Origin of the sequence: Amycolatopsis thailandensis, assembly GCF_042723255.1 — a bacterium.
Classification (GTDB): Bacteria; Actinomycetota; Actinomycetes; order Mycobacteriales; family Pseudonocardiaceae; genus Amycolatopsis; species Amycolatopsis thailandensis.
This window is the reverse complement of record NZ_JBHXJK010000043.1, coordinates 1,199-51,848: the sequence shown is the minus strand read 5'-3', so window position 1 is coordinate 51,848 and position 50,650 is coordinate 1,199. Positions and strand designations below refer to the sequence as shown.

Sequence of the window (50,650 nt, the reverse complement as noted above, 5' to 3'; positions counted from 1 at the left end):
GCTGCGTCGGGCCCCTTCCCCGGGTCGCTGGGGGTGAAGGGCCCCTTCAGCCCGGCTCTAGAGCGCGAGGGCGACCGCGGTCAGCACCGCCCAGCCCAGCATGGCGAACCCGGTGTCCCGCAGCGCGGGGATCAGCGCCCGCCCCTGCGAGCCGCCGCCGACGGCCTTGACCGACTTCAGCAGAAGCGGCGCGGTCAGCAGGCCCAGCAGCGCCCACGGCGTCACGAAGGCGAGCAGCACGCTCACGACGTACGGCACCGCGACCAGCACCAGGTAGAGCCGCCGCGTGCCCTTGTCGCCGAGCCGGGTGGCGAGCGTGCGCTTGCCGGACTCGATGTCGGTCGGGATGTCGCGGAGGTTGTTGGCGGTCAGCACGCCGGTCGAGAACGAGCCGACGGCTACCGCGCAGCCGAGCGCGGTCCAGCTGAGCTGTCCGGCTTGGACGTACACAGTGCCCAGTACGCCGGCCAGCCCGAAGAAGACGAAGACCGCGATCTCGCCGAAACCGTAGTAGCCGTAAGGCTTTTTGCCGCCGGTGTAGAACCAGGCGCCGAGGATGCAGACCGCGCCCATCGCCAGCAGCCACCACAGGCCGCTGATCGCGACGAGCACGAGCCCGAGGACTCCGGCCAGCCCGAGCGACGCCAGAGCGGCCGCCAGGACCGCCTTCGGCTTCGCGACCCCGGAGCCGACCAGGCGCAGCGGGCCGACACGGTTTTCGTCGGTGCCGCGGATGCCGTCGGAATAGTCGTTGGCGTAGTTGACGCCGACGATCAGGGCCAGCGAGACCAGCAGCGCGAGAACCGATCGGGACCACGAGAAGCCGTCGAGCGCGAGCGCGGCACCGACTCCGGCGACCACCGGCGCCACCGCGTTGGGCAGCGTCCGCGGGCGCGCCCCTTCGATCCATTCACCAGCAGTCGCCATGCCGCCATTCTGGCCCTGGCGACTACCGGCCGGTATGCGGGGCTCGTCACCCGCTCGCGGTGCCGAGCCACCGCGAGCAGGCGACGTAGCGAGCTACTTCAGATCGTTGATCGTGTCTTCCAGGGTCCAGGTGAGTGTGCCGCTGTTCGGAACGGCGGTTTCCGGTTCGTCCGCCAGCGCGGGCCCGGCCAAAGCGACCAAGCCCATCGTGACGGCGGTGCAGGCCAATACTGTGCGTGTCCAGCGCGTCATACCTAGACGTAAACCCGCGGGTAATGATCGTGTCAACAATGTCCCAGTAATCGGTGGGGAATTCACGACCTTCGTAGGAGATTCCTGACGGCCGTCCGATCGACCTTTCCAGGGCCCCGCAAGGGGAGTTCTTCGGCGAACTCTACCCGCTTCGGCGCGGCCGCCGCACCGGCCTCTTCGCGGCACGCGGCACGCAGGGAATCAACGTCGCAACCAGCACCGACGACGAGCGCGACGACGGCCTCGCCCCACTCCGGGTCGGGTACTCCGACCACGCACGCGTCCCGGATCCCGGGCTGTGCGGTCAAGATCCGTTCGACGGCCGCGGCGGCCACCTTCACCCCGCCGGTGTTGATCATGTCGTCGACGCGGCCGAGGATCTCCAGCCGCCCATCGGCCGTCCATCGGCCACGGTCGGAAGTGCGGAAGCGGCCGCCCTCGAAGGACTCCGCGGTCAGGTCTGGTCGCAGCCGGTAGCCGTGCGAGAGCACGTCACCCGTGATATGGACCCGCTCGTCTTCGAGTTCGACGTGTACTCCGTCCAGCGGTACGCCTTCGTAGACGCAACCGCTGGCGGTCTCGCTCATGCCGTACGCGGGGACGATCTTCACGCCCGCTTCGGCCGCGCGCTCGCGCAGTCCGGCGGTGGTCGCCGCGGCCCCGATCACGATCGCGTCGAAGGCGCGGGCCGCCGCCAGCCCCGCGCCGCCCGCGTCGAGCAGCCGTCCGAGCTGGGTCGGCACGAGCGCGGTGTAGCGCGGTCCGTCGAGGGCCAGCAGCGGCGCGGCGGCTTCGGCGAAGTCGTCCGGCCGGAAACCGGGGGCGTGCAGCGCGGCGGGCGTCGTCCCGGCCAGGAGCGAGCGGACCAGCACCTGGAGTCCGCCGATGTACTGCGCCGGGGTCGCGAGCAGCCAGTGCCCCGGCCCGCCGAGCCGCGCGTGGGTGGCGTGCGCCGACGCGGCGAGCGCGGCGGACGAGAGCAGGACGCCCTTGGGCTCGCCGGTGGACCCCGAGGTGGCGATGATCACCGCCGTCCCGGGCTCGGCCGGGCGTGTCGGCTCCATCGCGTCCCGCAGCGCCTCGGACGCGTAGGGGAGGACGGCCGGGCCGCCGCCGAGCGCCCCGGCCAGTGCCGCGGTCAGCCCGGTGATCGACTCCGGACTCCCGTCCACCTCCACCGCACGCATCCCGCCACCCTACGTCCGCCCCCGGATCGCGTTTAGCCCGCTAAACGCAGGTCGGGGCCGAGCGCAGTTAGCGGGCTAAACGCGATCCGCCTGGTCAGTAGTAGTAGGGGAAGGCCGACCAGTCGGGGGAGCGCTTCTCCAGGAAGGAGTCGCGACCTTCGACGGCTTCGTCCTGCATGTACGCCAGCCGCGTGGTCTCGCCGGCGAAGAGCTGCTGCCCGACCAGGCCGTCGTCGGTGAGGTTGAACGCGTACTTCAGCATCCGCTGCGCCGTCGGCGACTTGCCGTTGATCGCCCACGCCCAGTCCAGCGCCTCGGCCTCGAGCTCCGCGTGCGGGACGGCGGAGTTGACCGCGCCCATCGCCTGCATCTGCTCGGCCGTGTACTCGCGGCCGAGGAAGAAGATCTCCCGCGCGAACTTCTGCCCGACCTGCTTGGCCAGGTACGCCGAGCCGTAGCCGCCGTCGAAGGAGCCGACGTCGGCGTCGGTCTGCTTGAACCGCGCGTGCTCGGCCGAGGCGAGCGTGAGGTCGCACACCACGTGCAGCGAATGCCCGCCGCCCGCCGCCCACCCCGGGACCACGGCGATCACCACCTTCGGCATGAACCTGATCAGCCGCTGGACCTCGAGAATGTGCAGCCGTCCGGCCCTGGCCGGATCGATCGTGTCGGAGGTCTCCCCGTCCGCGTACTGATACCCGGAGCGTCCGCGAATACGCTGGTCACCACCGGAACAAAACGCCCAGCCGCCGTCCTTCGGCGACGGGCCGTTCCCGGTGAGCAGGACGCAGCCGACGTCCGAGCTCATCCGCGCGTGGTCGAGCGCGCGGTACAGCTCGTCGACGGTGTGCGGACGGAAGGCGTTGCGGACCTCGGGACGGTCGAACGCGACACGCACGACACGTTTGCCCGAACGGCTCTCAGCGGAGCGGTGATAGGTGATGTCGGTGAAGTCGAAACCTTCGATCTCGGTCCACAAGGCGGGGTCGAACAGCTCGGAAACCTGGGCGTCATCCACGTTTGGGAGAATAGGACGTGTGGCCGTGAGTCGTAGAGTGAAACCCGAGGTCTGCCGGTGAATCCTTCCACCGCGCAGGCCAGGGTGATCGTCGACGAACTCGTCCGCAACACCGTCTCGCACGTCGTCCTCTGCCCGGGCTCCCGCAACGCCCCGCTGTCGATCGCGCTCTACGACGCGGCCGCCGCCGGACGGCTCCAGCTGCACGTCCGCATCGACGAACGCGGCGCCGCCTTCCTCGCCCTCGGCATCGCCGCGCGCACCGGCCGCCCCGTCGCCGTGCTGTGCACCTCGGGCACCGCGGCCGCGAACTTCCACCCCGCCGTCCTGGAGGCCGACCGCGCGGGTGTCCCGCTGATCGTGCTGACCGCCGACCGGCCGCCCGAGATGCGGGCCGCCGGCGCGAGCCAGGTCATCGACCAGCACCACCTCTACGGCAACGCCATCCGGTACTTCGACGAGCTCGCCGTCGCCGAACGCCGCGCCGGGCAGAACTCGTACTGGCGCGGCCAGATCTGCCGTGCCTGGAACGCCGCGTACGGCGAGTGGCGCTGCGGGCCGGTGCACCTGAACATCCCGTTCCGCGAGCCGCTCGTCCCCGACATCAACGATGACGGCGAGTGGTACGAGTCACTCGAAGGGCGTCCCGACGGCGCCCGCTGGACCGAGCTCCCCGACTTCGGCGCGCTTCCCTCGTTCGTGGTGCCCTCGGCCCGGCACGGCCTGGTCATCGCGTGCGACACCGGCGTGCAGGCCGCCAGCGAATGGGCCGAGCTGCACGGCTGGCCGGTCGTCTCCGAGACCGGCGGCATCGGGATGGCGGGCGCGACGGCGATCTCGTCCGGCGCGTGGCTGCTCGGCGTCGAGGAGTTCATCTCGCGGCACAAACCCGAACAGGTCCTGTGCATCGGCCGCCCGACGGTGTTCCGGCAGGTCCAGCGGGTCCTGTCCGATCCCGACGTCGAAGTGCTGCTGGTCCGGCCCGATTCGGACTGGCCCGCGCCCGCGCACAACGTCCGCCAGGTCGGCCAGTGGTTCGACGAGCCGACCAAACCGGCCGATCCGGAGTGGCTCGCGGGCTGGCAGCGCGCGGACAAGGCCGCGTCTTCGGCGGTGGCCGAAGCGCTGGCCGCCGAGCCGTGGCCGAGCGGGCTGCGCCTGGCCACCGAGCTGGTCGACGCGGTGCCGGAAGGGTCGCTGCTGGTCGTCGGCTCGTCCAACCCCACCCGCGACGTCGCGCTCGCCGGACGGCTGCGGCCCGACGTCCTGGTGCACCGCAACCGCGGCGTCGCCGGGATCGACGGCATGGTGTCGACCGCGATCGGCGCCGCGACCGTCCACAGGGGACATTCGTACGCCCTGCTCGGCGACCTGACGTTCCTGCACGACGCGAGCGGCTTGCTGACCGGCCCCGCCGAACAGCGCCCCGATCTGACGATCGTGGTGCTCAACGACGACGGCGGCGGCATCTTCTCCCTGCTGGAGCAGGGCGCGCCCGAGCACAACGCCGGTTTCGAGCGGGTTTTCGGGACGCCGCACGGCGCCGACCTCGGCGCCCTGTGCGCCGGTTACCGCGTGCCGCACGTCGTCGCGGAGACGCTCACCGAGTTCCGCGCGGCGCTGAAGCCCGCGCCGGGGCTGCGGGTGGTGGAGGTCCGGGTGGACCGAACGCGCCACCGTGAGCTGCACGCGCGCCTCCGTACGGCGGTTTCCTCCGCCGTACGCGCTGTCTAGCTGATTTGCGTCTCAGTCCAGAAGGTAGGAACCCCTCCTTCGGACGTGTCTGGGCGATGATCGTCTGGATAGTTTCGAGCGCGCTGACAAATCCTGGGAGGATTCGCAATGCGCTTGAAGACTCGCGCCGGCTTCGCCGGATTGACCGCGGGCGTCGTCTCGGTGCTGCTCGTGGGCACCGCGGCCGCCGCGCCCGCGCCCGGCTCGATCGGGATCGGTGACCCGTACTACCCGCACGCCGGGAACGGCGGCTACGACGTCGGCCACTACGACCTGCGGCTGACCTACCAGCCCTCGACCGACCTGCTGTCCGGGTCGACGACGATCCTGCTGACCGCCACACAGGACCTGTCGCGGTTCAACCTCGACTTCGGCCTGAAGGTGTCGAGCGTCCGGGTCAACAACCGGCCCGCGCAGTTCGCGACGTCGACCGACGGCACCGGTGAGCTGAGCGTCACCCCGGCCACTCCGCTCAAGAAGGGCCAGACGGCGACCGTCGTCGTGGCCTACGCGGACACGCCGTCGAAGGTCAAGATCGACGGTTTCACCGCCTGGAAGAAGACCCCGGACGGCGCGCTGGCCGTCGACGAGCCGCAGAGCGCGGCCTGGTGGTTCCCCTCCAACGACCACCCGACCGACCTGGCCACCTACGACATCTCGGTCGAGGTCCCCAACGACGTCGCGGCGCTGTCGAACGGCACGCTCGTGCGCAAGACGGTGCAGCGGCCGGGCTGGACGCGCTGGAACTGGCGCAGCACCAAACCGCAGGCGACGTACCTGACGTCGCTGGAGGTCGGCAAGTTCGAGGTGAACGAGCAGACCACCCCGGACGGCAAGCCGTTCATCACCGCCTACGGCGCCGACCTCGGCGAATCGCTCGGCGCGGCCAAGGCCAGCATCGAGCGGACGCCGGAGATCACCGAATTCCTCGCGTCGAAGTTCGGGCCCTACCCGTTCGAGGCGCAGGGCGGCGTCGCCACCACCGGCATCACCTTCGCGCTGGAGAACCAGACGCGGCCGGTGTACGGCGCCCGGGCGTTCCGGTCCGGCTCCAACACCTCGGTCGTCGCGCACGAGCAGGCGCACCAGTGGTTCGGCGACAGCGTCACGCTCGGCAAGTGGAGTGACATCTGGCTGAACGAGGGCTTCGCCTCCTACGGCGAGTTCCTGTGGTCGGAGGAGACCGGCGAGGGCACCGCCGACGAACTCGCCCAGTACATCTACGACTCGCAGCCGGCCGACGCCGCGTTCTGGCAGGTCCTGCCCGCCGACCCGGGCGCGGACAAGCAGTTCGACGCGGCCGTCTACGACCGCGGCGCGCTCGCGGTGCACGCGTTGCGCAAGGCTGTGGGCGACGACACGTTCTTCCGGATCCTGCAGACCTGGCAGCAGGTGAAGAAGAGCAAGTCGGCGGTGATCCCGGAGTTCATCGCGCTGGCGGAGAAGATCTCGGGCAAGCCGCTGTACGACCTGTTCCAGACCTGGTTGTACACCAAGGGCAAGCCCGCGGTGGGTCCGAACGGCGTGCCGGCCGCGGCTCAGCGGGCCGCTGTGGCCCCGGTCGCACCCAAGTCCTACCCGCAGATCAAGGCGACCCATGAATTCCTCGGCGAGCGACACGCCCACTGACGGGTAGCGCTACGCTCGCGGCGTGACGGCCAAAGCGGAGCGGGTGAGGCGCATCGGGTGGTATGCCGCCCTCGTTGTCGCCTCACTCGTCACCGTGCTCGGTGTCTCGCTGCTGTTCGCCGCCTTCCGCAACGACAGCGCGATCGAAGCGCAGCTCGGCCAGGCGACAGCGCAGGTCGAGTCGGTCGCGTTCGACCGGACGATCATCAACTACGCCACCCCCGACGGCATCATGCACAGCCCGTCCAACGGCGTGCTCTACCCGGCCGGGCTGGCCGCCGGGCAGCTGGTGAACATCGAGTACGACGCCGGCGACCCGGAACTCGCGCGGGTGGCCGGGCGCTCGGCGTCGAACACGCTGCTGCCGCTGGGCAGCATGATCTTCTTCACCTGGCTGATCGCCGGTCCGTTGCTGTGGTGGATCCGGCGGCAGAACGCCAAGTCACGCGTGTCGTCCGTCTGAGCACGCGAGTCGTCCATCCAGTCACGAGTGTCGTCCGTCTGATCACGTGAGCCGTCCGGATCGGTCCGCCGCGCCCGCTGTGCGGAACCGGCGAACTCGCGTGATCAGATGGACGACACGCGTGATCAGACGGACGACACGCGTGATCAGAAGGCGAACTCAGCCGACGGACTCCTGCCACCAGCCCAGCACCTCGTCCGCCACCCCGGGGGCCGCGACCAGGAGCGCGTCGACGGGGAGGGCCGTGCCTTCCCCGTGCCGGTCCAGCACCACGGCCCCGGCCTCGATGGCCAGCGCGACCGAACCGGCGACGTCCCATTCGCGGTAGCTGTGCAGCACCGCCGCGGCCGCGTGCCCCAGCGCGACCTGCGCGATCGCCAAAGCGGCCGAACCGAGTACCCGGACCCCGGCGTGCGCGGCGGCGGCCCGTTCGATGAACTGGCCCATGCCCGGCCAGACACCCTTGCGCGTGAGTTCCGTGCAGACGATCGCCCCGGCGGTCCCGCGACGGTCGGTGAGCGTGATCGGCTTGCCGTTCGCCCGGGCGCCGCGGCCGCGCGCGGCGGCGTAGATCTGGGCGCGGTACGGGTCCGCGACCACGCCCACCACCGGCCCCGACGCGTCGATCAGGGCGAGGCTGTACGCGCACCAGGGGACACCGGCGACGTAGTTCGCGGTGCCGTCGACCGGGTCGACGACCCAGCGGTACTCGGCGACGTCGGCACCGTGGTCGGCGCCGAACTCACCGCCGACGACGGGGATGCCGGGGAACTCGGCGGTCAGCACGCGGCGGGTGTGGCGTTCGAGGATCCGGTCCGTGTCGGTGACCCAATCGAAGGGCGAGTCCCTCGGATCGGGCTGGGCACCACGGCCCGCGGTCGCGGTGATCACGTCGGTCGCGTCGTTGGCCAGCCGCCCGGCCACTTCGAGGGCCCTCGACAACAGCCCGGGCTCGACGGGCTGAGGCGGCCTTGACGACAGGAGGGTCATGCCTGCCTAGTGTGGCCGAAACTGGTTTACGGAACACGACCTTGAGATGACATGTCGTCTGTTCCGTTTTTGTTGGCGTGGGCGTCACAACCGGATGCGAAAGTGATCGTCGTGCGAGTCGCGATAGTCACCGAAAGTTTCCTGCCCCAGGTGAACGGCGTGACCAACTCCGTGCTCCGCGTCGTGGAACACCTCCGCGACCGCGCGCACGACGTGCTGATCATCGCTCCGGGGCCGGGCCCCGGGGAGTACCTCGGCGCCCCGGTCGTGCGCATCCCCGCCCTCGATTTCCCCGGCGTGAACTCCCTCCCGGTCGGAGTGCCGACCCGGACGGTGCTCACCGCGCTGGCCGATTTCGGGCCGGACGTGGTGCACCTGGCGTCCCCGTTCGTGGTCGGCGCCCGCGGGCTCGCCGCGGCGAGACGGCTGCGGGTGCCGTGCGTCGCGGTGTACCAGACCGACATCGCCGGATTCGCCGCCGCGTACGGCTTCGGCATCGCCGCCCGCGCGGCCTGGCGCTGGGTGCGCCGCCTGCACTCGCGGGCCGACCGCACGCTCGCGCCGTCGTCGGATTCGGTGGCACAGCTGAAACTGCACGGGATCCCGCGGGTGCACCGCTGGGCGCGCGGCGTCGACATCGAGCGGTTCTCGCCGGTCCACGCCGATCCCGCGTTGCGCGCCGAGCTGGCGCCGAACGGCGAACTGCTGGTCGGGTTCGTCGGCAGGCTCGCGCCCGAAAAGGAGGTCGAGCGGCTGACCGCGCTGGCCGGGGTCGACGGGATCCGCGTGGTCGTCGTCGGCGACGGGCCGGAGCTGCCGATGCTGCGCGAACGGATCCCGGGCGCGGCGTTCCTCGGCGCTCGGTACGGCGAAGAGCTTTCCGCCGCGTACGCGAGCCTCGACGTCTTCGTCCACACAGGACCGCACGAGACGTTCTGCCAGGCCATTCAGGAGGCGATGGCGTCAGGGCTCCCGGTGCTCGCGCCGGACGCGGGTGGCCCGAAGGACCTGGTGCTGCCCGGTCGTACCGGCTACCTGCTGCCCGCCGATCGGGCCGGGTTCGCGACGGCGCTGGTGGACAAGGTGAACGACCTGCGCGACGAAGCCCTGCGCGCCAGGCTGGGGGAGAAGGCGCGCAAGGTGGTGCTGGGCCGGACCTGGCCCGCGGTCTGCCACGAACTGATCGGTCATTACGAAGCCGTTCAGGGCAAAGTCGCGCGTGCGGCGTAAAAATGCACATCGTCCAGCTGGCCAACTTCTACGGGCCACGCTCGGGCGGTTTGCGGACGGCGCTGCACCACCTTGGCGCCGGCTACGTGGCCAGCGGTCATCAGGTGACCCTCGTGGTGCCGGGTCGGCGCTACGCGGACGAGACGCTGCCCTCGGGCGTCCGCCGGTTTTCCCTTCCGGCACCGCAGATCCCGGGGACGGGCGGCTATCGCGCGGTCGATCCGCACCGGGTTCGCGCGGTGCTGAAACGCCTCGAACCGGACAGACTGGAAGTGTCCGACAGGCTCACGCTGCGCGGTATGGGCGTCTGGGCGCGGCGCAACGGCGTGCCCAGCATGGTGATCTCGCACGAGCGGCTGGACAGGCTGCTGGAGCAGTTCCTGATGCCGGAGCCCATCGCGCGGCGCGTCGCGGACGTCGCGAACCGGCGGATGGCGCGGGGTTACGACACGGTCGTCTGCACGACGGCGTTCGCCCGCGTGGAGTTCGACCGGATCGCCGCGCCGAACGTGCGGCGTGTCCCGCTCGGCGTCGACCTCACGACGTTCGCGCCCGCCCGCCGCGACGACGGCTGGCGGCACACGCTGTCCGGGAACGCGGACGCGCTGCTCGTCCACTGTGGACGCCTGTCGCCGGAGAAGCACGTGGAGCGCAGTGTGGACACCGTCGCCGCGCTGACCGAGGCAGGGCACCGGGTACGGCTGGTGATCGCGGGTGACGGGCCTCGGCGCCGGGCGCTGGAACGGCGGGCGCGCGGCCTCCCGGTGACCTTCCTCGGCTTCCTCGCCGGACGACGCGACGTCGCGCGCCTGCTGGCCAGCGCCGACGTCTCGCTCGCGCCCGGTCCACATGAGACGTTCGGGCTGGCCGCGCTGGAGGCGCTCGCTTCGGGGACGCCGGTGGTGGTCTCGGCGTCGTCGGCGCTGCGGGAGATCGTCCGTCCCGGCTGCGGTGCGGCCGTCGACGATCAGGCCCCGGCGTTCGCGGGCGCCGTCACCGAGCTTTTGAAGAAACCGGAGCTCACTCGGCGTGCGGCGGCGCGGGCGCGAGCGGAGGAATTCGCCTGGCCACGATCGGTCCAGGGAATGCTCTCCGCACTCACTTGATCACCCCAAGATCATTTGTATCTTCTTTGTACAACCGGCATTCATCGTCCCCTCACGCCATCGAGCGAGAGGACGGCACGTGAGGTTCGAAGTACTGGGCACGTTCAGCATCTCTTCGGGTTCGCGGTCGGTCCCGCTGCACGGCCGGATGAGAAGAACCCTCCTCGGCGTGCTGCTGGTCCGGGCGAACACCTTCGTGCCGGTGAACGTGCTCACCGAGGCCCTGTGGGACAGCCGATGGGAGCCGCGGGCGGTGCCGAAGCTGCACTGGCACGTCCACAAGCTGCGCCAAGCCCTGCCCGAAGGCGACCGGCTCGGGTACGACAACGGCGGCTACCGGCTGGAAGTCCACCCCGGCGAACTCGACGTCGAAACCTTCGAGACGCTCGGAAGCCAGGCACTGAAGTCCGCGGACCCCGCGCAGCGCGCGTCCCTCATCCGCCAGGCCCTCACGCACTGGCACGGCGCGCCCTACGACGGCCTGGACGTCCCGATGCTTTCGGACGAGACGATGCGTCTCTCGGAGCACCGCCTTGTCCTGCTCGAAGAGCTCTACCAGGCCGAACTGGCCCTCGGGCGGCACGCGAGCGCGGCCGTCGAACTGGCGGATCTGGTGCGGCGGCATCCGTTGCGGCAGCGTGCCCAGTACCTCCTGATGGACGCTCTTTGGCGAGCCGGCCGCACATCCGACGCGCTGGCGGCGTACCGGCGTGCGCGCCGGTTCTCGGTCGATCAGCTCGGCCTCGAACCGGGGCCGGAACTGCGGTTGCTGGAGCGGAGGATCCTCGCCGGCGAGGTCGCGGGGGCCGGTGCGCACCGTGCCCCGGCGTTGCTTCACCGGACCAGGTGACCCTACGGGGCGTCGCTTTGCTCCCGCTTGGCCGAAGTGTCTCAGCGGAGCCGGGTTAGGGTTCGGGCATGTCCCGAGCGAGTCTTGACAAGGATCCGCACGAAGTCGCCGCCATGTTCGACGACGTCGCGGACGGCTACGACCGCGCGAATTCGTTCATGACCTTCGGCTTCGACCGCCGCTGGCGCACCATCACCGCGCGGGTGCTGGACGCCAAACGCGGCGAGAAGGTGCTGGACCTCGCGGCGGGCACCGGCGTGTCCACCGTCGAGTACGCGCGCAATGGAGCTTGGTGCCTCGCCGCGGACTTCTCGGTCGGCATGCTCAAGGCCGGCAAGCATCGCGGCGTCCCGATGGTGGCCGCCGACGCGTTGAAGCTGCCGTTCGCCGACGACAGCTTCGACGCGGTGACCATCTCGCTCGCGCTGCGGAATTTCGTCGACACCAAGGCCGCGCTCACCGAGATCGCGCGCGTGGTCAAACCGGGCGGCCGCCTGGTCATCTGCGAGGTGTCGACGCCCACATTCCCGCCGATCCGGTTCCTGCACCGCAAGTTCATCCTGCGGCTGCTCACCTGGGTCGGCAGCCGGACCTCGTCGAACCCCGAGGCGTACTCCTACCTGGCCGAATCCATGCTGGCGTGGCCGGACCAGCGGACGCTGGGGGAGATCATCGCGAGCGCCGGGTGGACCGAGGTGGAGTGGCTGAACCTCACGTTCGGCGTCGTCGCCATCCACCGTGCGAAGAAGCCATCCGTAACTCCGCCTTCCTCCCCGCCGCCACCCTCAACGGACGAGCTTCGCTCGACTGTAGATTCGTGAGCATGACCCGTCGCAATGCAGACCACGACGCCGAAGTCATCGTCGTCGGTGCCGGACCGGCCGGCTCCACGGCCGCCACGTACCTCGCCCGCGCGGGCGTCGACGTGCTGCTGCTGGAGAAGACCGAGTTCCCGCGCGAGAAGGTGTGCGGCGACGGCCTGACCCCGCGCGGCGTCAAGCAGCTCATCGACCTGGGGATCGACACCAGCGAGGACGCGGGCTGGGTACACAGCCGCGGCCTGCGGATCCTCACCGGCGAGCTGACGCTGGAACTCGACTGGCCGGATCTGACCAGCTACCCGCCCTACGGCGTCTCGCGGACCCGGCAGGACTTCGACGACCTGCTCGCGAAGACCGCGGTCAAGGCGGGCGCCCGGCTCTACGAGCGCACCACCGTCACCGGCGCGATCACCAGCCCGACCGGCCGCGTGATCGGCGTCGAGGCGAAGGTCGGTCCGGAGAAGACGCCGGTGAGCTACCGCGCGCCGCTGGTCCTGGCCTGCGACGGCGTCTCCGCGCGGCTCGCGCTGAGCGTCGGCATCCAGAAGAACGAGAAGCGCCCGATGGGCGTCGCGGTGCGGCAGTACTACAAGAGCCCGCGCCACGACGACCCGTTCATCGAGGGTCACCTGGAGCTGTGGGACCGTTCGGACCCGCGCGACCCCAAGCTGCTGCCCGGCTACGGCTGGGCGTTCCCGCTGGGCGACGGCACGGTGAACGTCGGCCTCGGCATGCTGTCGACGTCGGCCGCGTTCCGCAGCACCGACTACCGCGCGCTGCTGCGCCAGTGGCTCGACGGGACGCCCGAGGAATGGGGCTACCGCGAGGAGAACGCCATCGGCAAGGTCGGCGGCGCCGGTCTCCCGATGGGCTTCAACCGCACCCCGCACTACCGCGACGGCCTGCTGCTGCTCGGCGACGCGGGCGGCATGGTCAGCCCGTTCAACGGCGAGGGCATCTCGGCCGCGATGGAGTCCGCGCAGCTGGCTTCGGAGTTCGTCGTGCAGGCGCTGGCGCGCCGCGAAGGGCCTTCGCGTGAGCGGGCGCTGGAGGGCTACCCGCGCGCCGTCGGTGAGCTGATGGGCGGCTACTACCGGCTCGGCAACGTGTTCGCGAAGCTGATCGGGAAGCCGAAGGTCATGCACGCCGCGACGAAGTACGGACTGCGGATCAACTCGATCCTTCCGTTGGTCTACAAGGGACTTTCGGGCTGCTACGACGCCAAGGGCGGGGACGGCGTCGACCGCCTGATCGCCGCTCTGGCCCGCGCCACCCCCACCCCGCGCTGACGCCACGCATTTCGTCCTCTGGATGCGGTAGTTCGCGTTTCGAACCACCGCATCCAGAGGACGAAATGCGGTGGGCCAGGGCCCGCGACCGCACGTCTGGACCAGTCACGGGTACTCCGCGCAGTGGTATCGGTCACAGGACAAACGTGGTCAAACGGACTCCCCGAGTCGATCTTCGGAACGACGTCGCAGGTCACCGGTATCGCACGTGGGAAGAAACCGTACTGGCCGTGCGGCCAAGTTAGGGCAGCCTTATAGCACGGGGCCTAGGGACAAGAATGTGAGTCACGTCCTACACTCCCCCCATGCTTTGTGAATCGCTTCACATCCTCGACGGGAGGCTTGTGAACTATTTCACAAGCAAGGGGGCCGTCATGCACGGCCCGTAAGGGTTGCCTAACCCTCGGCGGTGTGACCCAGGTGACTTAGGGTGCCGACCGAGGGAAGCGGTGAACCCCGACTCGAAAACCGCAGCGGCGCGGAAAGGATGGCGAAAACCCCGTGCTGATGTTGCCCGTGCTGGCCCAGGCGGACACCTCGAAGGTGCCCAATCTGGACATGTACCTCCCCTTGGTCCTCCTGTTCGTCCTCGCTCTCGGATTCGCGGTGCTTTCGGTGCTGCTCGGCCCGCTCGTCGGCCCGAGCCGGGCCAACAAGGCGAAGCTCGCGGCCTACGAATGCGGCATCGAACCGTCGCCGCAGCCGGTCGTCGGCGGCGGCCGGATGCCGGTCGCGTACTACATCACCGCGATGCTGTTCATCCTGTTCGACATCGAGATGGTCTTCCTCTACCCGTTCGCGGTCTCCGCGGACGCGCTGGGCATGTTCGGCCTGGTGGAGATCGTGCTGTTCATCGCGACGGTCGGTTTCGCGTACGCCTATGTGTGGCGTCGCGGCGGCCTGGATTGGAACTAGAGAAGCATGGGCCTCGAAGAAAAACTCCCCAACGGCATCCTCCTGGCCAGTCTCGAAGGCCTGGTGAACTGGGCCCGCAAGAACTCGATGTGGCCCGCCACCTTCGGTCTCGCCTGCTGCGCGATCGAGATGATGACCGTCGGCGGTTCCCGTTACGACATCGCGCGTTTCGGCATGGAGCGCTTCAGCGCGACGCCGCGCCAGGCGGATCTGATGATCGTCGCCGGCCGCGTCACGCAGAAGATGGCGCCGGTGCTGCGCCAGATCTACGACCAGATGGCCGAGCCCAAGTGGGTGCTGGCGATGGGCGTCTGCGCCTCGTCCGGCGGGATGTTCAACAACTACGCCGTGGTGCAGGGCGTCGACCACATCGTCCCGGTCGACATGTACCTCCCCGGCTGCCCGCCGCGCCCCGAAATGCTGCTCGACGCGATCCTGAAGCTGCACGCCAAGATCCAGGACGAGCCGATCAACGCCCGCCGGGCCGCGATCCGCGCCGCCAGCGGTGAGCGCACCGAGCTGATCGCCTCCTCGATCAAGTACGCGAAGAAGTGAGCGACGTGCCCGAAGACAACACTCCCGAAGTCCCCGAGACGGGCGGCGAGCAGTCCAGCGCCGAGCGGCCCGAAGGCGGTCTCGAACCGCAGGGTGTCCGTCCGGCCGAGCCGGTCGTCACCGGTAAAGAGCGCCAGGGCATGTTCGGCGTGCACGGCACCGGTGACACCTCCGGTTACGGTGGCGTCCGGCTCCCCGCGTTCAGCCCGCCCCCGGCGGAGCGCCCGTACGGCGGCTGGTTCGACGAATTCGCCGACGAGTTCTACGCGGCCTTGGCGGACAACAAGGTTCCGGCGAGCGCGATCCAGCAGACCACGGTCGACCGCGGCGAGATCACCTTCTACGTCGCCCGCGAGCACCTCGTCGAGATCGCCAGGACCCTGCGCGACGACGCCGGTCTCCGCTTCGAGCTGCTGAGCTCGTTGTCCGGCGTCGACTACGGCGTGGACGTCCCGCAGCGGCTGCACTCGGTCTACCACTTCACGTCGATGACCTACCGCCGCCGGATCCGCATCGAGGTCACCCTCGACATCGAGGACCCGCACGTCCCGTCGCTGGTCGGGCTCTACCCGACCGCCGACTGGCAGGAGCGGGAGACCTGGGACATGTTCGGCATCGTCTACGACGGGCACCCCGCGCTCACCCGCATCCTCATGCCGGACGACTGGGACGGTCACCCCCAGCGCAAGGACTACCCGCTCGGCGGGATCCCGGTCGAATACAAGGGCGCGGAGATCCCGCCGCCGGACCAGCGGAGGTCGTACTCGTGAGCACCGAATTCCAAGAGACGGAAGTCCCCGAAGCCGACTCCCGCGAGACCACCGAAGGCCGCGTCTACACCGTTTCCGGTGGTGACTGGGAAGACCTCATCGAGGACTCCCGCCACGACGAGCGCATGGTCATCAACATGGGCCCGCAGCACCCGTCGACGCACGGCGTGCTCCGGCTCGTGCTGGAGATGGAGGGCGAGACCGTCACCCAGCTCCGCTCGGTCATCGGCTACCTGCACACCGGGATCGAGAAGAACTGCGAGTACCGCACGTGGACCCAGGGCGTCACCTTCGTGACGCGCATGGACTACCTCGCGCCGCTCTCCACGGAACTCTCGTACTGCCTCGGCGTCGAGAAGCTGCTCGGCATCCAGGCCCCGCGCCGCGCCGAGCTGCTGCGCGTGATGCTGCTGGAGATCAACCGCATCGGCTCGCACCTGGTCTACATCGCCACCGGCGGGATGGAACTCGGTGCCACCACGGCGATGACGCTCGGTTTCCGTGAGCGCGAAGAGGTCCTGCACCTGCTGGAGCACCTCACCGGTCTCCGGATGAACCACGCGTTCATCCGCCCCGGCGGTCTCGCGCAGGACATGCCCGCCGACTACCACGAGGCGGTCAGCGCGTTCGTCAAGACGATGGACGAGCGGCTTCCCTTGTACGACAAGCTCTTCACCGGTCAGCCGATCTGGCGCAACCGGCTCAAGGGCGTCGGGTACCTGCCGGTCGACGCGTGCCTCGCGCTCGGTGTCACCGGTCCGGTGCTGCGCAGCGCGGGCCTCCCGTGGGACATGCGCAAGACCGAGCCGTACTCCCGCTACGACGAGTTCGAGTTCGACATCCCGACCTCGACCGACGCGGACTGCTGGGCGCGGTACCTGATCCGCGTCGAGGAGATGCACCAGAGCCTGCGGATCATCAAGCAGTGCCTGAAGAAGCTCGAACCGGGCCCGGTCATGGTCGAGGACAAGAAGGTCGCCTGGCCCGCGCAGCTCTCGATCGGCAGCGACGGCATGGGCAACTCGCTGGAGCACGTCCGCAAGATCATGGGCCAGTCGATGGAATCGCTCATCCACCACTTCAAGCTGGTCACCGAGGGCTTCAAGGTCCCGCCGGGCCAGACCTACACGGCGGTGGAATCGCCGCGCGGTGAGCTCGGGGTGCACCTGGTCTCCGACGGCGGCACCAGGCCGCTGCGGGTCCACGTGCGCGAACCGAGTTTCGTGAACCTGCAGTCGATGCCCGCGATGGCCGAAGGCGGCCTGGTGGCGGACGTGATCGCCGCCATCGCCTCGATCGACCCCGTCATGGGGGGAGTGGACCGTTGAGCACCCAGCCCGGAACGACACCGACACCCGAGCCCGGCTCCAGCTTCGCCGAGCAGACCCACGTCGCCGCCGGCGGTGACGTCGACGTCGTCGCGATCTCGCCCGACCCCGCCCTCGCGGAGGGGATCCTGGAGAACGCGAAGCCCGCGGACATCTTCGACGCCGACACCCACGCCAAGGCGCAGGACCTGATCTCGCGCTACCCGCAGTCCCGGTCGGCGCTGCTGCCGATGCTGCACCTGGTGCAGTCGGTGCAGGGTTACGTGAGCCAGGAAGGCATCGCCTTCTGCGCGAAGAACCTGGACCTGTCCGACGCCGAGGTCAGCGCGGTCGCGACGTTCTACACCATGTACAAGCGCCGCCCGTGCGGCGAGCACCTGGTGAGCGTCTGCACCAACACGCTGTGCGCGGCGATGGGCGGCGACGCGATCTACAAGAAGCTCCAGACGCACCTCGGTTCCGAGGAGAAGCCGCTGGGGCACAACGAGACCGCGGGCACGCCGAACGAGCAGGGCTCGATCACCCTCGAACACGCCGAATGTCTCGCGGCCTGCGACCTCGCCCCGGTCATCCAGGTCAACTACGAGTACTTCGACAACCAGACCGAGGAAAAGGCCGTCGCGCTGGTCGACGCGTTGCAGGCGGGCAAGAAGCCGGCCCCGACGCGCGGCGCGCCGCTGTCGAGCTTCAAGGGCGCCGAGCTGCAGCTCGCCGGGTTCTTCCCGGAGGACGCGCAGCAGTACCGCACGGACGTCGACGGTCCTTCGCAGGCCGTCGAAACCCTGCGGGGCGCGCAGGTCGCGCAGGACCGCGGCTGGACGGCGCCCGCGATGAAGGACGTTCCGCTTCCTGAAGTGGAGAAGAAGTAATGGCTGACCCGATCACCCCGGTCCTCACGAAGCGGTGGCTTTCGCCCAACTCGTGGACGATCCAGTCCTACGAAGCCCTCGAGGGCTACACCGCGATCCGCAAGGCGCTCAAGGCCACTCCCGAGCAGATCGTCCAGCTGGTCAAGGACTCCGGCCTGCGCGGCCGTGGCGGCGCGGGTTTCCCGGCCGGCATCAAGTGGTCCTTCATGCCGCCGAACGAGGACAAGCCGCACTACCTGGTGATCAACGCCGACGAGGGCGAGCCGGGGACCTGCAAGGACATCCCGCTGATGATGGCGGACCCGCATTCGCTGATCGAGGGTTGCGTCATCGCCTCGTACGCGATGCGCTCGCACCACTGCTTCATCTACGTCCGCGGTGAGGCGCTGCACTGCATCCGCCGTCTCAACGCGGCCGTGCGCGAGGCCTACGACGCGGGCTACCTCGGCAAGAACATCCTCGACTCCGGATTCGACCTCGACATCACCGTGCACGCGGGCGCCGGGGCGTACATCTGCGGCGAGGAGACGGCACTGCTGGACTCGTTGGAAGGCCGTCGCGGCCAGCCGCGGCTCAAGCCGCCGTTCCCGGCCGCCGCCGGTCTCTACGCGGCGCCGACCACGGTCAACAACGTCGAGACCATCGCCAGCGCGCCGTACATCATCAACGGCGGTTCGGACTGGTTCCGCCAGATGGGCCGTGAGAAGTCGCCCGGACCGAAGATCTACTCGATCTCCGGCCACGTCGAGAACCCCGGCCAGTACGAATGCCCGCTGGGCACGACACTGCGCGAGCTGCTGGACATGGCGGGCGGCATGAAGGACGGCGTCCCGCTGAAGTTCTGGACGCCGGGTGGTTCGTCCACGCCGATGTTCACCGCCGAGCACCTCGATGTTCCCCTGGACTTCGAAGGCGCGGCGGAAGCCGGGTCGATGCTGGGCACGACGGCCGTTCAGGTCTTCAACGACACCGTTTCCGTGCCGTGGGCCGTGATGAAGTGGACGCAGTTCTACGAGCACGAGTCCTGCGGCAAGTGCACGCCGTGCCGCGAGGGCACGTACTGGCTGGCGCAGATCCTGGAGCGCATGGTGGCGGGCAAGGGCACCGAAGAGGACATCGACACCCTCCTCGACGTCTGCGACAACATCCTCGGCCGCTCGTTCTGCGCGCTCGGCGACGGCGCGGTCTCGCCGATCCAGAGCGGGATCAAGTACTTCCGGGACGAGTTCCTGGCTTTGTGTCACGAAAACAAGCGCGAATTGGTGGGGGCGCAGGCATGACGATCGCACCCGACAAGCCCGGGACGGCCGCGGAGGAGACCCCGGTCCCCGAGGGCCACGTCAAGCTGGTCATCGACGGTGAAGAGGTCATCGCGCCCAAGGGCGAGCTGCTGATCCGCACCGCCGAACGGCTCGGCACGGTCATCCCGCGCTTCTGCGACCACCCGCTGCTCGACCCGGCGGGCGCCTGCCGCCAGTGCCTGGTCGAGGTCGAAATGGGCGGCCGTCCGATGCCGAAGCCGCAGGCCTCGTGCACCATGACGGTCGCCGACGGCATGGTCGTGAAGACCCAGCTGACCTCGGCCGTCGCGGACAAGGCCCAGCAGGGTGTGATGGAGCTGCTGCTCATCAACCACCCGCTGGACTGCCCGATCTGCGACAAGGGCGGCGAGTGCCCGCTGCAGAACCAGGCGCTCGCGCACGGCCGCGCGGAATCCCGCTTCGTCGACACGAAGCGGACGTTCGCGAAGCCGCTGCCGATCTCCTCGCAGGTCCTGCTGGACCGGGAGCGCTGCGTGCTCTGCCAGCGCTGCACCCGGTTCTCCCGCGAGATCGCCGGCGACCCGTTCATCGAGCTCCTCGAACGCGGCGCCCACCAGCAGATCGGCACCGCCGAGACCGCCGACGTGCTGGACCTGGCTTCCCGGACCACTTCGGGTGACCCGTTCCAGTCGTACTTCTCCGGCAACGTCATCCAGATCTGCCCGGTCGGCGCGCTGACGTCGGCCGCGTACCGGTTCCGTTCGCGGCCGTTCGACCTGGTGTCCTCGCCGAGCGTGTGCGAGCACTGCTCGTCCGGCTGCGCCGAGCGGACCGACTTCCGCCGCGGCAAGGTCACCCGGAAGCTCGCGGGCGACGACCCCGAGGTCAACGAAGAGTGGATCTGCGACAAGGGCCGGTTCGCCTTCCGCTACGCCACCGCCGAGGACCGCGTCCGCCGTCCGCTGGTCCGCAACGCCGACGGCGTGCTGGCCGAGGCTTCCTGGACCGACGCGCTGCGCGCGGCCGCCGAGGGGCTGGCCAAGGCACGTGACGGCAAGGGCGCCGCGGTGCTGACTGGCGGCCGCCTGACCGTCGAGGACGCCTACGCGTACTCGAAGTTCGCGCGGATCGCCTTGGGCACCAACGACATCGACTTCCGTGCCCGCCCGCATTCGGCCGAGGAACTGGGCTTCCTCGCGTCGCACGTGGTCGGGACGACGCCGGAAAGCGGCGTCACCTTCCGCGAGATCGAGCGGGCGCGCACGGTGCTGTGCGTCGCGTTCGAGCCGGAGGACGAGGCGCCGATCGTGTTCCTGCGGCTGCGCAAGGCGGCCCGCAAGAACCGCACCCGCGTCGTCCACTTGGGACAGTGGACCACCTCCTCGGTCCGCAAGACCTTCGGTGAGCTGCTGGCCTGCGCGCCGGGTTCCGAGGCCGCCGCGATCGACGGCATCGCGCAGCACGCGCAGGACGTCGACCAGGCGTTGGCCGCCGAAGGCGCCGTGATCCTCGTCGGCGAGCGCGCCGCCGAGGTCCCCGGTCTCTTCTCGGCCCTGCACCGGTTGGTGGAGCGCACCGGCGCCCGGCTCGCGTGGATCCCGCGTCGCGCGGGTGAACGCGGTGCCCTGGCGGCGGGCGCGGCGCCGACGCTGCTGCCCGGTGGCCGCCCGGTCACCGACGCGGCGGCTCGCGCCGAGGTCGAAAAGGCTTGGGGCGTCGAGCTTCCCGCCACGGCGGGCCGTGACACCACCGCGATCCTCAAGGCCGCTTCCGGCAACGACCTCGACGGCCTGCTCATCGGCGGTGTCGACCCGGACGACCTGCCGGACCCGGATCTGGCCCGCCGCGCGCTCGAGAACGCGAAGTTCGTGGTGAGCCTCGAACTGCGGCACGGCGCGGTCACCGAGCACGCGGACGTCGTCCTCCCGATCGCCCCGGCGGTCGAGAAGTCGGGCACCTACCTGAACTGGGAAGGCCGCCGCCGCGAGTTCGCCGTCACCCTCGAAGGCACCGGCGCCCTGCCGGACTGCCGGGTGCTCGACACCCTCGCCGTCGAGATGGACGCCGACCTGTTCACCCAGACCCCGGCCGCCGCGGCCGCCGATCTGGCCAAGCTGCCTGCGCGTGAGATGAAGGACGCTTTCATTGCAGATTTTGCTATGAAGGACGCTTTCATTGCACGCCCGGAGCCCAAGGAAGGCCAGGTTCTCCTCGCCACCTGGCGGCAGCTGATCGACAACGGTTCGCTGCAGGACGACGAGCCGCACCTCAAGGGCACCCAGCGCGAGGTCGTCGCGAAGCTCTCGGCCAAGACCGCCGAAGGCTTGGGCGCCACCGTGAAGGTCTCCACCGAACGCGGTTCCATCACGCTGCCGATCGAGGTCGCGGACCTGCCGGACGGCGTCGTGTGGCTCCCGGGCAATTCCGACGGTTCGGCCGTCCGCGCTTCCCTCGGCGCGGGTCACGGTTCGGCCGTCAACCTCACCGGAGGTGAGAAGTGACTCCGTTGCTCACCCAGATGCCGGACGCCGCCGAGCGGGCGGCGCTGCTGGCGGACGACCCGTTGTGGCTGGTCCTGATCAAGACGGTCGTCATCCTGCTGATCGGCCCGATCCTGACGATCTTCCTGATCGTCTGGGAGCGTAAAGCGGTCGGCCGGATGCAGAACCGTCCCGGCCCGAACCGGGTCGGCCCCGGCGGCTACCTGCAGTCCCTCGCGGACGCGATCAAGCTGCCGTTCAAGGAACAGATCATCCCGGACACCGCCGACCGCAAGGTGTACTTCCTCGCCCCGGTGATCTCCGCGGTGCCGGCGCTGATCGCGCTGGCGGCGATCCCGTTCGGCCCGGTCGTGACGATCTTCGGCGAGCCGACCGTGCTCCAGTTGGTCGACCTGCCGGTCGGCGTGCTGGTGATCCTGGCCTGCTCCTCGATCGGCGTTTACGGCCTCGTGCTGGCCGGCTGGTCCTCCGGTTCGCCGTACCCGCTGCTCGGTGGCCTGCGAAGCGCGGCTCAGGTGATCTCCTACGAGATCGCGATGGGCCTGTCCATCGTCGGCGTCATCCTCTACGCCGGTTCGATGTCGACCTCGCAGATCGTCGAGTCGCAGCAGAGCGGCTGGTACTTCTACCTGCTCCTGCCGAGCTTCGTGATCTACCTGATCTCCATGGTCGGCGAGACCAACCGGGCCCCGTTCGACCTCCCCGAGGCCGAATCCGAGCTGGTCGGCGGTTTCCACACCGAGTACAGCTCGATGAAGTTCGCGATGTTCTTCCTCGCCGAGTACGTCAACATGGTGATCGTTTCGGCGTTCGCGACCACGTTGTTCCTCGGTGGCTGGAAGTTCCCGTTCGTCGGCGCCGACCACGCGCTCAACCAGGGCTGGCTCCCGCTGATCTGGTTCACCGCGAAGCTGTTCATCCTGCTGTTCGGCTTCATCTGGCTGCGCGGCACGCTGCCGCGGCTGCGGTACGACCAGTTCATGCGCCTGGGCTGGAAGGTCCTGGTGCCGGTCAACCTGGTCTGGATCGTCGTGATCGTCACGGTCCGCGCGATCAAGAACTCGGGCGGGCTGTCCACGCCGCAGATCCTCATCGGCGGCGGCGCGCTCATCCTCGTCGTCGTCCTGCTCAGCATGTTGCTGCCGGACAAGAAGGTCCCGGAAGAGGACTACGTCCCGGTGACCGGCGGCGGGTTCCCCGTGCCGCCGCTCGACCTCCAGGTCCCGGAGCACACTCCGCGTCAGAAGGCCCTCGTGAAGGCCGAAGCCCGGGCTGCCAAGCGCAAGCCCGCGGCGGTTTCCAGTGGAAGGGAGGCCGGCGATGGGGATTCTTGATCCCATCAAGGGTTTCGGTGTCACCTTCGGCATGATGTTCAAGAAGGTCGCCACCGAGGAGTACCCGGAGGCGGGCGCCCCCGCGGCCCCGCGCTACCACGGCAGGCACCAGCTCAACCGGCATCCGGACGGGCTGGAGAAATGCGTCGGCTGCGAGCTGTGCGCGTGGGCCTGCCCGGCGGACGCGATCTTCGTCGAAGGCGGCGACAACACCGAAGAGGCGCGTTTCTCGCCCGGTGAGCGGTACGGCGCCGACTACCAGATCAACTACCTGCGCTGCATCGGCTGCGGGTTGTGCGTCGAGGCCTGCCCGACCCGGTCCCTAACGATGATCAACTTCTACGAGCTGGCCGACGACGACCGGCAGCGGTTGATCTACACCAAGGAAGACCTCCTCGCGCCGCTGCTGCCCGGCATGGAGCAGCCGCCGCACCCGATGCGGCTCGGCGAGAACGAGCAGGACTACTACGTCAACGGCCCCGAGCTGGCCCGTAAGCCCACCGGGGCCACCGAAGCGGAGGCCGTCAAGTGATCACGGCTCTCCTCGCCCAGGCGCCGGACGTCTCCGCCGGGATCACCACCGGCGAGACCATCGCGTTCTGGGTGCTCGGCCCGCTCGCGCTGCTCGGCGGGCTCGGCATGATCTTCTCCCGCAACGCCGTGCACTCGGCGCTGTGGCTGGTCCTCACGATGCTGTGCCTCGGCGCGCTGTACATGATCCAGCAGGCGCCGTTCCTCGGCTTCACGCAGATCATCGTCTACACGGGCGCGATCATGATGCTGTTCCTGTTCGTGCTGATGCTGGTCGGCCGGGAGAGCTCGGACTCGGTCGTCGAAGTGCTGCGCGGGCAGCGGGTCATGGCGACCCTGCTCGGCATCGGCGTCGGCGGCCTGCTCGCCGCGGGGCTCGCCCGCGCGCTGGCCAACGTCACCCCGGCGCTGCCGCGCGACCCGGCGAACCTCGACGGCGGCGGCCCCGGCGGGCTGGGACGGCTGATCTTCACCAAGTACCTGTTCCCGTTCGAGCTCACCTCGGCGCTGCTGATCACCGCCGCGCTCGGCGCGATGGTGCTCGCCTTCACGGACAGGCACGCCAAGGGCGGCAAGAAGTCGCAGAAGGAACTCGTCGTCGACCGGTTCACCGGCAAGCACGACCGGCCTTCGCCGCTGCCCGGCCCGGGTGTCTTCGCGACGGCCAACTCGGTCGCCACCCCCGCGCTGCTGCCGGACGGTTCGATCGCCCCGGAGTCGCTCTCGGAGATCATCGAGTCGACTTCGGCCTCGCAGCTGGAAAACGAGCGGAAGCAGGTCGCCGGGTCCGAAGAGGGCCCCGACGCCCACGCTCTGGTCGGCAAGTCTGAAGGGGAGAAGGAATGACCCCGACGTACTACCTGCTCCTGTCCGCGCTGCTGTTCGCCATCGGCGCGGTCGGGGTGCTGGTGCGCCGCAACGCGATCGTCGTGTTCATGTGCATCGAGCTGATGCTGAACGCGGCGAACCTGTCCCTGGTCACGTTCGCCCGGATCAACGGGTCGCTCGACGGTCAGGTGATGGCGTTCTTCGTGATGGTCGTCGCCGCCGCGGAGGTCGTGGTGGGGCTCGCGATCATCATGGCGATCTTCCGCACCCGGCGCTCGGCCTCGGTCGACGACACCAACCTGCTGAAGTACTAGGAGCACCGAGTTGACCGCATCATCGTGGCTGCTGGTGGCCTTCCCGGCTCTCGGCGCCCTTATTCTTTTGCTGGCGGGCAAACGAGCCCGGGGCTGGGGACATCTCCTCGGCAGCGCGACCGTCTCACTGTCCTTCGTGTACGGCCTGATCCTGTTCTTCACGGCCGACACGAAGAGCATCGCGGACGTCAAGCTGTTCTCGTGGATCCCGGTTTCGGCGTTGCAGGTCGACTTCGGGCTCCGGATCGACGCGCTTTCGCTGACGTTCGTGCTGCTGATCACCGGCGTCGGCATGCTGATCCACTTCTACTCGATCGGCTACATGGCCGAGGATCGCGACCGGTCGAGGTTCTTCGCGTACCTCAACCTGTTCGTCGCCTCGATGCTGATCCTGGTGCTGGGCAACAGCTTCGTGACGCTGTACCTCGGCTGGGAGGGCGTGGGTCTCGCCTCGTACCTGCTCATCGGCTGGTACCAGGACCGCCCGTCCGCGGCCACCGCGGCGAAGAAGGCGTTCCTGATGAACCGCGTCGGTGACGTCGGGCTCGCGCTGGTGATCTTCCTGATGTTCAAGTACGTCGGGAGCACCGGTTACGCCGAGGTCTTCGGCGCGATCGACAAGATCCCGACCGGCGCGATCACCTCCATCGCGATCCTGCTGCTGCTGGGCGCCTGCGGTAAGTCCGGTCAGTTCCCGCTGCAGGCCTGGCTCCCGGACGCGATGGAGGGCCCGACCCCGGTCTCGGCCCTCATCCACGCCGCGACGATGGTCACCGCGGGCGTCTACCTGGTCGCCCGCGCGCACGAGATCTTCAACGCCACCCCGGACGGCCGCCTGATCGTCACCCTCGTCGGCACGGTCACGCTGCTGATCGGGTGCATCATCGGTTGCGCGTACGACGACATCAAGAAAGTCCTGGCGTACTCCACGGTCAGCCAGATCGGTTACATGATGCTCGCCGTCGGCCTCGGTCCGATCGCCTACGCGCTCGGCATCATGCACCTGGTGGCGCACGGTTTCTTCAAGGCCGGGCTGTTCCTCGGGGCCGGTTCGGTCATGCACGCCATGAACGACGAGGTCGACATGCGGAAGTTCGGCGGGCTGCGCAAGCACCTGCCGGTCACCTTCTGGACGTTCGCGCTCGGCTACCTGGCGCTGATCGGCATCCCGCCGCTTTCGGGCTTCTTCACCAAGGACGCGATCATCGAGGCGGCGCTGAGCCAGGGCGGCTGGCGCGGCTGGGTGATGGGCGGCGCGGCACTGCTCGGCGCCGGGCTCACCGCGTTCTACATGACGCGCCTGATGGTGATGACCTTCTTCGGCAAGGAACGCTGGAAGGAGATCAAGTCCAGTGACGGCCGAGACTTCCACCCGCACGAAAGCCCCGCGGTGATGAAGTGGCCGATGATCATCCTGGCCGTCGGCTCGATCGGCGCCGGCGCGTTCTTCGCCCTCGGCGACCGGTTCGCCGAATGGCTTTCGCCGGTGGTCGGTCCACTCGAAGAGGGTGGCCACAGTGTCATCCCGCACGCGCTGGTCCCGTTCCTCACCGTGGCGCTGTCCGTGCTCGGCGCGGTGGCGGCGTGGCTCTTCGTCGGCCGCAAGGACGTTCCGGTGGAACGCCCCGAGCGGGTCTCCGCCGTGGTCAAGGCCGCGCGCAACGACCTCTACGGCAACACCCTGAACGAGACGCTGGTCGCCCGCCCGGGCACCTGGCTCGCCCGCGCGCTGGTCTACGTGGACAACCGCGGCGTCGACGGCGCCGTCAACGGGCTCGCCGCCGGGCTCGGCGGTGGATCCGGGCGCCTGCGCCGCCTGCAGACCGGCTTCGTCCGCTCGTACGCACTGTCCATGCTGGGCGGCACATTCCTGCTTCTGGCGGCACTCCTGCTGGTGAGGTTCTCCTGATGACCTGGGTTCTCGCATCCATCCTGCTGCCGCTGCTCGGTGCGGCGGTCGTCGCCGGGATGAAGAAAAACGACCGCCTGGCGACGCTCACCGCGCTCGTGGTGTCGATCCTGACGTTCCTGCTGGTGATCCCGATGTGGGCGAGCTACGCGCCCGCCGGGGACCGGATCCAGCAGAAGACGTCGATGGACTGGATCCCGAACTTCGGCATCCACATCTCGTTCGGCATCGACGGCATCGCGCTGGTGATGATCGCGGTCATCGGCCTGCTGGTGCCGATCGTGGTCGGCGCGCTGGGCCTGACCGACAAGCTCCCGGCCGGGCGCTCGGCGGGCGGGTTCCTCTCGCTGATCCTGGTGCAGGAGGCGCTGACCATCGCGGTGTTCGCCGCGACCGACGTCTTCCTGTTCTACGTGCTGTTCGAGATCATGCTGATCCCGATGTACTTCCTGATCGGCGGCTACGGCGGCGCGAACCGGCAGTACGCGGCGGTCAAGTTCTTCCTGTACTCGTTCCTCGGCGGGCTGATCATGCTGGCCTCGGCGATCGGCGCGTACTCGCTGGCGTCGGACAAGCTCGGCAAGGGCACCTTCGACTGGGCCACGCTGGTCACCGTCGTCCGCGACGCCCCGACAGGCACCCAGATCTGGCTGTTCCTCGGGTTCTTCCTCGCCTTCGCGATCAAGGCCCCTTTGGTGCCGTTCCACACCTGGCTGCCGGACGCCGCGGGCCAGGCGCCCATCGGCGTCGCGGTGCTGCTGGTCGGCGTGCTGGACAAGGTCGGCACGTTCGGGTTCCTGCGCTACTGCCTCCCGATGTTCCCCGAGGCCAGCAAGGAACTCGCGCCGTGGGTGCTGGTGCTCGCCGTCGCGGGTGTCCTCTACGGCTCGATCCTCGCGGCCGGGCAGCGCGACATGAAGCGGTTCATCGCCTACGTGTCGATCGCCCACTTCGGGTTCATCGCGCTCGGCATCTTCAGCTTCAACGAGCAGGCGATGGTCGGCTCGGTGTCGTACATGCTGAACCACAGCCTCGCCACCGGCATGCTGATCGTGGTCGTCGGCCTGATCGTGATGCGCGGCGGGTCCACGCGGATCTCCGACTACGGCGGCATGGCGAAGGTGACCCCGCTGCTCGGCGGGATGCTGCTCATCGCCGGTCTGTCCACGTTGTCCCTGCCCGGCACGAACTCCTTCATCAGTGAGTTCCTGGTGCTGCTGGGGTCCTTTGTGGACTACCCGGTGTACACGATCATCGCGACGGTCGGCATGGTGCTGGCCGCGGCGTACGTGCTCTGGCTCTACCAGCGCGTCATGCAGGGCCCCGTCCGCGGTGACGCCCTGCTCGGCGCCGGTGGCGGCCCCGGCACGGCCATCGCTCCGGAACTCGGGGCCAAGAAGACCATCAAGGACCTCGGCGGCAAGGAGATCGCGATCCTGGCGCCGATGGTCGTGCTGATCATCGCGCTCGGGTTCTATCCGAAGCCGGTGCTCGACACGATCACCCCGTCGGTGCAGGCGACGATGTCGTCCTTGCAGGGAGGCAAGTAACAGTGCTCTTCTTGACTCAGGCGCCACCGGTTCAGGTGCCGTCGATCGACTACTTCGCCGTCACGCCGATCCTGATCATCCTCGGGGCCGCGTGTGTCAGCGTGCTGTTCGAAGCCTTCCTGCCCAAGCACATGCGGTGGCCGTCGCAGGTCTTCCTGTCCCTGGTCGGGATCGGGGCGGCGGGGGTCTTCCTGGTCTGGTACGCCAGTTCGTCGGCGCCGAAGGGCGGTGTCACCACCTTCAGCGGCTCGATCGCCGTCGACCGGCCGTCGCTGTTCCTCTGGGGCACCCTGCTGGCGCTGGCGCTGGGCGCGCTGCTGCTGATCGCGGACCGCTCGGTCGAGCCGGGCGGCGCGTTCGTCGCGCAGGCCGGTATCCGCCCGGGCACCATCCAGGACCGCGCGCAGGTCGGCACCACCGGCATGCAGACCGAGGTCTTCCCGCTGACGCTGTTCGCGCTCGGCGGCATGATGGCGTTCGTCGCGGCCAACGACCTGCTGACCATGTTCATCGCGCTGGAAGTGCTGAGCCTGCCGCTGTACCTGATGTGCGGTCTCGCCCGTCGCCGCCGCCTGCTCTCGCAGGAATCCGCGGTCAAGTACTTTCTGCTCGGCGCGTTCTCCTCGGCGTTCTTCCTCTACGGTCTCGCGCTGCTCTACGGCTACGCGAACTCCGTGAAGCTGTCGGACATCGCCAACGCCGCCGCCGGTTCGGACCGGTCGGACACGCTGCTGTTCGCCGGGCTCGGCCTGCTCGCGGTCGGCCTGCTGTTCAAGGGTTCGGTCGGCCCGTTCCACACCTGGACCCCCGACGTCTACCAGGGCGCGCCGACCCCGGTCACCGCGTTCATGGGCGCCTGCACCAAGGTCGCCGCGTTCGGCGGGATCCTGCGGGTGTTCTCGGTGGCGTTCGAGTCGACCAGCTGGGAATGGCGCGGTGTGCTCTGGGGCGTCGCGATCCTCTCGATGCTGATCGGCGCGGTGCTGGGCCTGACCCAGACCGACGTGAAGCGCATGATCGCCTACTCGTCCATCGCGCACGCCGGATTCCTGCTCATCGGCGCGATCACGATGACCGAGGAAGGCCTGTCCAGCACGCTGTTCTACCTGCTGGCCTACGGCTTCACCACCCTCGCCGCTTTCGGTGTCGTCTCGCTGGTGCGGGACTCGAACGGCGAGGCGACGCACCTGTCCGCGTGGGCCGGGCTCGCGAAACGGTCTCCGGTGCTGGCCGGGGTGTTCACGTTCCTGCTGCTCGCGCTGGCCGGTATCCCGCTGACCAGTGGTTTCGTCGGCAAGTTCGTGGTGTTCTCGGCGGCCCTGTCCGACGGGATGGCGCCGCTGGTCGTCATCGCGTTGATCTTCAGCGCCGTCGCCGCGTTCTTCTACCTGCGGGTCATCGTGCTGATGTACTTCTCCGAGCCGGCGCCCGACGGCCCGACCGTCACCGTGCCCGGGGCGTTCACCACGACGGCGATCACGCTCGGCGTCATCGTCACGCTGGTGCTGGGCCTGATCCCGGCGTTCGCCCTCGACTGGGCGGGCTCCGGCGGTTTCGCCCTCAAGTAGTAACTCTGTTACGAAAGGCCCCCTCGCTGTCGTGAGGGGGCTTTTTCGTGTCAGAGCGACGTCAGGGTGGTGTCAGGCCGGACCTCGATAGTTCCCTCATGACTTCCTCCTCCTGGACCGGGATGCTCCCGGTCGAAGACACCCAGCTGGCCGTGACCGACACCGGCGGCCCCGGCATCCCCGTCGTCTACCTCAACGGCCAGTTCGCGACCCAGGGCTACTGGAAGCGGATCCTCGCCGACCTGGGGACGGACTTCCGCCACATCACCTACGACGAGCGGGCGCGCGGCAAGTCCGGGCGTTCGGCCGACTACTCCTTCGAAGCCGCTGTCCGCGGCGTCGACGCCGTCCTCGCGGCCAGGGGAGTCGAGCGGGCTGTCGTGGTCGGCTGGTCCTACGGCGCGGTCGTCGCGGCGCACTGGGCCGCCCGCAACCCGGAGCGGACCCTGGGCGCCGTCATGGTCGACGGCGCGTTCCCGCACGACTGGCTCGACGACGCCATGGAGGTGCGGATCCGCAAGCTGTTCAAGCGCCTGAACCTGGTCATGCCGCTGCTGCGCCCGACCGGCCTGACGCCGCGCATGTCCGCCGCGCAGCAGGCGGAGAGCAACATCGAACTCGGCAAGCTTTCGCGGGAAGCCGAGCTGGGCCCGGTGCTCGACGGCATCACCGTCCAGACGCGCTACGTCGTCGCTTCGGGAACCTCTCTGGGCAGTCGCGGCGACGAACAGGAACAGATCCGCGTCGGCCTCGACCTGGTGACCGCTCGCAACTCGAACATCAAGGTGAGTGCCAAGGTCGAAAGCAACCACGGCGCGTTGCTGAAGAAGGACTTCCGGTCCATCTCGGCCGCCATCCGCGAAGTCGCCCACGTCGGGGAATGATTTGCCGGGGCGCATCGGGCAGGTTGTCGGTGATGCCGAAACCGAAGCCCACACCCCAGGCGAGGGCGCTCGCCGAAGGACTTCGAGACGCGCGAAGGGCGACCGGACTGGCCGCGACCGAGGTAGCCGACAAACTGGCGTGGTCGCAGTCGACGATCAGCCGGATCGAGACCGGCGTGCGGGCGGCGTCGGCCGAAGAGGCGTCGGCGCTGCTCGCGATCTACCGGGTCACCGGGGAGCGGCGGGACGCGCTGCTCTCACTGTCTCGCGACAGCGGTCCCTGGTGGTTCGGCGACGTGGATCTGCAGAGGAAAACCCTTGCACGGTACAAAAAGGAGGCGGTGAAGATCGTCGAATTCGGAACCGTGCTCTTGCCTGGCCTGGTTCGGACCCCGTCCTACGCGAGGGCTGCCGGCTCTCCTGCGGCGGCGATCGAACCGCAGAAGAGATTCGCCGCCTACATAGATGAAGGGGCACTGCATCGTCAGGTCGGCGGGCCGCGGGTGATGGCGAACCAGCTTCGACATCTCGTCTCGATGGCCGAACGACCCGACGTCGAACTGCGGGTCATCCCCTTCGCGGCCGGAGCGTATCCCGGTGGCGCCTACGTCTTGCTGGAGTTCGGCAGTGCGCCGCCGGTGGTGTACCTGGAACATCGGCGTTCCGGGCTGTTCCTGCACCGCCCGGCCGACGTCGAACCGTATCTTCAGTCCACTGTGGACGCGGTGGCCCTTGATCCCGCGCGGTCGGTGCGCCTGATCGAATCAGTGATCGAGGCTCGCTCGCAGCGCGGCGACTTTTTGCGACAGGAGCACGGGTTCGCCGGGCAGGACGGTGATGTACCGGTTCCGGGGCGAACCGGTCACGTGCATGGCCACGCGGCCGGCGTCGAGGTCCAGATACGTCAGGCCGTCGACGGCCTCGGTGCGTCTGCCTCCGTCAGAGCGCTTGGCCGCGGCGAAGAACCCGACGCCGAAATAGGGCTGCTCGAAGACCTCGTCCAGCCGCCGCGCTTCCCTGCTCCGTGACTCGGGTTCGTCGTAGAGCTCGTTCCCCGCGGCGAGCTTGAAATCGTCCTGCGGCAAGGAAAACGGCGCGAACCGTGCGGGCGGATACTCGGGCAGGTTCATCACGAGCGCCGCCGCGCGATCGGCCGTCCGCACCCCTTTCAGCCACACCCGGCTTCCCTCGCAGATCGCGGTCACCGCCGCGCGCCCGCGCACGGCGACGAGCACGCTGTACTGCTCCGCCTCCGTCCGCACCGTCGCGTAGTACTCGGTGTCCGGCCGGTCGAGTACGTGCAAGACGTCCTCGAAGTCGCTGGTCAGCCGCTTGCCCTCGGTGAACCCGAGCCCGCCGAGCTCCTCGAACGCGGCCCGGTCTTCGCCGTTGCGCGACGACGGCGGGACGTAGCGCAGCCCGCCCGCGAAGATCAGATGCGGATCTCCGCAACCGGCGTGACGGAACGCGGTCAACAAAGTGTGGAGCGTGATCTCGACCGGGCGCGCGAGCACCACGTGTCTCCCTCCCCTGGGACTGTGGTGCTAGCTCTTCTTCTCGCCGATCACCGGCGGCATCGGCTTTTCGGTGTAGCCGCCGAAGGTCTCGTCCGGATCCGGGTTCTGGAGGTACGCCGGAGCCCTCTTCTCCTTGTCCTCCTCGCCCTTCCCGCGACCCGCGCCGGGCGCCATCGGCATCCCGTTCGCGCCGCCACGACCGGCCGCCCCGGCCGTTCCCGCTGTTCCCCGTCCGCCAACGCCTTCACCCGGCATCCCGGCGCCGCTGCGGCCACCCATGCCGGGCTGTCCCGTCGTGCCACCCGGGACTCCGCCTCGGAAGCCGCCTCCGGACACGGCCGGTGCTTTGCCGCCTGTTCCCGGTCCGCCTGGCCCGGTTCCTGGCCCGCCGGTGATCGGTCCTCCGGTCCCCGGACCGAACGGGCCGTAGCCGGGCGGGAAGGTGCCGGGCGGGTTGTAGCTGGTGGGCGGCCTGCCGTTGGGCCCGAAGTCGAGGTTCGCCGCCGGTGGCACGACCGTTGTGGTCTGAGGCGGCGTGTACGAATTCGCGCGGGTCCCGTCGTCGGGCTGTTGGTGCGATCCCGGCTGCTGACCCGGCAGGTGCTGACCCGGCTGAGGGCCTTGACCAGGCTGCGGACCTTGGCCGGGCTGCGGACCGCCGCTTTCGCTGGGACCACCCTGGCCCGGTGTGCCGGTGCCCGGCCCGTTCGGGCCACTCGGCCCGCCCGTGCCCCGGTAAGGCTCGCCGATTCCGGGATCGCGCCTGCCGTCGGAGCCGTCGCCGAACCCCTTCGCCGCCGGCTTCCCGGAACCGCCGTCGTCCAGGGTGACGCTGCCGCCGGGGTCGGTGAGCTGCGCGTACTGGGAGGGCAGTTCGTCCCCGTTGGAGGTGCTGGCCGAGTGGTAGGTCGCGAAGGTGTCGATGTTGTGCTGGCTGTCGTCCTGGTAACTCTTGAGCTTGTCGAAGTAGCCGACAGGCTTGCCCTCCATCAGGTCGATCGCGTCCTGGGCGGTGGGCTCGGGCTGCTGCGGCGGCACCGGCTTGACGGAGTTCTTGGCCGACCCGAACGCGCCCATCTGCGCACTCATCGCCGTCTGGGCCCGTGCCAGATGCATGGCGTCGTCCGCCGCCGCCTCGACGAGCGGCTTCGTCGCGTCCGCAGCCGCGCCGCCGGACATACCTTGCCAACCAGCCAGGCTCTTCTGAGCCAGCGAGGTGAGTCTCTGGGCACGCTCATGGTGCTTGACGGTCAGGTTGTAAGCACGTACCTGTGCCTCGGAGAGCGAACCGGTGCCTTCGCCACCCGTGACCTGCTCATAGATCTGAGCTGCGGTGAGCGGTCCTGCTGGCATTAGTTGCCCCCTCGGATGGTGGCCAAGACCCTGATCGCGCCTTCACGCGCGGCGACGCAGGGATCCTTCTTGCCGACGTTCGCCTCGGATTGAAGTAGGGCGATGCCGATAGTTTGTGTGTCGCTGATTCCCAGCGAAACCGAGCAGTCGCCCTCGGTGCGGCGGTCCGTGACGCCATACGCAGTCACGGGGTAACCGTCAACGGGTTCAAGCGGTTCGACGAGTTTGTAGGCCTTGTCCTTCGCGGCATAGACGCTTGCAGTGCCTCCATCTGGACCGGTACCGAAGACCACGTCGATCCTGGGCCTGAAGGAGGCCACGGTCCATGCGCAAGCCGGTCCCGCCGAGTCATCCCGCGGTTTGGCTTCGGCGCTTGGCCCTAGAAGCTCCTCAGCCTGAGCTTTGGTGAGGATGCTGCAGGGGGTCTGTTTGAACTGTGTCACGTCGATCGACTTTTCGACCTTGGGGACGCCTGGCGGCAGGCCGGTCGAAGCCGAGGGGCCGGGGCTTGACCCATCGCTGCTTGGCGTAGGGGTGCCATTGGTGGTGGGCGTCGAGCACGCGCAGAGAACGAGGGCGGTCGCGCTAAGGATGAGGATATTGCGTCGCATCAGGCGATGCCCTTCGGCTGCTGGTTGATGACCGTTTTGGCCTGCTCGTCTGCGGAGGCATACTTGCCGAGCGCGGCTACGTACTTCGCGGCCATATTGTTGCAGTAGGTGATGCGCTGATTGAGGGCATCCACGAGCGCCTGGCCAGATCGGCGGGTGACAAGCGCGTTGTCTCCGCTCGCGAACTCCTGACCAGGTGGCTCGACCTTCGCGATGAATTCTGCGTCTACGAGATCAGCCCTGTACTCCTTGGCCAAGTCGATCCACTCATCCGCTAATTCGTGAAGGGTCGCCTCGTCGTACTTGAACCCAGCCCCGTCGGCAACGGGCGTGCCGTAGCTGCCGCCGGCCGGTGGGGCTTTGCAGATCGAGCCTGGGGTGAAGCCGGGTGTGTAGACAGGTGGCTGGTCAGGCATGCCCATGCACCCCTGACGCCTCGTACCGATCCCCGCTGAATAGCCGAAGCCACCCCGAAGTCACCGTCGTCATCCGCCCCTCCCGTGGCTACAAGGCGCGTCTCCCCGATGCACCCTGCGTAATCCGACGCCGGGAAGATTACCAGGGTTCCCCGGGTGGCGAACCCGTCTGCATAAAGCCCCGTTCCTCCTTGAATAGAGTCAAGAACTCTGGTGACTATCCGTGAAAACCATTCAGGTGAACTCGTCCAGGGAATCGGTGTTCTACCTGGTAGCTCACACCTGAGATTCGCATACTCTGCGTAATGAAGTTCCGAAGAGTGATTCTCGGCGCAGTGATCGCCAGCCTGTTGGCGGCATGTGCGGATTCCGTGGATACGCCCCCACCGCGACCGCAGTTTCCGAAATGGCATCCGAAACAACAGCGTCCCGCCGACCGTGACGAACAAGTCGTCGACGCGGCGCTGGCCGCATTCGATTTCTGTCGGCTGATCGATCAGGCCGCTTATGACCGCCGGAAAGGCGGCGACAACCGGCCTGTCACACGCGAGCCCGAGGTCAAGGACGGCAAGAAGTGGTGCACGCTCTACCGAGACGGTTACGAAGATCTCGTCTACGTCCACGACGTGGATCCAAGCCACGCGTGGCTCCGGAACGACGGGACCGTCGTCGACCTCGCCGGAGTGAAGGCTTATCAGGTCGAAACTCGTCGTGACGGCGGCGTCAGCGGCTGCGCGATCACGGTACCGGTCAGTTTCCAGCGCGCGGTCAAGTTCGAACTCGGGATGAGCCGGAGCAAGGATTGCGAACTCCTCCGCGACTTCGCCACCGTCGGAGCCGCGAAACTTCCCCGCGACCTCGTGTACCCGCCGGACGGCCAAGACAACGGGAGGGTCGGCGCGTGCGCGAACTGGGTCTCCACCACCAAAGGCGAGAACTGCGATCCGGCGGTCGAGGCCCAAGTGCCCGCGGGTGCCGAGCTGATCCTCGCCGCCGGTGCCGCCGATCCGAACGTCGAATGCGCGGTCTTCCGTGACGCGGTCAAGAAGACTTTCGGACCCGAGTTCGAGCCGATCGCCACGCCGGGCTCCTGCTACTTCGTCGAACGGCGGCATCGGCTGCAGATCGAGGCCGGGGCCACCGCGAACGGCGGCGCGCCGGGGGAGTGGCTCGCGGATCCGAACAAGACCTACAAGGACCACCATCAGACCTCGTTCAGCGGAAACCCCGGCGTCACGTTCCGTTCGACGGACGACCGTGAGTTCTCCCTCTACGTCTCGCCGCTCGGCAACCTTGACTCACCTGGCCATGTCAGGCTGAAGATCGCACCCCAGCAGGAGCGCGGGATCGACGACTGGGATCGCTCCAAGACCGTCTCGGCGGTGGACGTCGCCAGGGCACACGCTGTGATGGAACTCGTGATGGCGACCCACTTTCGGATGGCGAGGTGACGTCCGCGCCGTCGTAAGCTTCCCCCATGTACATCGAGCGGGTCCGGCTGGAGAACATCCGCGGCTTCAGCGGCGCTCGCGCGGTCGACCTCCGGCTGCCCGGCCCCGGCTGGGTGGTGCTCGCCGGGCGCAACGGCTCGGGCAAGACGTCGCTCCTGCGTGCCATCGCGGTCGCGGCGGCGCCGGACGTGGCCTGGGGCCTGCTGTCGGACGCCGGCAGCTGGATCTCGATGGACCAGACGTCGGGGTCGATCGAGCTGTCGGTGATGCGCGAGGAGGGGCCGGCACCGGTCGAGGTCCGCTGGCTCGACTCCGGTCTGCTGCCGATCTCCGGACTGCCGCCGGGCCAGCCGTTCTGCGCGGCGTACGGGCCTTTCCGGCGGCTGGCGGGCGGCAGCGGCGAGGCCGAGTCGTGGATGCGCGGCGCGGGATCGCTCGCGCGGATGGCCAGCCTGTTCCACGAAGACGCCTCGCTCGCCGAGGGCGTCACCTGGCTGATCAATCAGCATCTCCGTGCCCTGGAAGGAAAAGCGGGTGCTCGTGAACTGAAGGACACGGCGCTGGAGATCCTCGGCGACGGCCTTCTGCCCGGTGGCTACCGGATCCGGGACGTCGATTCGGACGGGCTCTGGGTCGAGTATCGCGGCGACAGGTTCCCGTTGCGCGAGATGAGCGACGGCTATCGCACGGTGACCGCGCTCGTGGTCGACCTGCTCAAACAGCTCGACGGCGCGGGCCTCGATCACGAGAGTCCCGGTGTCGTGATCATCGACGAGGTGGACGCGCATCTCCACGTGTCGTGGCAGAAACGCATGGGGCCGTGGTTCAAGGCCCATTTCCCGCGGATCCAGTTCATCGTCACCACGCACAGCCCGTACGTCTGCCAGGCCGCCGACCCCGGCGGGCTCATCCGGCTGTCCGGGCCCGCCGAGCAGGTCCCGCCGCGCGTGGTCTCCGAGGAGCTGTACGAGCGGGTCGTGTTCGGCAGCGGGGACGACGCCGTGCTCTCCGATCTTTTCGGCCTGGACACGCCCTATTCGCCGCAGGCCGTCGAACTGCGGGAACACCTCGCCGAGCTCGAGTTCCAAGTGGCCTCCGGCCGGGCGGACGCGAACGGTGTCCGGGAGTGGGAACGCCTCCGGGGCATGCTGAGCAGTTCGCCGCCGAGCCGGGTGGACGAAGTGGCCAGGCGGTTTGAGGCCGACGATCGGTGATCGGGATCCGCCGGATCGCACTGCCGGGGCGGGTGGTGGCCGATCTCGAAGAGCTGACCGCGCGGATCCCTTCCGGTGACAGCAAAGAAGCACGCCGGCTCTGGCGCGTTTCCCGTGCCGTGCGGCGTTCTTTGCGGGCGGGCCTGGACGTCATGGCCGCCGGCCGCGGCTACTGCATGTACTGCGGCGACGGCCTCGGGTCCACTGTGGACCATTTCGAGCCGATCGCACGGAATCCCGGGCGCGCGTTCGACTGGCTCAACCATCTGCTCGCCTGCGAGTACTGCAACAGCCACCACAAACGCGACCTGTTCCCGGTCGACGACGACGGCGACAGCCTGCTGATCGACCCGACCGCCGAAGACCCGCTGGACCACCTGTTCCTGGTGCTGTCGATCGGGACCTACCGCGCGTTGACCGAAAAGGGCGAGCAGACCATCAAGGTGTGCGGGCTGAATCGCGCGCAACTGGCGCGTGGGCGGGAAACGGCGGTCAACCAGGTGAGCGCGCTCGTCATGGGCTGGTGGACCGCGCGCGAACTGGGCGACGACGCGAAGCGGCGCGCGATGGCCTGGACGCTGCTCGACCAGCCGCACGCCGACGTCCTCCACGCGATGCTCCGGCAGGCGGGGATGCCCGGTGCCCGCGCCGTCTTCCGCGCGGACGACGAGCTCATCGACCTGCTTCTCGCCCCCGAACTCGCCGAAGACCTTCAGCTCTCCGGCGGCGCGGTGTAAGCGGCCAAGGTGGCGTCGGCGCGCGTGCGGGCGGTGTCCGCGTCGGTTCCGTTGGCGACGTCGGCCTCGTACCAGGCCTCGTTGCTCAGGGTCATGAACCGCACGCCCTCTTCGCTGGTCATCCAGGCCATGGCCGCCTCGGGGTCGGCGGCCTCGCCGGATTCGAGGTGCAGCGCGAGCCCGTTCACCATCATGTCCCAGCCGATGCCGACGGCGCCCGGCCCGAACCGGTTCCAATGCTCGTTCGGAACGGCGGTGTGGTCGAGCTCGAACCGCGTGCGCCCGTCGGCTTCGGGGCTCAGCCGGACCTCGATCCAGCTGACGTCACCGCCGTACTCCCAGGTCGCGGCGAAGCTCTTCGGGGGATCACAGCGTTCGATGGTCCCGCCCGCGTTGCCTTCGAGCTGGTACTTGCCGCCGACGCGCAGGTCGCCGCTGACCGGCAGGAACCAGCGCGGGATGCGTTCGGGGTCGGTGCAGGCGTTCCAGAGATCGTCGATGCCGGTGTCGTAGACCTGGCTGACGGTCGCCGTCACCGCCTCGCCGGCTTCGACCACGCGCTTGCCCAGCTTGCGCTGGACGGAGTTGATCTGACTGGTCACGTCGACCATCGGTGCCCTCCTCGGCTCGGCTGTGGCCAAGGTATCAGCGTAGGCTTATATAAGCCAGAAGAGAAAAGGGGTGCCCGGCGCGGCGCCGGACACCCCTTTTCGGAGGGTGGCTTACGGAGTGGGGGAGCAGGCCGTGCGCCCGATGACCACTTCGCCGGTGATGTTCGAGGCCGGGGCGAACTTGATCCGCAGCATGGTCAGCCCGATGCTGCCGTCGCCCGGCAGCGTCTGCTCGTTGAAGACCGCTTCGGCGAGCAGGGTGCCGTTGGACTTGGTGATCGGCTTGACGTAACCGACCGGCACCGGTGACGGCAGGGTGCCGATCCCGGTCGCGCCGCCGTAGGTCCAGCTCGCGTTCGTGTTGTTCTGGGTCGCCGTGCAGCTGACCGAATAGGACCTGATCTTGATCCGCGGGCCGCTCGACGAAACCAGCGCCGACAGCTCGAAGTTCTCCCCCTTGGCCTCCGACTTCGTCGTGGTCACGTCGTTCGCGGGGTCGACGACGGTGGTCGTGCAGGTCGAGGTGCCACCACCGAACGTGATCCCGGTCTTGCTCACGGCCCCGGACGAGTTGGCCGTCGGTCCCTCGACCGCGCAGTCGGCGAGCGACGAGATCGAAATCGGCGTCGCGCTGCCCTTGGTGAAGGCGGCGGAACCGAGCGAGGCCACGCCCGCGGGGTTCGCGGCGGCGGCCGGTGCCACCCCGGCGCCGAGACCGGCCAGCAGCAGCGCGCCGACCAGGCCGGCCCGGCTTGCGATGGTGATGCGCATGGGCTTCCTCCTCACGTGACGGAGAGCGAGCCGGATCGGCCGTTCTTCCTTTGTGATCACTATCTGCGTGTCGGATTCGACCGTTGCGCGCGCGACGGTCGTTTCACTCGACCGTGGATCATGGACACCCGTTGGATATTCAGATTCGTATCCGGATACAGGTCTGTATATTCGAGCGCATGCCGACCTACCGCGTCCTCGTCAACGGCAAGTTCGACCACCCGGACGCCGACACCCGCGCCCGGCTGCTTGCCGAGCTGAGTCACCATCAGGCGATCGGGTTCACCGAGGACGGCCTGCTCACCTACAGCGCGCACCTCGGCGCGTTCACCTACCGCGTCACGCTTCAGGGCGAAGAGGAACGCGACGTGCTCGACGAGGCCGAGCTGAAGGTCATGGAGCTGCTGGACGCGAAGGGCTATCCCTACCGCGACGTCGCGGGGAAGGCGACCTGCATGGACGACATCAAGATCCGTCGCCGCTGAGCCCGGACAGTCAGGAGACCTCCTTCGCCGGTGCGACGAAGGTGTTGCACGCGGAGGTGTCCTTCGCCGCCAGGCCGCGCTTCTGCCACAGCGAGGCGCTCTTCGACGAGCCGTGGGTGTCGCTGTTCTCGAACGTGCTCTGCCTGAGCTGGGTGACCATCCCGGCGCCGATCGAGCCGCGCCCGGCCGCGTTGGCGAGGAACATCGCGCTGAAGCAGTCCGCCTGGAGTTCGAACCGCCTGCTCAGTTCGAGGATCTTCGGCTGATCACCGTCCGCTTCGCCGTAGAGCGCGTGGTACTTGCGGAGGATTCCGGACTGCTCCTGGACGTGGTGCCCGTACTCGTGCCCGAGCAGGAACAGCTGCGAAAGAAGGTCGGGACCGCCGTCCTCCAGTTGCCTCGGCAGCGGAAGGAAGATCGTCGCACCATCCCAGCAGTAGAAGCCCATCGCCTCGTCGGGAGGTGGCGCAGGGCCGCAGGCGGTGTTCTTGACGTCGTGGACGTTGACCGCGACAGGGATCCGCGGCTCGCCGACCTGGGTCAGGATCGGATGCCACGCCCGCTCCAGGCAGGGGATCAGCGCCGAGTGGAACGCCTCCAGCTTCTCCTGCGCGCGATGGAGCTTGGGCAGCTCGCAGGTCACCTTCGGCATCGTCACGCCCGGGGCGACGATCGGGTTGGCCGCCGTCTCGAGCTTGCGGGTCGGTACCTCGGCGTGTGACGTCGTCGGCGTCACGGATGTCACAGCCGTCGAGGACGGCGAGAGCGTCGGCTGCCGGGTCTGGACGGTGTCCGCCTTCGACTGCTTCAAACCGCCCACCACGAGCGCCGCCACGACCAGCATCAACGCCATGAACACGGCGAAGAGGACGACGGTGATCCCCACCGTCGAGCGCTGCTCCCGATAGTCTTCGGCGGGAGGCGCCCACGCCGGTCTGTCGCCGGAATCGTCCGGTCTCTCCATGGTGTTCCCCCAGTTCGTGCCAAGGTGGGCAGGATACGTGGCGGGGGTGTCATGTTCGTCACCGTTTCCCCTGGACAGCAGGTCAACAGGGCTCAGCGGGTAGCCACTACGCTGGAAGCAACCCCGAACGGTGTCAAAGAGAGCGGAGCCGACGTGTCTGTGTCTTCACCTGCCCCAGGTGGTGCCATCGAGGACCTGCGCGCGTCCGTCGGGCTCCAGATCGCCGACGAGCAGCTCTTGCGCACCCTCGCGACCGGTCTCGCCGACGTCGAGACGCTCCTCCGCGACGTCGTCCGCAGTGACGTCAAGGCCGTCGAGGACGCCGCTTCGCACCTGGTCGAGGCGGGGGGCAAACGTTTCCGCCCGCTGTTCACGCTGCTGGCTTCGCAGTTCGGGCCGAAGCAGGGCGACCAGGTGGTCACCGCCGCCGCGGCGGTCGAGCTGGTGCACCTCGCGACGCTGTACCACGACGACGTGATGGACGAGGCGACGATGCGCCGCGGCGCGGAGAGCGTCAACGCCCGCTGGGACAACACCATCGCCATCCTGACCGGCGACTTCCTGTTCGCGCACGCCTCGCGGCTGGTCGCCGACCTCGGCACCGACGCGGCCCGGATCATCGCCGAGACCTTCGGCGAGCTGGTCACCGGCCAGATGCGCGAGACGGTCGGCCCTGGCGAAGGCGACGACGCCGTCGAGCACTACCTCACGGTCATCGCGCAGAAGACCGGTTCGCTGATCGCCACCTCCGGCCGGTTCGGCGGGATGATGTCCGGCGCGCCCGACGACTACATCGACGCGCTCCGCCGCTTCGGCGACATCATCGGGACGGCGTTCCAGATCTCCGACGACGTCATCGACATCGCGTCCGCCTCCGACGAACTCGGCAAGGCCCAGGGCACGGACCTGCGCGAGGGCGTCCGCACTCTTCCGATGCTGTACGCGCTGGCCGACCCGGCCACCGACCCGCGCCTGGTCGAGCTGCTGTCGGGGCCGATCTCCGACGACAAGCTCGTCGCCGAGGCCCTGGACCTGCTGCGCGCCTCGTCCGGACTCGAACGCGCACGCGAAACTCTTTCCGACTACGCTCGTCGGGCGCGTGCCGAGCTCGCGGCGCTGCCCGCGTCGCCCGCCCGGGACGCCTGCGAATCGGTCGCCGACTACCTGGTCGCGCGAACGCATTGACAAAGGGCGGGTTGGATGTCCATTTTCGGACAGGTTTGGCTGTGGAGTCTGCTGGCGTTCGTCGTCGGCGCGCTGCTCACCTGGCTGGTGCTGGTGATCCCGGCGCGCAAGCGCGTCCGTGAGCTGGAAAGTTCGCTGGCCACCGCGCACGCCGAGAAGTCCAGGCTGCCCGCCGGGGTGAGCCTCGGCGCGGGGGCCGCGGCCGTCGCGGGCGGGACCGCGTACCTCACCAAGCCGTCGCACGACGAGCTGGACGAGGAGTTCGCGGCCGCCGAGGAGCCGCGGCCCGCGTACCCCGAGACGCTCACCGAGCAGGAGCCCGCGCCGTCGCAGTGGACTGAACCCGTCGAGGAACAGGCTCCGGAGCCTGTTCGGGATGTGCGTGAGGACTTCGTCGAGGAGACCGCGCCCGAACCCACCGCGACGCAGATCTTCGAGCCCGCGGAGCCGGTGCAGGCCCAGGAGCCTTTGGAGCCGGTCGAGCCGCAGACCTTCGAGCCCGAAGACGAGTACGAGGCCGAGTACGAGGCCGAGTACCGCACCGCGCCTCAGTCGGACCTGGAGCCCGACTCCGACCCGGAAACCGCGGCCGAGCGGACACAGTTCATCCCGGCGGCCCAGCTGGAGCCGGAACCCGAGCCCGAGCCTCAGCCGGAGAACCCGTACGCCGCCGCGGCGACCGAGTACCTCCAGCCCGCGTCGAAGCTGGACGTCGAAGCGGAACCCGAACCCCTGCTCCCGCCCGAGCCGCTGCCGGAGCCTCAGCCGGTCTTGCCAGGCGAGGGCCCGTACCGGTCCCGCCTGGAGATCCAGTTGGACCCGGAAGGCGCCGAGACGCAGCCGGAGCCGGTGTCGCTGTTCAGCCCCGCTTCGCGCGTCGAAACGGAGCAGGCGCCGGTCGAGACCAGCTGGTTCGAGCGGGAAGAAGCGCTGCACGACGACCCGCCCGCGTACGCCTTCGGTTCCGACGAAGAGGCGAAGGCCGGTCTCCTCGAATCGGAGCCCGAGACCCCCGCCGAAGCCACCCAGGTGCTGCCCAAGCGCACACCGCGGGGGGCGGTGCGCGGCGGTTTCGAGCCGCCGCAGCCGATCCAGCCGTCGATGCGGGCGATCGAACGTCGCGAGCCGGAGCTGTCCGGTGGGCAGAGCGGTTCGCTGTTCGAGCCGGCCGTCCAGCCGGGTGACGCGATGCCGGCGCCGGAGCCGCCGCCCGCGCGCCAGGCCGCCGCTCCTGTCTCGGAGTCCGTCCCGCCCGGCCCGTTCGGTCCCGGTTCGGCGATGCCGCGACCGGGTGGTGGCCGTCCCGCCGACGACTTCGCGGTCAAGGCCAGCGTGACGGCTCTGCGGTACTGCACCGAGGAGTCGCCCCAGTTCCCGAAGATGGTCGCGGAGGTCTGGTTCCGCTCCGCCGCCGACGCGGAGCGCGTGGGCTTCAGGCCCCTGGCTTGAGCGCGCGCTGACCTGCCAAAGTGACCGCGGGGTAGTGCCCGCAAGGTCTCCCCAAGGGCGCCCTGCGCCCGACGGAGACTTCACGTCGCGCGCCCTCTTTTGGGCCGGAGGCCCACGGAAACACGATGAAGGGGCGCCCTCCACGCTCACCGTCAGGTGAACGCGGAACGGACGCCCCTTCGGCGTGTTTCCGTCAGCGCGCGACCTACACCACAGTCCAGGTGTCCTTGCCGCGAAGCAGGCCCTGTAGGTCCGGCTTGCGGGTCGCGCGGGCCTCCTCGACCTGGGCACGCGCCTGGTCGTCGTAGGTGGGCCGCTCGACTTGGCGCAGGATGCCGGTCGGCACGTGGTTCAGGTTCTGGTCACCGATCCGCGAAAGCGCGAAGGCGTACGAGGTGTCCTCGATCGCCGGGTCGTGCACGACGAGGTTCTCCTCGCCGATGTTCGCGACCTTCCCGACCTCCAGCCCGGCCCACCCGCTTCGCGTGACGCCGTACTCGCCCTGCGGCCCGAACTTGATCGGCTCGCCGGACTTCAGCGGGATGAGCCGGGTGGCGGCCTCGTCCTTGTCCTTGAGGACGTCGAACGCGCCGTCGTTGAAGATCGGGCAGTTCTGGTAGATCTCCACCAGCGCCGACCCGCGGTGCTTCGCGGCGGCCTCCAGCACCTCGGTCAGGCCCTTGCGGTCCGAGTCGAGCGCGCGGCCGACGAACGACGCCTCGGCGCCGATGGCCAGCGAAAGCGGGTTGAACGGGGTGTCGACCGAGCCCATCGGGGTGGACTTCGTGACCATGCCCGGCCCGGACGTCGGCGAGTACTGGCCCTTGGTGAGGCCGTAGATCCGGTTGTTGAACAGCAGGATCTTGATGTTCACGTTGCGCCGCAACGCGTGGATCAGGTGGTTGCCGCCGATGGACAGCGCGTCGCCGTCACCGGTGACGACCCACACCGACAGGTCCGGCCTCGCTGTCGCGAGCCCGGTCGCGATCGACGGCGCGCGGCCGTGGATCGAGTGCATGCCGTAGGTGTTCAGGTAGTACGGGAACCGGGACGAGCACCCGATGCCCGAGATGAACACGATGTTCTCGCGCTTGAGGCCGAGCGTCGGCAGGAACGACTGCACGGCGTTGAGCACGACGTAGTCCCCGCAGCCGGGACACCAGCGGACCTCCTGGTCCGACTTGTAGTCCTTCGCCTTCTGCGGTTCGGTTTCGGCCGGGACCAGGTCCAGGCCGCCGAGTGTGGGAAGCCCCAGGTCAATCGCGGTCACTTCGCCGCCTCCGTACTGGTGATGATCTCCGTGAACACGCCTTGCAGCTCCTCCGCCTTGAAGGGCAGCCCGGCGACCTTCGTGTACGACTTCACGTCGACGAGGTACTTGGCCCTCAGGAGCATCGACAGCTGGCCGAGGTTCATTTCAGGGACGACGACGGTGTCGTACGAACGGAGTACGTCACCGAGGTTGCCCGGGAACGGGTTGAGATGCCGCAGATGCGCCTGCGCGATCGGCATGCCCTCCTTGCGGACCCGGCGGCACGCGGCGCCGATCGGCCCGTAGGAGGAGCCCCAGCCGAGCGCCAGCACCCGGGCCTTGCCGCCGCTCGGGTCGTCGACGACGAGATCTCCGACGTCGATGCCGTCGATCTTGGCCTGCCGCAGGCGGACCATCTTCTCGTGGTTGTCGGGGTCGTAGGAGATGTGGCCGGTCTTGTCGGCCTTCTCCAGGCCGCCGATGCGGTGCTGGAGCCCGGCCGCGCCTGGCACCGCCCAGGCTCGGGCGAGGGTCTCGGGGTCGCGGACATAGGGCCAGAATTCCCCGGATCCGTCCTCGGCATTCGGCTCGGTGGCGAATTCCACCCGCAGGTCCGGAAGCTGCTCGACGTCCGGGACCAGCCACGGCTCCGAGCCGTTCGCGATCGCGCCGTCCGACAGCAGGAACACGGGGGTGCGGTACTTCAGCGCGATCCGGGTGGCCTCCAGCGCCGCGTCGAAGCAGTCCGCGGGGGACAGCGGCGCGACGATCGGCACCGGGGATTCACCGTTGCGGCCGAACATGGCCTGCAACAGGTCGGCCTGCTCGGTCTTGGTCGGCAGCCCGGTGGACGGGCCGCCGCGCTGGACGTCGACGACGACCAGTGGCAGCTCGGTCATCACCGCGAGGCCGATGGCCTCGGACTTCAGCGCGACACCGGGCCCGGACGTCGAGGTGACGCCCAGCGCACCGCCGTAGGAGGCGCCGAGCGCCGCGCCGATGCCGGCGATCTCGTCCTCGGCCTGGAAGGTCAGGATGCCGTAGTTCTTGTGCTTGGACAGCTCGTGGAGGATGTCCGACGCCGGGGTGATCGGGTACGTGCCCAGCAGGATCTGCAGCCCGGACTGCTGCCCGGCGGCGACCAGCCCGTACGCCAGCGCGGTGTTCCCGGTGATCTGGCGGTACGTGCCCTGGTTCAGCTTCGCGGGCGCGACCTCGTACGTCGTCGCGAACGACTCCGTCGTCTCGCCGTAGTTCCAGCCTGCCCGGAAGGCCAGGATGTTGGCCTCGGCGATGTCGGCCTTCTTCGCGAACTTCTCGCGCAGGAACCGCTCCGTGCCCTCGGTCGGCCGGTGGTACATCCAGGAGAGCAGCCCGAGCGCGAACATGTTCTTCGCGCGTTCGGCGTCCTTTTTGGACAGTCCGGTCTCTTCGAGCGCGCCTCTGGTCAACGTCGACATGGCGACCCGGTGGACTTGATAGGCCGAAAGGGTGTCGTCGTCGAGCGGGTCGTTCTCGAAACCGACCTTGACCAGGTTCCGCTTCGAGAACTCGTCGGTGTTGAGGATGATCGTCCCGCCTGACGGGACATCCGCGAGGTTGGCCTTCAGGGCGGCGGGGTTCATCGCGACCAGGACGTCCGGCCGGTCGCCCGGCGTCAGGATGTCGTAGTCGGCGAAGTGCACCTGGAAGCTCGAGACGCCCGGGATGGTGCCCTGCGGCGCGCGGATTTCCGCGGGAAAGTTCGGCATGGTGGACAGGTCGTTGCCGAAGGCGGCCGCTTCCGAAGTGAACCTGTCGCCCGTCAGCTGCATGCCGTCACCGGAGTCACCGGCGAACCGGATGACCACCCGGTCCAGCTTGGCGACCTCGGTGGGCCTGACGGCCGACAAGGAGCCGTTGCCGTTCGCACTCGTGCTCATAGGACAGGGATTCCCTCTCTCCCGACGTACCTCGTCCCCGGCCGTGCCGGAGATCGGCGTGCCTCGCCCGGCGGTGTCGGCCAGGTCACAGGTGCCATGTTCCGAGGTTAGTCCTCGGCACACTTCCCAGGTTGCCGTAAAAACGGTCTGGACCTACTTCTGGAGTGTCCTGAGCTCGGCGCTGAGCGGGGATTTTCCGGTTTAAGTGTTACCGATGGTAACGGTCAAGGACGCGCCCCGATTGTGAGGCGTATCTCCTTCCAGCGTAGTGAAGTCCGGTCGAGGAACGGTCATCGGCCGGTAATGGCCGCTCGCAGCCTGGTGAGCCGTTCGGCGAACGCGGGCGCGGTGAGCGACGCGATCTGCGGCTCGATCTCGGCGTCGACGGCGGCCGAATGGTCGGTCAGTGAAGCGGTGTGCCGAAGCGTGCGTTTGGTGGCCAGGAGGACGTCGCGCGGCGCCTCGACGGCCGGTTTCGCCAGTTCACGGGCGGCCTCGATCAGGTCCCCCTCGACGAGCCGGAGCGCGAGTCCGCATTCGACAGCGGCTTCGGCGTCGACGATCTCGCCGAAGAGTGTCATCGCCGCGGCCTTCTGCGGTCCGACGAGCCGCTGGATCATCCACGTCATCCCGCCGCCGGGATGGATGCCGAGATCGAGAAATCTGGCCACGAATTTCGCCTTCGTTCCCACGATGCGGACGTCCGCGGCGAGCGCGAGGTTCAATCCGGCGCCGACGGCCGCGCCGCCGACCGCGGCGATCGTCGGCAGGGAACAGTGCGCCACCGAGAGAAACCCGGCATAGATCGCGCGGAGTCCGTCCTCCCGGGCGTCGGCGAGGGTGTCCAGGTCGGCGCCCGCGCAAAAGGCCGGCGGAGCGCCGGTGATGACCAAAGCGTGGACACTTTCGTCGGCTTCGGCGCGTGCGACGGCCTCGACCAGCTGCGCGGACAGGTCGAGGGTCAGGGCGTTGCGGGTCGAGGGGGCGTCGATGGTGAGCACGGCGACGCCGCCGTCGTGGCTGGAGCGGATCTGATCGGTCACGGGCCCGAGGGTGTCACGCTTCCGGCGTCGGCGGGCGTTCCAGCAACCGGGAAAGGACGACGGTGGAGACCGTGCGGTCGACGATCTCCAGTCCGCGCAGCCGCTCCAGCGCGGTCTCCAGGTGATGGATGTCCGACGCGCGCAGGTGGACGATCGCGTCGGCCGCGCCGGACACCGTGTAGGCCGCGACGACCTCCGGCAACGGCTCCAGCCGGGCGCGGATCCGGGCCGGGGTGATGTTGCCGTTGCAGGTCATCTCGACGAACGCCTCGGTGCCCCAGCCCAGCGCCTCGGGGTCCACGACCGCGGTGAACCCGCGCAGGACCCCGGTTTCGAGCAGTCTGTCGACCCGTCGTTTCACCGCGGGCGCCGACAGGCCCACGACTTTGCCGATGTCGGCGTAGCTGGACCTCGCGTTGGCCATCAGGCATGAAACGATTCGCTGGTCGATGGTGTTCACACGCAATGTTTAGCAGGTATGTGCGCAGCGAACAGCGATTGATTGCGGAATTAGGTGAGCCTTACCCTTCGGGTATGCCGGAACTGGAGCAGCAGCCCCGTGTACCCACGACGCGCCGCTACCTCATGTGCCCGCCGCGGTACTTCGCGGTGGACTACGTCATCAACCCGTGGATGGACCCCTCGGTCCCGGTCAGCGTCGAGACCGCCATGGCGCAATGGACCGAACTCCGAGACACCTACCGACGCCTCGGCCACACGGTCGAGGAGATCGACGCCCAGCCCGGCCTGCCCGACATGGTGTTCGCGGCGAACTCCGGCACCGTCGTCGACGGCCGCGTCCTCGGCTCGCGGTTCCGCGCCCCGCAGCGCACCGCCGAGGCCGAGCACTTCCGCCGCTGGTTCGTCGAGCACGGCTACCGCGACATCACCATGCCCGAGAAGATCAACGAGGCCGAAGGCGACTTCGCCTGGACCGGCAAGATCCTGCTCGCCGGCACCGGTTTCCGGACCGACCCGGCCGCGCACGCCGAGGCTCAGGAGGTCCTCGGTGTCCCGGTCGTCTCGCTGCGGCTGATCGACCCGAGCTACTACCACCTCGACACCGCGCTGTTCGTGCTCGCCGAGGCCACCGACACCACGTCCGCGCAGATCGCCTACTACCCGGAGGCCTTCTCCGCCGGGTCGCGGAAGGTGCTGGAGCGGATGTTCCCCGACGCGGTAATCGCGGACCGGGCCGACGCCGAGTGCTTTGGGCTGAACGGGGTGTCCGACGGCCGCAACGTCGTCCTGCCGGTCGAGGCGACGGGGTTGGCGGCGCGGCTGACCGACCGCGGCTACGAAGTCGTCTTCGTGGACATTTCCGAGCTCAGGAAGGCCGGCGGCGGTCCGAAGTGCTGCACCCTGGAGATCCGCAAGTAATCCGTTCGTGGACACCTTGCGGGATCATGTAACTACTCCATTCGCCAACTCGATTAATCGGGAAACACAGTCGGTCCCGAATGAGGCGCGGATGGTGATCCTGGCGATTGGCGGCGTGGGCAGGCCCGTGCGCGCGCTCGATCCAGGCGAAAACGAGACATGGGTGACGGTCGACCAGTTCGAGCGCGTGCTCGACACGGTGGCCGGACGGGACGATGTCGGGCTCACCTTCGACGACGGCAACGTCTCCGACGTCGAGATCGCGCTCCCCAGACTGGTGGAGCGCGATCTCACGGCGGAGTTCTTCCCGCTGGCGGGCCGGATCGGCCAGCGGGGCTTCGTCGACGCCGACGACCTCCGGAGCTTGAGCGACGCGGGCATGTCGATCGGCTCGCACGGCTGGGAGCACCGCGACTGGCGGCGGCTCGACGGCAGGCACGCCCGCCGCGAACTCGAAGTCGCGCCGAAGCTGCTCGCCGACCTGAGCGGGAAACCCGTAAGCGCGTTCGCGCCGCCGTTCGGCGCCTACGACCGGCGCGTGCTCAGCAGGCTCCGGCGTTCAGGCGCGACCCGGGTGTACACGAACGAAGGCGGCGCGGTGCCGCGCGACAGCTGGCTGCGGCCGCGGACCGAGGTCCGGCACGACGTCGACCAGGAGTGGATCGACAGCGTGCTCGGTGAGCGGGACGGCCTGTACCGCCGAGCGGGACGGATGATGGCGCGAGTCGCCAGGCTTGCCCGCTTTTGACCGGATTTCTTCGCATGGTTGGAAAACAACCCCCCGCCGGGTCTTGAGTCGACCCGTGCCCGGCTGCATCCTGAGCACCCTCGGTAAAGAAGCCTTATTAACTAAGGGGTGCACGGTATGCGGAAGTTGCTCCTGTTCTCGGCGATGGTGGTGGCCGCAGGACTGGCCCCCGCGGCGGCGGCCTCGGCGGCCCCTTCGACACAGGCGGGGCCGACCGCGCAGCAACTGCTGGCCAAGACCACGAGTTGTAACCAGATTTCGAACGGCAAGTACAAGACCGACGACGAAACCGGCCGGACCATCGCGTTCTGCGACGCGGGAAACGCCGTGTTCTGGAAGGCCGACATGGACGTCGACTGTGACGGGCAGCCGACCCCGCGGTGCAACAAGAACACCGACCCGTGGTTCCAGGACGGCACCGCGTACCCGCGCTCCGACGGCAAGGCGCTGATCGCCGACCAGACGCCCTACATCGTCGTGCCGAGCATCAGCAGCACGTGGAACTTCGAAAAGTCCGGGCTCAAGGGCGCCGGCTCGTGCGCGGTGATCTACAACAACAAGGTGCTCTACACGGTCATCGGTGACACCGGGCCGAAGGACATCATCGGCGAGGCGTCCTACGCGACCGCGAAGTCGCTGGGCATCAACCCGGACCCGGCGAACGGCGGCGTCGACTCCGGGGTCACCTACATCTGCTTCAAGAACTCGAAGGTGTCGCCGATCGAGGACCACGGGAAGGCGACCTCGGTGGGTGAGGGTCTGGCCGCGAAGTGGGTCGGGTAAGGGGGCCGGGTGAAGGTGGGGCGTGGGTCGGGTTGGTCGTGAGTGGTAAGTGACGTTTGGAGAGACTCCGGGCCACCCCCGCGAGCGCGCCGGACGCCCCCCGCGCCCCCCACCCCCCCCCCCCCCGGGCCCCCCGCGCCGCCG

Annotated in this window: 48 protein-coding genes and 1 pseudogene; 33 read left to right on the top strand and 16 right to left on the bottom strand. The window is 68.8% G+C overall.

The annotated features are described in order from the left end of the window. Positions 1–57 precede the first annotated feature (57 nt). The 4 genes from ACFWMR_RS19060 to ACFWMR_RS19045 all read right to left on the bottom strand — a co-directional run bounded on the left by ACFWMR_RS19060 (position 58) and on the right by ACFWMR_RS19045 (position 3,384). Positions 58–927, bottom strand: a complete 870-nt coding sequence (locus tag ACFWMR_RS19060; RefSeq protein WP_378379293.1) for a 1,4-dihydroxy-2-naphthoate polyprenyltransferase — start codon at positions 925–927, stop codon at positions 58–60. Between the two features lie 93 nt (positions 928–1,020). Next, positions 1,021–1,179, bottom strand: coding sequence for a hypothetical protein (locus ACFWMR_RS19055; RefSeq protein WP_167333169.1), 159 nt, complete (start codon positions 1,177–1,179; stop codon positions 1,021–1,023). A gap of 62 nt (positions 1,180–1,241) precedes the next feature. Next, positions 1,242–2,366 carry an o-succinylbenzoate--CoA ligase gene (menE, locus tag ACFWMR_RS19050; protein ID WP_378379292.1) on the bottom strand — a complete coding sequence of 375 codons (1,125 nt, stop codon included), beginning with the start codon at positions 2,364–2,366 and terminating at the stop codon, positions 1,242–1,244. A 94-nt stretch (positions 2,367–2,460) separates the two neighbouring features. Further along, positions 2,461–3,384 (bottom strand): 1,4-dihydroxy-2-naphthoyl-CoA synthase, encoded by a 924-nt coding sequence (locus ACFWMR_RS19045; protein ID WP_093939033.1) that lies wholly within the window; start codon positions 3,382–3,384, stop codon positions 2,461–2,463. A gap of 57 nt (positions 3,385–3,441) precedes the next feature. Between ACFWMR_RS19045 and menD the strand changes: the two genes are divergently transcribed. From menD to ACFWMR_RS19030, 3 genes are all read left to right on the top strand, one after another. Beyond that, positions 3,442–5,118 carry a 2-succinyl-5-enolpyruvyl-6-hydroxy-3-cyclohexene-1-carboxylic-acid synthase gene (gene menD, locus ACFWMR_RS19040; protein WP_167406440.1) on the top strand — a complete coding sequence of 559 codons (1,677 nt, stop codon included), beginning with the start codon at positions 3,442–3,444 and terminating at the stop codon, positions 5,116–5,118. 108 nt (positions 5,119–5,226) lie between these two features. Next, positions 5,227–6,747, top strand: a complete 1,521-nt coding sequence (locus ACFWMR_RS19035) for a M1 family metallopeptidase (protein ID WP_093939035.1) — start codon at positions 5,227–5,229, stop codon at positions 6,745–6,747. Positions 6,748–6,769: 22 nt separating this feature from the next. Further along, a complete protein-coding gene (locus ACFWMR_RS19030) occupies positions 6,770–7,210 on the top strand; it encodes a DUF3592 domain-containing protein (RefSeq protein ID WP_378379291.1) in 441 nt (146 codons plus the stop codon). A 159-nt stretch (positions 7,211–7,369) separates the two neighbouring features. On the opposite strand, the gene ACFWMR_RS19025 is transcribed toward ACFWMR_RS19030, so the two are convergent. Further along, positions 7,370–8,200, bottom strand: coding sequence for an inositol monophosphatase family protein (locus ACFWMR_RS19025; protein ID WP_378379290.1), 831 nt, complete (start codon positions 8,198–8,200; stop codon positions 7,370–7,372). 111 nt (positions 8,201–8,311) lie between these two features. Between ACFWMR_RS19025 and ACFWMR_RS19020 the strand changes: the two genes are divergently transcribed. From ACFWMR_RS19020 to ACFWMR_RS18920, 21 genes and pseudogenes are all read left to right on the top strand, one after another. Further along, positions 8,312–9,430 (top strand): glycosyltransferase family 4 protein, encoded by a 1,119-nt coding sequence (locus ACFWMR_RS19020; protein ID WP_378379289.1) that lies wholly within the window; start codon positions 8,312–8,314, stop codon positions 9,428–9,430. A gap of 2 nt (positions 9,431–9,432) precedes the next feature. Further along, the gene (locus ACFWMR_RS19015; RefSeq protein WP_378379288.1) at positions 9,433–10,536 is read left to right on the top strand and encodes a glycosyltransferase family 4 protein; all 1,104 of its coding nucleotides are present in this window, start codon (positions 9,433–9,435) and stop codon (positions 10,534–10,536) included. 79 nt (positions 10,537–10,615) lie between these two features. Then, positions 10,616–11,386 carry an AfsR/SARP family transcriptional regulator gene (locus ACFWMR_RS19010; RefSeq protein ID WP_378379287.1) on the top strand — a complete coding sequence of 257 codons (771 nt, stop codon included), beginning with the start codon at positions 10,616–10,618 and terminating at the stop codon, positions 11,384–11,386. A gap of 68 nt (positions 11,387–11,454) precedes the next feature. After that, a complete protein-coding gene (locus ACFWMR_RS19005) occupies positions 11,455–12,207 on the top strand; it encodes a demethylmenaquinone methyltransferase (protein WP_378379286.1) in 753 nt (250 codons plus the stop codon). A gap of 2 nt (positions 12,208–12,209) precedes the next feature. Beyond that, the gene (locus tag ACFWMR_RS19000; protein ID WP_125788704.1) at positions 12,210–13,496 is read left to right on the top strand and encodes a geranylgeranyl reductase family protein; all 1,287 of its coding nucleotides are present in this window, start codon (positions 12,210–12,212) and stop codon (positions 13,494–13,496) included. A gap of 507 nt (positions 13,497–14,003) precedes the next feature. Then, positions 14,004–14,411 (top strand): NADH-quinone oxidoreductase subunit A, encoded by a 408-nt coding sequence (locus ACFWMR_RS18995; RefSeq protein ID WP_093934320.1) that lies wholly within the window; start codon positions 14,004–14,006, stop codon positions 14,409–14,411. 6 nt (positions 14,412–14,417) lie between these two features. Next, complete coding sequence (locus tag ACFWMR_RS18990) at positions 14,418–14,966, top strand: NuoB/complex I 20 kDa subunit family protein (protein ID WP_005151847.1); 549 nt, start codon at positions 14,418–14,420, stop codon at positions 14,964–14,966. A gap of 5 nt (positions 14,967–14,971) precedes the next feature. Beyond that, positions 14,972–15,736, top strand: a complete 765-nt coding sequence (locus tag ACFWMR_RS18985; protein ID WP_378274342.1) for an NADH-quinone oxidoreductase subunit C — start codon at positions 14,972–14,974, stop codon at positions 15,734–15,736. Then, positions 15,733–17,064, top strand: coding sequence for an NADH-quinone oxidoreductase subunit D (locus ACFWMR_RS18980; RefSeq protein ID WP_378379285.1), 1,332 nt, complete (start codon positions 15,733–15,735; stop codon positions 17,062–17,064). Before ACFWMR_RS18985 ends, ACFWMR_RS18980 begins: the two co-directional genes overlap by 4 nt. Then, on the top strand, positions 17,061–17,933 hold the full coding sequence (nuoE, locus tag ACFWMR_RS18975) for an NADH-quinone oxidoreductase subunit NuoE (RefSeq protein ID WP_378379284.1): 873 nt from the start codon (positions 17,061–17,063) through the stop codon (positions 17,931–17,933). Before ACFWMR_RS18980 ends, nuoE begins: the two co-directional genes overlap by 4 nt. Continuing rightward, positions 17,933–19,213, top strand: coding sequence for an NADH-quinone oxidoreductase subunit NuoF (gene nuoF, locus ACFWMR_RS18970; protein WP_093934316.1), 1,281 nt, complete (start codon positions 17,933–17,935; stop codon positions 19,211–19,213). Before nuoE ends, nuoF begins: the two co-directional genes overlap by 1 nt. Further along, positions 19,210–21,696 carry an NADH-quinone oxidoreductase subunit G gene (locus ACFWMR_RS18965; RefSeq protein WP_378379283.1) on the top strand — a complete coding sequence of 829 codons (2,487 nt, stop codon included), beginning with the start codon at positions 19,210–19,212 and terminating at the stop codon, positions 21,694–21,696. The genes nuoF and ACFWMR_RS18965 overlap by 4 nt, the downstream gene beginning before the upstream one ends. After that, complete coding sequence (nuoH, locus tag ACFWMR_RS18960) at positions 21,693–23,030, top strand: NADH-quinone oxidoreductase subunit NuoH (RefSeq protein ID WP_093938080.1); 1,338 nt, start codon at positions 21,693–21,695, stop codon at positions 23,028–23,030. The genes ACFWMR_RS18965 and nuoH overlap by 4 nt, the downstream gene beginning before the upstream one ends. Continuing rightward, positions 23,017–23,562 (top strand): NADH-quinone oxidoreductase subunit NuoI, encoded by a 546-nt coding sequence (gene nuoI / locus ACFWMR_RS18955; protein WP_093938079.1) that lies wholly within the window; start codon positions 23,017–23,019, stop codon positions 23,560–23,562. Before nuoH ends, nuoI begins: the two co-directional genes overlap by 14 nt. Continuing rightward, positions 23,559–24,407 carry an NADH-quinone oxidoreductase subunit J gene (locus tag ACFWMR_RS18950; protein ID WP_093938078.1) on the top strand — a complete coding sequence of 283 codons (849 nt, stop codon included), beginning with the start codon at positions 23,559–23,561 and terminating at the stop codon, positions 24,405–24,407. The genes nuoI and ACFWMR_RS18950 overlap by 4 nt, the downstream gene beginning before the upstream one ends. Continuing rightward, positions 24,404–24,703, top strand: coding sequence for an NADH-quinone oxidoreductase subunit NuoK (gene nuoK / locus ACFWMR_RS18945; protein WP_005151882.1), 300 nt, complete (start codon positions 24,404–24,406; stop codon positions 24,701–24,703). The genes ACFWMR_RS18950 and nuoK overlap by 4 nt, the downstream gene beginning before the upstream one ends. 10 nt (positions 24,704–24,713) lie before the next feature. Continuing rightward, positions 24,714–26,612, top strand: a complete 1,899-nt coding sequence (gene nuoL / locus ACFWMR_RS18940) for an NADH-quinone oxidoreductase subunit L (protein ID WP_378379282.1) — start codon at positions 24,714–24,716, stop codon at positions 26,610–26,612. Beyond that, positions 26,612–28,162, top strand: coding sequence for an NADH-quinone oxidoreductase subunit M (locus tag ACFWMR_RS18935; protein ID WP_093938076.1), 1,551 nt, complete (start codon positions 26,612–26,614; stop codon positions 28,160–28,162). Before nuoL ends, ACFWMR_RS18935 begins: the two co-directional genes overlap by 1 nt. A 2-nt stretch (positions 28,163–28,164) precedes the next feature. Beyond that, positions 28,165–29,730, top strand: coding sequence for an NADH-quinone oxidoreductase subunit NuoN (gene nuoN / locus ACFWMR_RS18930; protein WP_378379281.1), 1,566 nt, complete (start codon positions 28,165–28,167; stop codon positions 29,728–29,730). A 98-nt stretch (positions 29,731–29,828) separates the two neighbouring features. After that, positions 29,829–30,614 carry an alpha/beta fold hydrolase gene (locus ACFWMR_RS18925; protein WP_378379280.1) on the top strand — a complete coding sequence of 262 codons (786 nt, stop codon included), beginning with the start codon at positions 29,829–29,831 and terminating at the stop codon, positions 30,612–30,614. After that, positions 30,611–31,366: pseudogene (locus tag ACFWMR_RS18920) on the top strand (helix-turn-helix domain-containing protein); the annotation flags it as partial. The gene ACFWMR_RS18925 and the pseudogene ACFWMR_RS18920, both read left to right, overlap by 4 nt. 12 nt (positions 31,367–31,378) lie before the next feature. Here ACFWMR_RS18920 and ACFWMR_RS18915 read toward each other — a convergent pair. The 4 genes from ACFWMR_RS18915 to ACFWMR_RS18900 are packed head-to-tail and all read right to left on the bottom strand — an operon-like array spanning position 31,379 to position 34,511. Next, positions 31,379–32,131 carry an ESX secretion-associated protein EspG gene (locus ACFWMR_RS18915; protein WP_378379279.1) on the bottom strand — a complete coding sequence of 251 codons (753 nt, stop codon included), beginning with the start codon at positions 32,129–32,131 and terminating at the stop codon, positions 31,379–31,381. A gap of 27 nt (positions 32,132–32,158) precedes the next feature. Beyond that, positions 32,159–33,484, bottom strand: a complete 1,326-nt coding sequence (locus ACFWMR_RS18910; RefSeq protein WP_378379278.1) for a hypothetical protein — start codon at positions 33,482–33,484, stop codon at positions 32,159–32,161. Beyond that, the gene (locus ACFWMR_RS18905) at positions 33,484–34,095 is read right to left on the bottom strand and encodes a DUF3558 domain-containing protein (protein WP_378379277.1); all 612 of its coding nucleotides are present in this window, start codon (positions 34,093–34,095) and stop codon (positions 33,484–33,486) included. Before ACFWMR_RS18905 ends, ACFWMR_RS18910 begins: the two co-directional genes overlap by 1 nt. Then, the gene (locus tag ACFWMR_RS18900) at positions 34,095–34,511 is read right to left on the bottom strand and encodes a hypothetical protein (RefSeq protein WP_378379276.1); all 417 of its coding nucleotides are present in this window, start codon (positions 34,509–34,511) and stop codon (positions 34,095–34,097) included. Before ACFWMR_RS18900 ends, ACFWMR_RS18905 begins: the two co-directional genes overlap by 1 nt. 371 nt (positions 34,512–34,882) lie before the next feature. Between ACFWMR_RS18900 and ACFWMR_RS18895 the strand changes: the two genes are divergently transcribed. Genes ACFWMR_RS18895 through ACFWMR_RS18885 form a run of 3 tightly spaced genes read left to right on the top strand, consistent with a single transcriptional unit; the run spans position 34,883 to position 37,913 of the window. Then, positions 34,883–35,962 (top strand): hypothetical protein, encoded by a 1,080-nt coding sequence (locus ACFWMR_RS18895; protein WP_378379275.1) that lies wholly within the window; start codon positions 34,883–34,885, stop codon positions 35,960–35,962. A 26-nt stretch (positions 35,963–35,988) separates the two neighbouring features. Then, positions 35,989–37,176, top strand: coding sequence for an AAA family ATPase (locus tag ACFWMR_RS18890; RefSeq protein WP_378379274.1), 1,188 nt, complete (start codon positions 35,989–35,991; stop codon positions 37,174–37,176). Next, positions 37,173–37,913, top strand: coding sequence for an HNH endonuclease (locus ACFWMR_RS18885; RefSeq protein WP_378274330.1), 741 nt, complete (start codon positions 37,173–37,175; stop codon positions 37,911–37,913). The genes ACFWMR_RS18890 and ACFWMR_RS18885 overlap by 4 nt, the downstream gene beginning before the upstream one ends. Here ACFWMR_RS18885 and ACFWMR_RS18880 read toward each other — a convergent pair. Both ACFWMR_RS18880 and ACFWMR_RS18875 read right to left on the bottom strand, forming a co-directional pair. Continuing rightward, a complete protein-coding gene (locus tag ACFWMR_RS18880) occupies positions 37,889–38,524 on the bottom strand; it encodes an SRPBCC family protein (RefSeq protein ID WP_093938066.1) in 636 nt (211 codons plus the stop codon). The genes ACFWMR_RS18885 and ACFWMR_RS18880 overlap by 25 nt on opposite strands. A 111-nt stretch (positions 38,525–38,635) precedes the next feature. After that, positions 38,636–39,295, bottom strand: a complete 660-nt coding sequence (locus tag ACFWMR_RS18875) for a hypothetical protein (RefSeq protein WP_378379273.1) — start codon at positions 39,293–39,295, stop codon at positions 38,636–38,638. Positions 39,296–39,474: 179 nt separating this feature from the next. On the opposite strand from ACFWMR_RS18875, the gene ACFWMR_RS18870 reads away from it, so the two are divergent. Continuing rightward, complete coding sequence (locus ACFWMR_RS18870; protein WP_093938064.1) at positions 39,475–39,780, top strand: DUF6204 family protein; 306 nt, start codon at positions 39,475–39,477, stop codon at positions 39,778–39,780. A gap of 10 nt (positions 39,781–39,790) precedes the next feature. Here the strand turns inward: ACFWMR_RS18870 and ACFWMR_RS18865 are convergent, their stop codons facing one another. Further along, entirely contained in the window at positions 39,791–40,744 is a 954-nt protein-coding gene (locus ACFWMR_RS18865; protein ID WP_378379272.1) for a neutral zinc metallopeptidase, read from the bottom strand. Positions 40,745–40,903: 159 nt separating this feature from the next. On the opposite strand from ACFWMR_RS18865, the gene ACFWMR_RS18860 reads away from it, so the two are divergent. Further along, positions 40,904–41,929 (top strand): polyprenyl synthetase family protein, encoded by a 1,026-nt coding sequence (locus ACFWMR_RS18860; RefSeq protein WP_005151913.1) that lies wholly within the window; start codon positions 40,904–40,906, stop codon positions 41,927–41,929. A 15-nt stretch (positions 41,930–41,944) separates the two neighbouring features. Further along, complete coding sequence (locus tag ACFWMR_RS18855) at positions 41,945–43,378, top strand: sunset domain-containing protein (protein ID WP_378379270.1); 1,434 nt, start codon at positions 41,945–41,947, stop codon at positions 43,376–43,378. 205 nt (positions 43,379–43,583) lie between these two features. Here the strand turns inward: ACFWMR_RS18855 and ACFWMR_RS18850 are convergent, their stop codons facing one another. From ACFWMR_RS18850 to ACFWMR_RS18835, 4 genes are all read right to left on the bottom strand, one after another. Next, positions 43,584–44,648, bottom strand: a complete 1,065-nt coding sequence (locus tag ACFWMR_RS18850; protein ID WP_378379269.1) for a 2-oxoacid:ferredoxin oxidoreductase subunit beta — start codon at positions 44,646–44,648, stop codon at positions 43,584–43,586. After that, positions 44,645–46,552, bottom strand: a complete 1,908-nt coding sequence (locus ACFWMR_RS18845; RefSeq protein ID WP_093938060.1) for a 2-oxoacid:acceptor oxidoreductase subunit alpha — start codon at positions 46,550–46,552, stop codon at positions 44,645–44,647. Before ACFWMR_RS18845 ends, ACFWMR_RS18850 begins: the two co-directional genes overlap by 4 nt. Positions 46,553–46,842: 290 nt before the next feature. Then, entirely contained in the window at positions 46,843–47,595 is a 753-nt protein-coding gene (locus tag ACFWMR_RS18840; protein ID WP_378379268.1) for an enoyl-CoA hydratase, read from the bottom strand. 13 nt (positions 47,596–47,608) lie between these two features. Next, on the bottom strand, positions 47,609–48,055 hold the full coding sequence (locus ACFWMR_RS18835) for an Lrp/AsnC family transcriptional regulator (RefSeq protein WP_005151923.1): 447 nt from the start codon (positions 48,053–48,055) through the stop codon (positions 47,609–47,611). 74 nt (positions 48,056–48,129) lie between these two features. Between ACFWMR_RS18835 and ddaH the strand changes: the two genes are divergently transcribed. The 3 genes from ddaH to ACFWMR_RS18820 all read left to right on the top strand — a co-directional run bounded on the left by ddaH (position 48,130) and on the right by ACFWMR_RS18820 (position 50,506). Further along, positions 48,130–48,975, top strand: a complete 846-nt coding sequence (gene ddaH / locus ACFWMR_RS18830; RefSeq protein WP_378379267.1) for a dimethylargininase — start codon at positions 48,130–48,132, stop codon at positions 48,973–48,975. A 91-nt stretch (positions 48,976–49,066) separates the two neighbouring features. Further along, positions 49,067–49,723, top strand: coding sequence for a polysaccharide deacetylase family protein (locus ACFWMR_RS18825; protein WP_378379266.1), 657 nt, complete (start codon positions 49,067–49,069; stop codon positions 49,721–49,723). A gap of 117 nt (positions 49,724–49,840) precedes the next feature. Further along, complete coding sequence (locus tag ACFWMR_RS18820) at positions 49,841–50,506, top strand: glycoside hydrolase family 75 protein (RefSeq protein WP_378379265.1); 666 nt, start codon at positions 49,841–49,843, stop codon at positions 50,504–50,506. Positions 50,507–50,650: the final 144 nt, after the last annotated feature.

What these genes read in the sequence shown, in the direction of transcription:
- ACFWMR_RS19060 (WP_378379293.1), bottom strand. Translation starts at nt 927, where the DNA reads ATGGCGACTGCTGGTGAATGGATCGAAGGGGCGCGCCCGCGGACGCTG.
- ACFWMR_RS19055 (WP_167333169.1), bottom strand. Translation starts at nt 1,179, where the DNA reads ATGACGCGCTGGACACGCACAGTATTGGCCTGCACCGCCGTCACGATG.
- menE (WP_378379292.1), bottom strand. Translation starts at nt 2,366, where the DNA reads ATGCGTGCGGTGGAGGTGGACGGGAGTCCGGAGTCGATCACCGGGCTG.
- ACFWMR_RS19035 (WP_093939035.1), top strand. Translation starts at nt 5,227, where the DNA reads ATGCGCTTGAAGACTCGCGCCGGCTTCGCCGGATTGACCGCGGGCGTC.
- ACFWMR_RS19025 (WP_378379290.1), bottom strand. Translation starts at nt 8,200, where the DNA reads ATGACCCTCCTGTCGTCAAGGCCGCCTCAGCCCGTCGAGCCCGGGCTG.
- ACFWMR_RS19015 (WP_378379288.1), top strand. Translation starts at nt 9,433, where the DNA reads ATGCACATCGTCCAGCTGGCCAACTTCTACGGGCCACGCTCGGGCGGT.
- ACFWMR_RS19005 (WP_378379286.1), top strand. Translation starts at nt 11,455, where the DNA reads ATGTCCCGAGCGAGTCTTGACAAGGATCCGCACGAAGTCGCCGCCATG.
- ACFWMR_RS19000 (WP_125788704.1), top strand. Translation starts at nt 12,210, where the DNA reads ATGACCCGTCGCAATGCAGACCACGACGCCGAAGTCATCGTCGTCGGT.
- ACFWMR_RS18995 (WP_093934320.1), top strand. Translation starts at nt 14,004, where the DNA reads ATGTTGCCCGTGCTGGCCCAGGCGGACACCTCGAAGGTGCCCAATCTG.
- ACFWMR_RS18990 (WP_005151847.1), top strand. Translation starts at nt 14,418, where the DNA reads ATGGGCCTCGAAGAAAAACTCCCCAACGGCATCCTCCTGGCCAGTCTC.
- nuoF (WP_093934316.1), top strand. Translation starts at nt 17,933, where the DNA reads ATGGCTGACCCGATCACCCCGGTCCTCACGAAGCGGTGGCTTTCGCCC.
- ACFWMR_RS18965 (WP_378379283.1), top strand. Translation starts at nt 19,210, where the DNA reads ATGACGATCGCACCCGACAAGCCCGGGACGGCCGCGGAGGAGACCCCG.
- nuoI (WP_093938079.1), top strand. Translation starts at nt 23,017, where the DNA reads ATGGGGATTCTTGATCCCATCAAGGGTTTCGGTGTCACCTTCGGCATG.
- nuoK (WP_005151882.1), top strand. Translation starts at nt 24,404, where the DNA reads ATGACCCCGACGTACTACCTGCTCCTGTCCGCGCTGCTGTTCGCCATC.
- ACFWMR_RS18935 (WP_093938076.1), top strand. Translation starts at nt 26,612, where the DNA reads ATGACCTGGGTTCTCGCATCCATCCTGCTGCCGCTGCTCGGTGCGGCG.
- ACFWMR_RS18925 (WP_378379280.1), top strand. Translation starts at nt 29,829, where the DNA reads ATGACTTCCTCCTCCTGGACCGGGATGCTCCCGGTCGAAGACACCCAG.
- ACFWMR_RS18910 (WP_378379278.1), bottom strand. Translation starts at nt 33,484, where the DNA reads ATGCCAGCAGGACCGCTCACCGCAGCTCAGATCTATGAGCAGGTCACG.
- ACFWMR_RS18905 (WP_378379277.1), bottom strand. Translation starts at nt 34,095, where the DNA reads ATGCGACGCAATATCCTCATCCTTAGCGCGACCGCCCTCGTTCTCTGC.
- ACFWMR_RS18900 (WP_378379276.1), bottom strand. Translation starts at nt 34,511, where the DNA reads ATGCCTGACCAGCCACCTGTCTACACACCCGGCTTCACCCCAGGCTCG.
- ACFWMR_RS18890 (WP_378379274.1), top strand. Translation starts at nt 35,989, where the DNA reads ATGTACATCGAGCGGGTCCGGCTGGAGAACATCCGCGGCTTCAGCGGC.
- ACFWMR_RS18880 (WP_093938066.1), bottom strand. Translation starts at nt 38,524, where the DNA reads ATGGTCGACGTGACCAGTCAGATCAACTCCGTCCAGCGCAAGCTGGGC.
- ACFWMR_RS18875 (WP_378379273.1), bottom strand. Translation starts at nt 39,295, where the DNA reads ATGCGCATCACCATCGCAAGCCGGGCCGGCCTGGTCGGCGCGCTGCTG.
- ACFWMR_RS18870 (WP_093938064.1), top strand. Translation starts at nt 39,475, where the DNA reads ATGCCGACCTACCGCGTCCTCGTCAACGGCAAGTTCGACCACCCGGAC.
- ACFWMR_RS18865 (WP_378379272.1), bottom strand. Translation starts at nt 40,744, where the DNA reads ATGGAGAGACCGGACGATTCCGGCGACAGACCGGCGTGGGCGCCTCCC.
- ACFWMR_RS18855 (WP_378379270.1), top strand. Translation starts at nt 41,945, where the DNA reads ATGTCCATTTTCGGACAGGTTTGGCTGTGGAGTCTGCTGGCGTTCGTC.
- ACFWMR_RS18845 (WP_093938060.1), bottom strand. Translation starts at nt 46,552, where the DNA reads ATGAGCACGAGTGCGAACGGCAACGGCTCCTTGTCGGCCGTCAGGCCC.
- ddaH (WP_378379267.1), top strand. Translation starts at nt 48,130, where the DNA reads ATGCCGGAACTGGAGCAGCAGCCCCGTGTACCCACGACGCGCCGCTAC.
- ACFWMR_RS18825 (WP_378379266.1), top strand. Translation starts at nt 49,067, where the DNA reads ATGGTGATCCTGGCGATTGGCGGCGTGGGCAGGCCCGTGCGCGCGCTC.
- ACFWMR_RS18820 (WP_378379265.1), top strand. Translation starts at nt 49,841, where the DNA reads ATGCGGAAGTTGCTCCTGTTCTCGGCGATGGTGGTGGCCGCAGGACTG.